This window comes from Qipengyuania intermedia (assembly GCF_019711615.1).
GTDB classification, from domain to species: Bacteria; Pseudomonadota; Alphaproteobacteria; order Sphingomonadales; family Sphingomonadaceae; genus Qipengyuania; species Qipengyuania intermedia.
Map to the genome: position 1 here is coordinate 230,687 of NZ_JAIGNS010000001.1, position 53,468 is coordinate 284,154.

A 53,468-nucleotide genomic window follows, 5' to 3' on the forward strand; every position below is an offset into this window, starting at 1 on the left:
CGAAGCCGTAGTTGGAATAGATCTGCGCGATATCGGCGATCAGTTCCATGCCGTCGAAACCGTTGTCGTCGTGACGACCCACGAAGGGCGACACGAAGGTCGCGCCGGCCTTCGCCGCGAGCAGAGCCTGGTTTGCCGAGAAGCACAGTGTCACATTGACCATCGTGCCGTCGCTGGTCAGCTTCTTGCAGGTCTTGAGGCCGTCGATCGTCAGCGGAACCTTGATGCAGACATTGTCAGCGATCCGGCGCAGGGTTTCCGCTTCCTTCATCATGGTTTCATGGTCGAGTGCGACGACTTCGGCGCTGACCGGACCATCGGTAAGGCCGCAGATTTCCTTGGTCACTTCCATGAAATCGCGACCCGACTTGGCGATTAGCGAGGGATTGGTCGTCACCCCGTCGAGCAGGCCGGTGTCGGCCATTTCCTTGATGTCGGCGATATCGGCAGTGTCGACGAAGAATTTCATGGGTGTGCGCTCCGCAAAAAGGCGAGAAAAGGTGTTACCCGCTGCAAGGCGATTGCGGGCTATGAGTCAAGGCTTGGCCGCCTGTGAACCACGCTTTGCTCACGCATTGCCGACGACGAAGCAGGCCGCAGCGACCAGCGCGCCGGTCCAGCGGTTGGCGCGGAAGCGTTCGAGCGGATTGTCGGGATCCTCGCCATCGAGCGTGGCGACCTGCCATACCAGATGCGCGGCGGCGGGCAGCAAGGCGACGAGGGCGATCCAGTCCGCCCGGTACAGCCAGAAGGCGAGCGCCCACAAGGCTACCGCCCCGCCATAGAACAGCGCAACGCCCCCGCGCACCCTGCCCCCAAGGCGGAGTGCGGACGAGCGAATGCCGACCAGCGCGTCGTCTTCGCGGTCCTGCATGGCGTAGATCGTGTCGTAGCCGATCACCCACAGCGCAGCGCCCGCATACATTGCGGCCAGCGCGTCGAGATTGTCTGCGCGGAAATGGGTGAAGCCGACCAGCAACCCCCAGGTGAAGACCATGCCGAGCCACGCCTGCGGCCACCAGGTAATCCGCTTCATGAAGGGATAGGCCGCGACCAGCGCGAGGCTCGCCAGGGCGACCAATTGCGCCAGCGATTCGAGTTGTAGCAGCACAACCAGCCCGACGAGGCTCAGCGTGACCAGCCAGCCCCAGGCAAGCCTCTTCGACACGCGCCCGCTCGCCACCGGGCGGCTGGCCGTGCGCGCCACCTGCCGGTCGAGCTTGGCATCGACGATGTCGTTGTAGACGCAGCCCGCGCCGCGCATGGCGATGCTGCCGAGCAGCAGCCAGCCGAGCAGCGCGAACTGCCAACCTGCGCCTGCCAGCCACACGCCCCATGCGCACGGCCAGAACAGCAGCCACCATCCGATCGGCCGGTCGAACCGCGCCAGCATCGCAAGATCGCGCGGCAATTGCGGGAGGCGCTCGACCAGTCCGCGATGTTCGCTATCGGGGACGATCTGCGGCGGGGTGGAGGTGTCGTTCATCGCTTGCTTCCTACTGCGCGAGACGCCAACAGGCTAGACATGCCTGCAACACCCGCCTGGCCGCCCAAGAGCGCTCCCCGCCTGTTCGTCGACACTGAGCTTTCCAGCGATGTGACTGTCCAGATAGAGGGCAACCAGGCCCATTATCTGACCAAGGTGATGCGGGTTTCGCAGGGCGATGCGGTGATCCTGTGCGACGACGTGACGGGAGAATGGGCTGCCGAAGTCGTCGAGGCGGGCAAGCGCCACGTCACCCTGCAACCGACCCACCACCAGCGCCCGCGCGAACCCGTGCCGGATTTCTGGCTGTGCCCCGCGCTGCTGAAGAAAGACCGCTTCGACCTGGTGCTGGAAAAGGCGACCGAGCTCGGCGTCGACCGGATCGCGCCCGTCGTCACGCGGCGCTGTGTTGCAGACAAGCTCAACCTCGACCGTGCGTCTACCATAGTGACCGAGGCGGCGGAGCAATGTGCCCGCACTGCCCTGCCCCAGGTGGCAGAGCCGGTGAAGCTCGACGCCCTTCTTCGCGAATGGCCCGAAGACCGCCTGCTGTTCTTCGCCGACGAGGAAGGCGGCGAACCGTCCGCCGACGCCTTCTGCTATGCAGACGGCCCTGCAGCCCTGCTCACCGGTCCCGAAGGCGGATTCGACGATGCGGAGCGCGAGGCGATCCGCGCCCATCCCAATGCCCGCCCCATCAGCCTCGGCCCCCGCATCCTGCGCGGTGAAACCGCGGCGATTGCAGGAATAGCGGTCTGGATGGCGGAAGCAGGCGACTGGATCGACGAGGAATAAATCCTTTGCGCAGCGGGATTGGGTTTTCTAACGCCACCCGATGAGCACGCGCGACACCTCCGCCAAGGAAGATCCGATCATCGAATCGCGCGACCAATTGGTCGCTCCGATGCAGGCTGGCGAAAAGCCCAAGGCCGACTGGCGCATCGGGACCGAGCATGAAAAGCTGGTGTTCCGCCGCGAGGATTTCCGCGCCCCTTCCTATGACGAACCAGGCGGCATTCGCGACATACTGATGTCGCTGCGCCAGTTCGGCTGGGAGCCGGTGGAGGAAGGCGGCAAGGTCATCGCCATGCGCGGCGAAGACGGCACGGTCAGCCTCGAACCGGCGGGACAGCTCGAACTGTCCGGAGCGCCGCTCGAAAACCTGCACCAGACCTGCGCCGAAACCGGACGGCACCTCGACCAGGTGAAGCGTGTGGGCGAAGATTGCGGCGTCGGCTTCCTCGGCCTCGGCATGTGGCCGGACAAGACCCGCGAAGAACTGCCGATCATGCCCAAGGGCCGTTACGAGATCATGATGCGCCACATGCCGCGCGTCGGCAGTCTCGGCCTCGACATGATGCTGCGCACCTGCACGATACAGGTGAACCTCGACTATTCTTCCGAAGCAGACATGGCGCAAAAATTCCGCACCGGTCTTGCGCTCCAGCCGCTGGCGACTGCCCTGTTCGCGAATTCGCCTTTCACGGAAGGGAAACCCAACGGTTACCTGTCCTATCGCAGCCATATCTGGTCCGACACCGACCCGCATCGCACCGGCATGCTGCCTTTCGTGTTCGAGGAGGGTTTCGGTTACGAGCGCTGGGTCGACTATATGCTCGACGTGCCGATGTATTTCGTATTCCGCGACGGCAAGTATCTCGACGCGGCTGGCCTGAGCTTCCGCGATTTTCTCGAAGGCAATCTGTCGATTCTTCCCGGTGAAAAACCGACGCAGAGCGACTGGTGGGATCACCTTTCCACCGCCTTCCCGGAGGTGCGGCTCAAGAGCTTCCTCGAAATGCGCGGCGCCGACGGTGGTCCGTGGAGCCGCATCTGCGCCCTGCCGGCCTTCTGGGTCGGCCTGCTCTACGACCAGGGCGCGCTAGATGCGGCATGGGACCTCGTCAAGCACTGGACGATGGAAGAGCGCGAGAACCTACGGAACGCCGTCCCGAAACTTGCGCTCGACGCGCCGATCCCCGGCGGCGGTAAGCTGCGCGACATGGCGAAGGACGTTCTCGCCGTGGCCCGCTCCGGCCTGGCTGCACGCGGGAGGCTCAATACGTCGGGCGATAACGAGACCGGCTTCCTCGAAACGCTCGACGAAATCATCGCCAGCGGCAAGGTGCCGGCCCAGGTCCTGCTGGATCGCTATCACGGCGAATGGGGCGGCGACATCAAGCGGGTCTACAAATACAGCTTCTGAAAGAGGACACGGCGATGATCCAGATTAACGGCACGATCCGACTGGCCGAAGGTATCGACAGCAGCACGCTGGACGCGATCATCACCATGGTCCGCGCAAGCCGCGCAGAAGACGGCTGCCTCGATTACACCTTCGCGCGGGACCTCGCCGATCCCAACACGCTAGTCCTGTTCGAGCGGTGGCGCGACAAGGCGGCGCTCGAAGCGCATGGGAAATCGGCGCACATGGCGGCTTTCCAGGAAGTCATGGCGAACAATCCGCCCGTGTCGCGCGACCTGCGGATTTACGAAACCGACGACGGCCAACCGCTGGGCTGATCTATTCGGCAGGCTGGGCGGAAGCCGCCGGGCGCGGCGTCAGTTTAGCGAATAACCTCGTCAGCGGCGCGGTGATCAACCCGTTGCGCCCCATCCACGCATAATAGTCGCGGTACTTCTGGTCCTCGGCCAGCAGGTGCGCTTCTTCCGTACGCGCGCGCCAGTAGTAGATGCCGTTGACGCACAGCAGGAAGAAGGTGTTGCGGATCGCATCCACCGGGCTCTGGTTGACGACGAGGAACGGCATCACGCTGCACCACCAGAACAGGTTCTTGGACAGGTACGCGGGGTGCCGGGTGAAGCGGTACGGGCCATTGGTCAGCACACCGCGGTAAGTGAGGTTGGAAAACCGGATACCGAAGGCGAAGGTCGCCCACGCATAGATCGCGGTCAGGAAGACCAGCAATCCGGCCCACAGCCACAGGATCGCCTCGTTTCCGGCAAGCCAGTAATGCCACTGTTCAACATGGTGTTCGTAGCTCATCACCTGCCCGTTGCCGAGGATGCCCCAGACGAAGGGCGGATAGCAGATCAGGGCCGCCAGCCAGCCGCCGAGGAAGGGATTGCCTGACCGGATATGCGCATCGAGCGGACGCAGGGTCACGATATACCCGACCGCGCCCACCATCACGTCGACCAGGAACAGCAGGTTGATCATCACAACCGCGAAGACCACAGGATTGGAGAGAAACTCGTAGAGGTCCGCGTTCACCACATTGGCGAAATTGACCGGCACGATGGAGATCATGAAAGCACCGAAGAACGCCTTGATGATCCACGCACGCCAGTGCTTCAGCACCTCTGCGCGGTCCCAGTCGTCGCGCATGAACAGCATGGCGCCGAAATGCCAGGCATGGTCGCGCGGGTTTCTCATCACTCGGTCGAGCCACAGGACATAGGGCACCGACAGCACCACCATCGCAGCGCCCATCACCGCCACCACCTTGAGCGCATAAATGTAATTCCCGGCCCAGTACCAGCGACACAGGCAATAAAGCGCGACCAGGATGGCCCACGTCGCCCACAGCCCCGCGATCTTGGTCAGCGAGGTCTCGAGATCGGGCTTGCGGCTCTTCGCGAGCGACCAGTCGATCCCGGTCGAGGGGCGCAGGTGCACCTTGTCGACGAAGATCGACCACGCAACCATTGGCACAGTGATGAAGACCAAGCCCGCAATGGCTGCATGAGGTCCAACCAGAGGCTCACGCGGCCCCGGCAGGTCCCAGAATTCGGCAATTCCGGCCCAATCACGCGCGATCCAGACCCACACGAGCAGGGCAGCAAGCCCAACCAGCCCGACGGCTGGCGAGACATCGCTTGCTGGACGCGTGTCAGGGACGGGTGCGTGCTGGGCCATTGCCGCACCCTATAGCGCGGCAATGGTAAACGGCACGAAAACTATCGCGTGCTTAGCGGAATGCGGTGATCGTGCCGCTGTCGTCGAGGACGAACAGCGTTTCGTTCGCGACCACTGGAGGCAGGCTGATCGGTTCGTCCAGTTCGGTGAACAGGGTGGCAGAACCTTCACCGGTGCTGATGCGCCAGATCTCGCCATTGGAATTCACCGCCCACAGCTGGCCGCCCGCGAGAACGGGGCCCTGCCAGAAGATCGGGTTCTTTTTCTTTTCCTCGTTTTCATAGCGCGGCATCTGCGTCAGCCAGCGGACCTTGCCGCTGCTGCGCTGGATCGAGATCAGGCGCGCATCGTCGGTCAGCGCGAAGATCCACTCGCCAGCGATGGCCGGGGTCGAAATGCCAGCGACGTTGAGTTCCCACAGGCGCTGGCCCGTGACGAGCTCGTAGGCGGCCATGCGGCCACCCTGACCGAGCGCGTAGACGCGGCCATTGTCGATGATGGGATCGGCGTCGATGTCCGACAGGGCACCGACCTGCGTGGAGATCGACGTACGCGCCAGAGCGTCCGCCCACAGGCTGCGACCGTTTTCATAGCGGTAGGCGATCAGTTCGCCCGAAGTATACCCGGCGACCACTGTGCCCTGCCCTGCGGCCGGTGCCGCCACGCCGAACACGCCGGCCATGGTCGTCGAACCGGATTCGTCCCACTGCAGGCTGCCGTCCGCCGCGTTGAGCGCGTAGAGCAGATTGTCCTGCGTCATCACGAATACGTTATCGAAGGCGAGCGTCGGCGAACCGCGCAGCGGACCGCCCGGCTTTACCTTCCACTGTTCGGCACCGGTCTGCGCGTCGAGAGCGAAGACATTGCCGGCGCCATCCGTACCATAGACCTTACCCGCACTGTAGCTGACGCCGCCGCCGAAAGCGGAAGGACGCGTGTCGTCGCTCAGCTGTGACTGGTAAGTCCACTGGCGCGCGCCGCTTCGCGCGTCGAAAGCGGTGACGCGGCCATCGGTACCCACGGCAAACAGCTTGCCGCCGCCGATGACGGGCGCAGCACCCAGGCGCTGGCGATTGTCTGCTCCGGCAACATCCACGGTGAAGGCGCGGGTCGGCGCTTGCGCGAGGGCGAGGTGCCCGTAGCTCTTGCTGGCGGTGCCGCCTGCCTGGCCCCACTCGGCATTTGCCTGCGCCGGGGGCAGGACCACCGAAACGCCGGCCAGCGAAGGATCGACCTTCGCGCCGGTTTCGATGCGCGAAAGGATCGGCTCGCGATCGCCGAGGGTCGGGGTCGTTTTCTTGTCGTCGGATCCGCCGAACAGGCCACCGGCACAAGCGGTCAGGCCCAGGGCCAGGGTTGCGGCGATCGTGCCGCGCGTGATCGATTTGACTTTGGTCTGGCTCATCTTGGGTCCGTCTATGATCGATTATTCGCTGGTTGCGCCGGCTTGCGGGTCGGTGCGCTGGCTGTTGAGGAGCTCCTCGACATCGTCCACGGCATCGACGCCGAGCACGCCGGCCATGTTGAGCACGCGCGCACGGGTGCCTTCCGGCGTCGCATCGTCGCGGGCGATCTGCCCGAAAAGCGCACCGGCTTCCGCACGCTTGCCCTGCGCGAGATAGGCATGGGCCACAAGCTCGCCGGCAGTCGCGAAGAACGGTTCGCCCGGTGTCGCCAGCGGCTTGAGCTTGGCGATGACGTCGGCAGGCTTCATGGAATCATATTGCGCAGTGACCTGCCGGATCAGGGCGATGTCGCGGAAGGTTTCGGGCGCGCTGCCATCGGCTGCGACTTCGCCGAACAGCCGGGCGGCTTCTTCTGTATTGCCTTCTTCCGCCAACAGGCCGGCGCGCAGCATCTTGGCGCTGATTGCAGGCGTGCCCTCGCCCTCGACGCCGTTCAGGCGCTCGAGCGCGGCCGCCGTATTGCCCGCTTCGAGCTGGTCGATCGCGACCACGAGCGCTTCGGACTGGCTTTCCAGAGCGGCTTCGTTGCGATTGTCCCACCACAGGTAGCCGCCGAACGCCGCGAGTCCGACGATCAGCACGCCGATCAGCGGCTTGCCATAGGTGCCCATGAAGCTTTCCATATCGCCCTGGCGGACGGCATCGTCGACCTCGCGCAGCAGGGCTTCCTGTTCGGCAGCCTCGGCGCGTGATTTCTTTTCTTCGCGGGTGAGTTCGGTCTTGGGTTTGCGGGCCACTGCGGCTCGGTCTCCGTTAAAGGCAAATCTGTGGCCGGGTCTTTAGGCATAGCGCGGTAAGAGGGCAATGCCTGTCCATCCGGGGAACGAGCCTGTCCCCCGGCGGGTGAACGCGCGATGAAACCGCGCGCGTCGCCCTAGAAGTCCCGTCGCATGGCGCTGGAATAAAGGCGGCGATAGGTCGCAACCATCTTGTCGCGGTCGAACTGTGCACGCGCCTTCGCCTGGTTTGCCATCCCGATCCGCTCTGCACGGGCCGGATCGCGCGCCATGTCGCGCAAATATGCGGAGAGCGCATCCTCATTGGCGGGCGGCGTGATGAATTCGCGATTCTCTTCTGCCACGATATCCTTGATATCGCCGACATCCGGGGCGACCACGGGAAGGCCGGCGGCCATCGCCTCGACCACAGACAGCGGGAATTGTTCTGAATCGCTCGATAGCGCGAAGATATCGAACAGACCGATGACGCGCGCCGGATCCTTGACCGCTCCGGGCAAATGAACTCGGTCGTTCAGCTCCAGCCGGTCGATCTCGGCCTGGATCGCATCGCGTTCGCTTCCTTCCCCGATGATGACGAGATGCCAGTCCTCCTCCATCGAAGCGAATGCCCGGACCAGCCGGGGCAGGTTCTTCACTGTGCGAAGGCCTGCCAGAGTGCCGACCCAACGCTCACCCTTGTGCTTGATCAGGCGCAGGGTGTCGGGCTTGGGCCGCATGGCGAAAGCCTTGGTGTCGATGCCGTTCGGGATTCGCTTCACCCGGCCGAGCGGCTGCTGCCATTCTACGAGTGCGATCTCCTCAAGCGTCTCCGACGGCACGACGAGGCCCGACGATTTGCCGAGCGCGACACGGCGATACCAGGTCCGGCTACGCTTGCGCTTATTGAGTTCGCTTTCATCGAAGCCGTCTTCGTGATGGATCAGCGGCGGCAGGTCGAGCGCTTCGGAGAACATCGTGTGCGCCATCACCGCGTCCATCGCGCCCCAATTGTAGGTGAGCACGAGGTCGAAAGGCTTCATGGCCTTGGCGATCTTCATCAGCCGCCCGGGCAGCGGCGTGCCCTTGAGGCTCGGAAAATCGGGCTGCAGCGTGACGCGAATGCCCTTGGCGATACCATCCGCCGCATCCAGCCGGTCCGGTTCCGCCGACACGATCGTATGGGCCAGCCTCCCTCCGAAAGCATTGATCAGCTCAACCGTCCGGCGCTCCTTGCCGCCCGCGGCGAAGGTCGATTGCAGGTGCAGGACACGCGGCACGCCGCCGTCGGATTTCGCGCTCATTTGACGCTGGCGAGCAGGGAATCGATCGCCGTGCGTACTTCCGGCTCGTCTAGCGTCGGTGCATGTCCGGCATCTTCCACAACGACCACATCGGCATTCGGCGCGCGTTTCTGCATTTCGGCGAAAGCATCGGCGCTAAGCAGCGCGGACAGTCCGCCCCGCACCAGCAGCAGCGGATTGCTCGCCAGCGCCTCGAAGCCGGGCCACAAATCGGGCGGCACCGCATTCTCGTCGGCATCGTTGAACGGGTCCGCGATCTTCATGTCGTAATCGAAGGCGATGCGGCCATTGCTGCACACAGTCATCCCGCGCTTGGCCATCGCGATCCAGTCCTCGGTGTCGAAGGACGGGTGCGATTCCCCGTGCACTTCCTCCAGCGCGCGCGCTGCGTGCATCCACGTCGGGAAGCTGCGGCCCTGGCCCAGATATGTGCGGATCTTCTCGATGCCCGCCGGATCGACCACCGGGCCGATATCGTTGAGCAGCGCGGCGGCGATGCGGTGCGGCATGGCCTGCGCAATCAGCATGGTCATGAGCCCGCCCATCGAGGTGCCGATCGAAACGAACTTCTCGACGCCTTCCTGTTCGAGCAACGCCAGGACGTCGCCGATATAATGCGGGACGGCATAGGTCGCGCTATCTTCGGCGTAATCGCTTTTGCCGCGCCCGCGCATGTCGGGCACGATCACCCGCCAACCCTGTCCGGCGATATGCGCGGCGACGCCTTCGAAATCCTTGCTGTTGCGGGTCAGGCCGTGAAGGCACAGCACCGGAGGGCGATCGTTCGCCTCTCCATAGTCGCGGAAATAGAGGGTCAGGCCCTCGGCGCTTTGCCAGCTACGCTCGCTGTATTCAGTGCTCATGAAAAGCGCGGTAGCGCCTAGCGCGGCAAATTTCGAGCCATGACTTGCGTGCAGTGCCCCGGGACCACATCTCCAATGCGATGCCAGATGCCCCACAACCTGCCGCCTACCGTCCCGACACGCCGATCCTGGGCCTGAGTGATTGGCTTGGCGATCCAGTCGAAGCGGCCGATTTTCCCGAAACGAAATTGCGGTTTCGCAACGATCGCTGGGCGGCAGCGGTTGGCCTAGCGGACATGGACGACGAGGAGTGGGCACGTCATTTCGGCCGCTTCGCCCCCTTGCCGGACAACCTGCCCCAGCCGCTGGCCCTGCGCTATCACGGACACCAGTTCCGCGTGTACAATCCCGAACTGGGTGACGGGCGCGGCTTCCTGTTCGCCCAACTGCGCGACGGGCAGGACCGGCTGCTCGATCTCGGCACAAAAGGATCGGGTCAGACTCCGTGGAGCCGAGCCGGCGACGGCCGCCTGACCTTGAAAGGGGCAGTGCGCGAAATCCTCGCCACCGAAATGCTCGAAGCGCTGGGCGTGAGTACGTCGAAGACTTTCAGCGTCGTCGAGACCGGCGAGCAACTCCAGCGCAATGACGAACCCTCGCCCACCCGCTCGGCGGTCATGACACGGCTGAGCCACGGGCATATCCGTATCGGCACTTTCCAGCGCTTGCTGGCCGTGGAAGAGAAAGAGCACATGGAAGCGCTCGTCGAGTACTGCCTTACGCAGTTTCCCGGCCCTCCCCCGCCAGAAGACGCGCCGGGGCGTGACGAACCTGCCGTGCGCCTGATGCATCAGGTGGTCGAGCGGCTGGCCGATCTCGCCGCCGCCTGGATGGTCGCAGGCTTCGTCCACGGCGTGCTCAACACCGACAACATGAACATCACGGGCGAGAGTTTCGATTACGGTCCCTGGCGCTTCCTGCCACAATGGAAGCCCGGTTTCACCGCGGCCTATTTCGACCACTCGGGCCTCTACGCCTTCGGGCGCCAGCCCGAGGCATTGCACTGGAATTGCGGCCAGTTCGCGATTGCGCTGAGGCTGATCTGCGACGCCCCGCCCCTCATTGCGGCGATGGAGCGCTTCGGTCCGCTCTACATGGATGCGGTCGCGCGGCGCTGGTGCTGGCGTCTTGGCGTCGTGCCCAAGGGCGGTGACGACGACGCGCGGCTGGTCGGCACCTGCGAGGCACTTATGGCGGAAAGCGAGGCACAGCCGGACGCATTCTTCTTCCGGCATCGTGGGGGACGAAATGCGCAAGGCGATCTCGCCACCGCGCTTGCAGGCTACGAGCCCGTCGCGGATACGCATGAATACTGGTCGGGCGAAGCGCCGCAGTCGATGCTGATCGACGAGGTCGAAGCCATCTGGGCCGCGATCGACCGGAGCGACGACTGGTCACCGCTCCATGCGAAGATCGACGCGCTTCGCTGCATGGGCAGTGCCCACGGTCAGGCACCTGTCCTCCCGGATCGACGCTAGACCTCCATACTAGATTTGACGCGCAGGCGCGCCTGTCACATAGGCGGCGCGAGAAGCTCGCTTGAGCGAGAGGAAGGGACGATACGTGTCGCAAGCCGAAATGATTTCTACCGAACCGGCCACCGGCAAATTGCTCTGGAAGGGCGAAGCCGGAAACGTTGAGCAGGCTATCGATGTAGCGCTTAGGGCCAAGACGGATTGGGCCCGCCAGCCGGTCGGCCAGCGTATCGAACTGGTCCGCCGCTTCGCCAACGAAGTGCGCAAACAGGCCGATCCCTTTGCGGAACTCATCGCGCGTGAAACCGGCAAGCCCCTGTGGGAAGCCAAGACCGAGGTCCAGGCCGTCATCGGCAAGGTCGAAATTTCCGTTACTGCCTATGCCGAGCGGACCGGCCAGAAGAAGCTGGACAGCGCGCTCCAGGGCACCGCTGCCCTGCGTCACAAACCGCATGGCGTGATGGCTGTCCTCGGCCCCTATAACTTTCCGGCCCACCTTCCCAACGGCCACATCGTCCCGGCACTGATCGCGGGCAATGTCGTCATCTTCAAGCCGAGCGAGAAGACCCCGGCCGTAGGCGAATTCCTGGTGAAATGCTTCAACGCCTCGGGCATTCCGGAAGGCGTCGTCCAATGCCTCCACGGCGGTGCCGAGGAAGGCAAGGCGCTGGTCGAACACGCCATGGTCGACGGCGTGTTGTTCACCGGATCGGCGCGCGCGGGCATTGCGATTAACCGCAAGCTGGCGAGCAATCCGGCCAAAATCGTCGCGCTGGAAATGGGCGGCAACAACCCCATCGTGATGCTGGATACGCCCAAGATCGACGACGCGGCGGCGACTATCATCCAGTCGGCCTTCACCACTGCAGGCCAGCGTTGCACGGCGGCGCGCCGCCTGATCGTGGTCGACAGCGTCTACGACAAGATCGTGCCCGCTGTGAAGCAGCTGGCGGAAAAGCTGATCGTGGGTGAACCCTTCGCCGACCCGCAGCCCTTCATGGGCAGCGTCATCGACAACCAGACGGCGGATCTCCTGTCCGAAAGCTTCGTCGCGCTGATTAGTCGCGGCGGCAAGCCGGTGATGCATATGAAGCGTCCCGACGAGCAGCTACCTTTCCTGTCGCCCTCGATCATCGATGCGACCGAGATGAGCGACCGGCCCGACATCGAATTGTTCGGCCCGTTGCTGCAGGTGATCCGCGTCAAGGATTTTGACGCGGCAATCGCAGAGGCAAACAACACACGCTACGGCCTCTCCGCCTCGCTGATGGGCGGCAAGCCGGAAGATTTCGAGAAGTTCTGGTTCGAAGCGCGCGCAGGGATTCTCAACTGGAACCGTCCCACGAACGGCGCATCCTCCGCAGCTCCGTTCGGCGGTGTCGGCCTATCGGGTAACCATCGCCCCGCCGCCTTCTACGCCGCGGATTACTGCGCCTATCCGGTCGCAAGCACCGAAATGGACCAGCCGCGCGCCAGCATCGGGATCGGCCTCAAGGAAGGCTGATCCCCTCTGCCCTCAGCGCTTGCTGGTAACGAGGTCGATTTCGGTGACCTTGCCCGGCAGGTCGCGGGCATAGATGACCATCGCACTCTGCCCGTCGATGGCGGACAGCACGTTCTCGCCACCTTTCAGCGCATGTTCGACCGTGTATCCGGCGTCGGCTGCGCGGGTCGCATAAAATGCCAGCACATCGCTCTTCGGCACGCCGGTGCGGAAGGTGACGGCACGGACAGCGCAAGCCCCCTCGTCGCTACCTGCCGCCTCGACCGTATTGCCGCGCGGATAGATAGGAAACTCGGCAGGTAGCTTGGCCGACCACGAGGCCGAGTAGCTGACCTTTTCGAAGCAGTTGGTATTGCCCGGTCCCTGGAGCGCGCGCGCCGCCTGAACCATGGCGGGCGTGTCCGCTGCACCTTCGCCAAGGCGCTTGGCCGTCGGGAGCGCGTCCATATTGGCGCTGCCGCCGACCATCTGGACCGCACGATTGCGCGCATCCTCGATCGCCCGCTCCGAGGTGTCGATCCGGGGAATGTTCTGGTTGCCCGTGCCAGAAAGCGCAGCGCCTTCCTCGCTGCTGTTCGCAAGGTCGGGATCGGTGGCGAGATTTTCGTTGAGCGCGCCCTCGCTGGCGGCGTTCATGTCGTCGCCTTCCTCCGCATCTCCATTACCGCCCGAACAGGCGGCGAGCATCGCGATGGGGGCAGCAAGGGCAATCAGGCGCAGCTTCATTTCTGGCATCTCCGGCACATTTCCAGAGCGATATGCCCTCCCTGTGCCGAATTGGCCATACGCTGCAGGCAGATGGCTCAATGCGGGACAGTGTACCGTCCACGCAAAAAGGGCGCCGCCCGCCCCTCGTATCGAGGGTGCGGACGACGCCCATCACAACCCGAAGGTCGCGCTATCGGCCGCGGGTGGGCACGGCCTCAAGCTCTTGAATGGTTAGCCGCAGCGGGTGCTCGAGCGGTCGATGGACCGTCCCAGAAGCGCACCTGCAGCGCCGCCGATGATTGCGCCCAGAGTGCGATCTCCACCGCGACCGGCGACTTCATGGCCGAGGAGTGCACCAACGCCAGCGCCGATCAGGAGACCGGTCGTGCCGTTCTCGCGCTCGCAATAGTAGCGTCCGTCGCGGCCACGCCAGATGCGGGTATCGCGATAGACAGGCTGCCCGTAGTCGCGGTCGTAGCCCATGTAATAGGGGCGCGCTTCGCGATAGCCGCGATATTCGCGGTGATCGTCGTAATGCCCGCGATGGCCGCGCTTCCAGTTCTTGTGCTTGCGCTTCTTGCCATGCTCGTAGGTCATGTCGCCGGCGATCGATGCCGCGACGCTATGCGCCTGCGGTGCGGCATGGGCCGGTACTGCGGCGGATGCCGGAGCAGCTAGGGTAAGGCCAGTGGCCGCGAGGGCCAGCGAAGCAGTCTTGAGAAACGTTGCCATAGTTCAATTCCTTGGTCGTATTCGACTCGGTGCGCGTCGATGGCGTTCAGGATTACGCATCGCTGCCTGAACAATTTGCAACGCGAGCGTCAGATTTGTTCAGTTTCGACGAGTTGAGGCTTAACAAGCGACGAATTGAAGCTTGCAGCCCGCACAAAGCGCGCCTACGCGGCAGCGGTTCATGGACACGACAGAATCCGACCAGCGCCGTTCGGGCCTGACCTCCGCGCTGGGTGCCTATGTGATATGGGGATTCCTGCCGCTCTACCTGATCCTGGTGAGAGAGGTCCCGGCCTTCGAATTCGTCGGCTGGCGCATTTTGTGGACGCTCCCGCTGTGCCTTGTGATCGTGGCGGTGAGAAAACAGCTGCCACAACTCAGGGCCGCTTTCGCCAATCCGAAAGTCATGCTGCTGTTACTGACCAGTGCAACGCTTATCGCGGTCAACTGGGTCGTCTATGTCTGGGCGATCCAGCAGGGCAATGTCTACGCAGCCAGCCTCGGCTACTATATCAACCCGCTCGTCAATGTGCTGCTCGGCACGCTGCTTTTGGGAGAGCGCCTGAGCCGCGCGCAATGGGCGGCGGTCGCGCTGGCCGGGGTCGGCGTTTCGATGCTGCTCGCAGGCGCGCTGACGACGCTCTGGATCAGTCTGACCCTGGCGCTCAGTTTCGGGACCTACGGCCTCATCCGCAAGCAGGTGGACGTGGGAGCGCTCCCCGGCCTCACCATCGAGTCGCTATTGTTGAGCGTGCCTGCAGCAGGCGTCGCGATTTACTATGCCGGATTGCCGGAAGGGTCCTCCTTCACCCAGTCCTTCGGGCTCGGCGCGGCGATCATGCTGGGCGGCGCGCTGACAGCATTCCCGCTCCTGCTGTTCGCCATCGCTGCGCGAAAACTGCCCTATTCGACGCTGGGCTTCATCCAGTTCCTCGCGCCCAGCATCGTTTTCGTGCTCGGGCTGACGGTGTTCGGGGAACAGTTGAAGTGGGCGCAGGCTCTGTGTTTCGCCTGCATCTGGATGGCAGCGGCGATCTTCGTCTGGGATCTGTGGAGCCGCTCTAGGACGCCAGCCGCCAGCTAAGCGTTTCTCCGGCGTGGAAAGGCACGATGCGCGCCTCCCCGCCATCGACTTCGTTCGGGACCTCGACAGCAACCTTTTCCAGCGTGACGGTCTCTTCATTGATGGGCAGGCGATAGAAAGCCGGGCCATTCAGGCTGGCGAACGCCTCGAACCGGTCGAGCGCTCCCTCCTCGTCGAATACGGTCACATAACTTTCCAGCGCAAAGGGCGCGTTGAAAATGCCGGCACAGCCGCAATCAGATTCCTTGGCATGGCGATGGTGCGGCGCGCTGTCGGTGCCGAGGAAATATTTCGCCGACCCGCCGGTCGCCGCCTTGCGAAGTGCCAGACGGTGCTCTTCCCTTTTGGCCACCGGCAGGCAGAACATATGCGGCCTGATCCCGCCTACCAGAATGGCGTTGCGGTTGATGTGGAGGTGCTGCGGCGTAATCGTCGCGGCGATGTTCGGACCCGAAGCGTCCACGAATTCGACTGCCTGCCGCGTGGTGATGTGTTCGAAGATGACCTTCAGTTCCGGAAGACGCTGCACCAGCGGAGCCAATACGCGGTCGATAAACACGGCTTCGCGGTCGAAAATGTCGATATCGGCATGGGTGACTTCGCCGTGGACGCACAGCGGCATCCCGATTTCGGCCATCTTTTCGAGGACGTGCTCGATATTGGCCACGTCGGTCACGCCGTGGGCGGAATTGGTCGTGGCACCTGCCGGGTAGAGCTTGGCAGCGGTCAGCACACCTTCGACGTAACCGGTGGCGAGATCCGCCGGGTTGGTTTCGTCCGTAAGATAGGCGGTCATCAGCGGCGTGAAGTCGAAACCTGCGGGCACGGCCGCATCGATCCGCTCGCGATATTCCCTCGCCAGCGCGCTGGTGGTTACCGGCGGCGAGAGATTAGGCATGACGATCGCGCGCGCGAACTGGCGGGCGGTGTGCGGGACGACCGCTTCCATCGTCGCTCCGTCGCGGAAATGAAGATGCCAGTCGTCGGGGCGGCGGATGGTGAGTGTCTGCGTCATGATTGCGCTTCCCTTAGCCCTGCTCGCCCCGATCCGCCAGCCATGCGCGCGCATCCGCTTCGCCCTGCTTCCAGGTTCGCCTTACCTTCGAAGCATTGGCGAAATCGATCTTGTCGGCCGCGACTTCGCTACTCGGCTGAATGTAGACTTTGCGCGGGTCGTCGGGGAATTTGCCATAGCGGCTCGAAAGCAGTGTCAGCGTGCGGCCCTCGTCCGGCCGGGGCGGCGGCGCCTTGTCCAGCATCCCCCCGTCGAGCACGCGGTCCCCTTCCCACTGCGGAACATCGAACACCGGGGGAATGGTCGCCGCCGCGCAGATGAGATCGACAAGCCTGCCGTCACGCGCCGCCTGCCGCGCATCGACGCACAGGGTCGTCAGTCCGGCGCGGCGCGGCCAAAGCAGGTGAGGCGTCGAGCGCACCGCCTGATCGAGCTTGTAAAGGATGCCGTAAAACACCGCGGCTGCCATGGGAGGCAGTCCGCGAGGGGGGCATGAAAGGTAGACCTGGAATTGGGGCCCTGCGGCTATGCGCTCGATAGCTTCGGCATCCAGCGTAGTTTCCACGACTGCGCGATAGATTTCCTGATGGGGTGTATAATTCGACCGGTTCCGGGCATAATTGGCTTCATTGATTTCGAAGGCTTCGGTCATGAGGATCAGGAGATCCCGCTCGCGGCCGCCGATCCAGGTTGCCGCGCTGAGGGCGCCGCCCGAGACCCCGCTGACCCTTGCCGGATCGAGTGCCAGCGCCTCGCCCGCTTCGGCCAGGAAGCCGCCATGCCAGAAGCAGCGAATGCCGCCGCCTGAAAAGACCAGTTGTTCGAAATCGGAGTCCACGACATTGCCTATGGCCAGCATCGGCCTATCTGTCACCCATGACTGCAAACCGCCTGTTCGACCGCGCCGTAATCCGCCTGACCCCGACCGACGGGGAAGAGGATGTCGCCGCCTTCCTGCAGGGATTGCTTACCAACGACGTTTCGGGGGCATTGCCGGTGTACGCTGCGCTCCTGACGCCGCAGGGCAAGATGCTGTTCGACATGTTTGTCTGGCCGGCCGCGGATGGCCAGATCCTGCTCGATTGCGAGAAGGAGCAGGCAGAAAGCCTCGCCAAGCGTCTTTCGCTCTATCGCCTGCGCCGCAAGATCGGCATCGGTGTCGACGAGAGCCTCGGCGTATACTGGCAAAAGGAACCGGGCGATGGGGGCGCGGCCGACCCGCGCCTGGCATCACTTGGGCAGCGGTGGCTGGCACCGGTTTCCGCTGGGGACGAACCGGCTGACGAGGCTTATCGTGCGCACCGGCTGGGTCTCGGGGTGCCGGAAGGTTACGCGGAGATGGGCGACATCCTGTGGCTGGAAACAAATGCCGTCGAACTTCACGGCGTGGCGTTCGACAAGGGGTGCTATATCGGCCAGGAAAACACCGCCCGGATGAATTGGCGCAGCAAGGTCAACCGCCGGCTCATGGTGGTCCCAATCGAGACCTCCGACGAAAAGCGACGGAAGGTAGACTATGCCGAGCTAGGCCTCGCAGTGGACCATTTGCGCGTTGCCGATGTCGATCCCGCAACGGCCCCGGTCTGGCTTCGGCATGCCCTCGTCGAAGAGTGATGGTTACAAGTGTAGTCGTAGGCTAGTTCCCCGCCGGTCGGAAGTTGAAAAGACCGGGAGAATTCGATGATCAAACGCCTGATATGCATGGCTGCGATGACGCTGGCGCCTTCCCTTGCGATTGCACAGGACACTGCCGATAAGCGCATCGACGCTGCCGTGCGCGAAGAAGTGGTGCGTGCCTTAGGGGAAGCATTGGCCACCAATTACGTCTTCCCCGAAAAAGCGAGGGAGACCGGCGACGCTCTGCAATCGCTCCAGAAGAGCGGGAAATACGATCGCTTCGAAACAGCCACTGCCTTTGCCGAAGCACTGCGCAGCGACCTGCGCGAGGCTGGCGACGACCGCCACCTGCAACTGCGCTATGACCCGGACTTCGAACCGCGCGACGAAGCGCGCGCAGGTCCGCCGAGTGCCGAAGAGGTTGCCGACACGCGCCGCCAAGTGGCTCTGCACGGTTTCGGTATCGCCAGGACCGCCATGCTGCCAGGCAATATCGGTTATATCGACCTGCGTTTTTTCGGGCCGCCCGAAGCCGTTGCCGGAGCTTTTGAAGCGGCCATCCAGCTTGTATCCGGGAGCCAGGCGCTGATCATCGACCTGCGCTCCAATGGCGGCGGGGATCCGGCAGCCGTGGCGCAATTCGCCAGCCATCTTTTTGCGAAAGGTGATGTCCGGCACCTCAACAGCATTTACGACCGGACCGAGGACCGGACCCGCGAATTCTGGACCGACCAGAGCGTGGAGACGCGTTATACGGGGCCGGTCTACGTCCTGACCTCGAGCCGCACGTTTTCGGGCGGTGAAGAACTGGCCTATGATATCCAGACGCAGAAGCGCGGGACGTTAGTCGGCGAAACCACTGGCGGCGGCGCCAACCCTGGCGGACCGGTGCCACTCGCACACGGGTTCACTGCATTCATTCCCACCGGGCGTGCGATCAATCCGGTGACGGGTACGAATTGGGAGCACGTCGGTGTGAAGCCGGAGATTGCAGTACCTGCCGAGGAGGCATTGACCACTGCATTCAAGGCTGCCGTAAACGCGATGCGCGCCGAAGCCGAGGGAGAGCGGGCCCGATTGCTCGACCGGCTGGTGGAGCAATCCGGTAACGGGGAACTGGTCCTCCCGGATTGGAAGGATCCGCGAAAGCGCGACTAGCCGGGGTTGTTCGCGGTTTCCAGGCTGCGGACCAGCATCCGCTCGGCACGATCCCGCGCAGCCGTGGATGGCAGGCCAAGTGATCGCGAGAGGGCAGTTCCGATAAGGGCATCGCCCATCGCCATCAGCACGAGCGCCAATGTCTCTTCGTGGACGTGCGTCGCATCGCCATGATCGGCCTCGTACGGGGCAATCTCGTCCACCAGATTGTGAATCGTCTCGACAATCGGGGTCAGCGCGTCCTCGTTGCCGGTCAGGATCATCCAGCTGGCGAGCGCGCCTGCACCCTCCTTGTCGAAGGCATCGAAAGCGAGGTCCACGACCTCGCGCGGGCTGCCAAGGCCAGCCCGGCTGGCACGCACGGCATCGGCGATGGTCGAACACACGGTCTTGGCCAGATGGGCAGCAAGCGCCTTCTGCAGACCGGCTGCAGAGCCGAAATGGTGCAGCAGGTTGGCATGCGTGCGCCCGATCCGCGCGGAAACGGCCTTGAGCGTCACAGATTGCGGGCCGGTCTCGATCAGGAGGGCGCGCGCCGCCTCCAAGGCAGCGAGGCGCGATTCTTCGGGCGAAAGTCGTTTGCGGGTTGCCATTGGATTAAACCGGTAAACCATTGCGCCAGACAGGGGAAGCGGCGGAAGGTGCTTATTGACACTTATGTCAGTAGCCACTACTTACACAGATGTAAGTTAACCACGGAGCAGGACATGAACGCCCCCCTCCCCATCGATACCGCGACTGCCAGGACCGCGCCGACTCCGGCCGACCTGACCATCACCGTGCGCGACGAGCGCTTCAACCGCGGAACCAACCCGCGTCGCTGGTGGGCCGGAGAACCCTTCGGCACGGCATGGCACAACGCGCTGTCCGCCACTTTCCCGCGCGGAGAGGCCTTTTTCATCGAGGCGGTCAAGGCGCACCGCGAGGGTGCAGGCCCCAAGCTCGAGGCCGAAATTCGCGCGTTCGTGAAGCAGGAAATCAATCATACGCGCGAACACATCGCGTTCAACAAGCTGGCCGAAAACGCCGGCTACGATATCAAGGCGATCGACCAGCGCGTTGCCGAACTGCTTGCGCTGACCAAGGACCGTCCGGCCATCGCCAACCTCGCCGTGACCATGGCGCTGGAGCATTACACGGCGATGATGGCGGCCGAATTCCTCGCCAATCCGCAGCATTTCAAGGACGCCGATCCGGAAGTGCGCGACATGTGGCGCTGGCACGCGGCCGAGGAGATCGAGCACAAGGGCGTCGCCTACGACACCTGGAACCATGCGACCAAGGACTGGACGCCGTTCCGCCGCTGGAAGGTGCGAAGCCTCGTCATGCTGACCGTCACTGCCCGCTTCTTCAAGAACCGCTGGGTCGATTCGCTCAACCTACTGGAGCAGGACGGAATCACCGGCTGGAAAGCGAAATGGGGCCTGTTCAAGTACCTCACCGTCTCGCCCGGCGTCGTGCGGCGCATCTTTCCGGCGTGGCTGAGCTACTTCAGGCCCGGCTTCCACCCGTGGGACCACGACGATCGCGAGTTGATCGGATTGTACGAGGGCGAATTCGAAGATGCCCTTCTCCCGGCCGAATAAGCCGTACACCGGATAACAAAGAAGGCCCCGCGAGCGATCGCGGGGCCTTTTTCGTGTCATGCAGCTTGGAGCGTGCTTCCTTCGTTAGCTGCGAGTTCGAGCCGGTACATCACGCAATCGACCTCTTCGCCCCTGCCGCAGCTATGGCGCGGAGCGGTCTGGCCGGTGGGCCGGAAGCCGAGCTTCCTCAGAACCTTTCCGGATGCGGGGTTGTCGACGAAGTGGCCTGCTTCGACCCTCTCGTGCCCCAGCAGCTTGGCTACTTCCAGGGCACCGCGGGCAGCTTCGGTTGCATAGCCCTGCCCCCAGAAAGGACGAGCGATCCAGTAGCCGAGCTCGACATGGTCGCCGCTCGCATCGAGACCGATGCAACCGATCAAATCGGAGCCATTGTTTCCGGGCCTCGTGATCAGGAAAACGGGATAATGCGGGTCCTGCTTTCGCATGACGAATTCGCGGGCATGTTGGGGGAGATACGGCCACGGCGCGCGGGCTAGATTGCGGACGACACCCTGGTCGGCGATCCCGCCAAACAGCGCCTCGGCATCTTCGGGCCATGCAGGCCGCAACAGCAGCCTCTCGGTGATATGGAACATGCGTTTACTCCCCGTCAGGTCCACGCTCCGGGCTCCTAGGCCGGACGCGTGACAATTGCGTGATGGCGAAAGGCAATTTTCGCCCATGCGGTTTTGAAGAGGGAGAAACGACAAGAGGGAGACGGGTCGGCCCCATCTCCCTCTTCGTCTGCCGGATCGTTAGCCCGGCTGGGACCGTCCCGTGTGGACGATCCCGTTATCGGATTGTCCGGTTATTCTGCGGCTTCCGCCATTTGGTCGACCGATACGTACTTGCGGCCGAGCTTGCCCGAGTGGAATCGGACGACGCCGTCGGTAAGCGCGAACAGCGTGTGGTCCTTGCCCATGCCGACGTTGACGGCCGGGTAGAACTTCGTGCCGCGCTGACGCACGATAATGTTGCCGGCGACGACGTTTTCGCTGCCGAACTTCTTCACACCAAGACGACGACCGGCCGAATCACGACCGTTACGCGATGAACCGCCTGCTTTTTTATGTGCCATGGTCCGGGTTCCTTACTTCTTGGATTCGGTCTTCTTGGCTGCTGCCTTCTTGGCAGGAGCCTTCTTGGCGGGGGCCGCCTTCGTAGCAGCAGCCTTCTTCGGCGCTGCCTTCTTGGCCTTGGGCGCAGCCTTCTCTTCGGAAGAGTCCTTCTTCGGAGCAGCCTTCTTCTCTTCGGCCTTGGGCGCAGCTTCCTTCTTGGGAGCAGCCTTCTTCTCGGCCTTCGAGTCGCCGACAGCCGTGATGCGCAGCAGGGTCATCTGCTGGCGGTGGCCGTTCTTGCGGCGATAATTGTGACGGCGGCGCTTCTTGAAGACCGTGACCTTCTCGCTCTTGGCCTGGGCGATGATTTCCGCCGAGACGGTGGTTTTGGCAGCATCGGCGATCTTGTCGCCTTCGCCTGCAAGCAGGACGTCACCCAGCGTGATGGTATCACCGGCTTCGCCAGCCAGCTTCTCAACCGCGATCTTGTCTCCGGCGGCAACCCGGTATTGCTTGCCGCCCGTGCGCACTACTGCGAACATGGTCGTTATCTCTCGTTCAAATTGCTGTGCCGCATCCTTGCGAATCTACGGCGCACCCGTCGACCCACCTAGGGCGGGCCCGGAAAGAAGCGTGCCGTTAGGCGAATCCCGCCATCAAGTCAACGCTGGCAGCTGGCATTTTTTGCCTTTCACGCTGGCGCGCTTCCTGCCGCATGCTATGTGAGCGCGATGCTGCGAATTGCAAGTTTAACTACCGGTCTTGTCCTCACCCTCGGCGGGTGTGCCGCTTCGAGCGGGGATTATCCCTCGCTGGCCATCAGGGATGTGGAGCGAGTGGAGGGCAGTTTTGCCTCTCCCGAGCGGAAATCGATCGATGTCCCCGAAGTGGAGACCGATCTGACCGGCGAGCTGGACCAAGTTCTGCCGGCCCTCGTCTCCAGCGCAGAAGACGCCCATGCGCAATTCTTGCGGCTGGCACCCAGGGCCCAGCGCCTGGTCGCAGCTGCGGCAGGCACCGCGGACGGCTCCCCCGCTTGGGCGAGCGCTCAAGTCGCACTGGCCGAACTGGAATCGGCCCGCAGCATCGCGGCAGTGCCTTTGGGTGATATCGATACGCTCTACACCGCGCGGCGGGTTGCTGCCGAAGATGTGACCGCGATCGAGCGGGCACGCCAGCGTATCCTCGAGCTGGTCGGCGAAGAAGACCGCACGCTCGCGCAGCTACGCGAACGTGCGGACTAGAACGACAGGTTGAAAACGCGGGAGGCCAACTAGGCCAGCGCCTCCCGCGCTCCCCTCTCCTATCGCACGATCGATGCGATGGTGACTGCGACAATGCCCCAGCTGAAGACGATTGCCGGCAGGATCAGGACCTGGACTGCCGCATCGCGCATCGGGAGGCGTCCGGTGTGCGTGGCGATGCCCTGCGAACGAAACCGGCTCCAGTTCATCTGCTTCGACTTTGTCTCGGGTGCGAGGCGCGTCCAGATCATCGGGACACCGAATCCGGCTACGATGAAGAAGGCGAATATGGCCATGGGGATAGCGAGCCCAGCGGTCGGAAGCCCGGTAGCCATGACGGCAAGGAAACCGAGATAGAGACCGACCGTCGCGACATAGAGGCCCTTCGGCAGTTCGAAGGTCCGGTCGACCTCGTGATGCTTGACCGGGGCTTCGACGATGCGGGCCTGTTCGGCGACCAGTTCGCGGCTGAAGTGCTTAACCATTGTGCGTCTCCTGTGTTGGAGACTTGATGGCGCTCACGGCCCACCGATTCCTTGATCGAGATCAAATCGGCGAGATTATTTCCAGCGCGCAAGGTCGCGCCGGTCTTGGTCGCGTGGTTCGATCCAGTGCCAGCCATCGTCGCGGCGCTCCCGTTTCCAGAACCAGGAGGCGGATTTGAGGTGGTCCATGAGGAAATCCACCGCATCGAAGGCCTCGCGGCGATGGGCGGATGCTGCGGCCACCAGCACGATCGGCTGCCCCGGCGTCATGATGCCCACCCGGTGCCAGACGAGCACTCCGGCAAGCTCGAACCTCTCCAGCGCCGCTTGGGCAAGCTCTTCCATCCCCGGAAGTGTGAGCGGCTCGTAATGAGTGAGCTCCAGCGCCTTTACATCGTCGTCGCTGCGGACCTTGCCAACAAAAGACGCAGTGCCGCCAGCGTCGGGATAGGATGCGTTGAAAGCTGCCAGCGCTTCGCCGATGGACATCCCGCGATCAAGCAGGCGCACGTCACGCGGTGTCGACAGGGAAAGCCTAGCCACCGCTCACCGGGGGGAGGAGTGCTACCTCATCTCCGTCCTCTGCCAGTAGCGCAGTCTTGTCGGCCAGGACGCGGCCATTGCAGGCGATGTTGACGCGTTCTTCGCGAAGTTGTGCGGCGACTTGGGGACTCACGGTCCGAAGCAAGCGATCCCAGTCGAGCGTGCCCTCGACCTGCATGTCATCCTGTCCTGCCAGGTCCCGCAGGGGTCCGAGGAACAGGATCCGAACGCTCACTGCGAAGCCGCGAGATAATGCCCGGTCACGCCCGGTGCTTTGCCAAGATAGTCTACGATTCCGTCGAGCGCAGCGCCCTCGCCTGCCGCGACGTTTACGCGGAGCGGCGTATATTTGCGCGCCAGCATCGCTGCGGCGGCGCGGCGCCATTCGGTGTGGGTATGGTCGGCTGACGGCATGGTGACGACAACGTCCTGCCCGCCAGACAGCGCCCGCTCTATCGGATCGAGCCAGTTTTGGTGAAACAGCCCCGCAGCGGCAAGCGGTTCTTCCGGCAGGCCCTCGACCCCGATCCGCTTCATCAGCGGCGCTCGCGATGCAACGTGATCCCGATCTGCTCGCCCGCTTCGGCAATCGCCAGCTTGACGATCTTGACCGTCACAGCCTCGACGCGTTTGTCCTGCAGGAACAGAGTTTCGCAAACGTGATCGGCGACCGCCTCGATCAGCTTGAAGTGCACGCCCTCCGGGAGCGCCTCCGAAGCGGCGAACTTGAGATCCATGTAATTCTTGGAATCGTCGAGCGAGGTGTCCGCATCGTAGTGCGGCAGCGGTTTCATCCGGACCTGGATCGTGAAGCGCAAAGGCTGGGGCTTACCAGTCTCTTCGGAGTAGATGCCGGTGAGGACATCATGTTCGAAGTCCGCAACTTCGAGGATCAGCGAATCGTTCATGGGTCCCCCTAACCCGGATTGGACCAGCGTGCGAAAATCGCAGTGGGCAAATGCCGTCCGTTCTCGCCGGTTTCGCGTACCGCAAGGTCGCCATGTTCGATCTTGCCGGGCAGGTCGGCGAACACCTCTTCGAGAAGTCCGCCAAGCGCGAGGCTGCTCATCCTGACAGCATAGACCGTCAGGAACAGGAAGCTGCTGTTTTCGTCCAGCAGCTTGCGGCAGTCGGAAACCAGTTCGGGAAGGCCGTCCTCAAGTCGCCAAGTTTCGTTCTTCGGGCCGCGGCCGAATTTCGGCGGATCGAGGATGATGCCGTCGTAGCGATTTTCCCGGCGAACCTCGCGTGCGGCGAACTTCATCGCATCGTCGACCAGCCAGCGGATCGGGCGATCTTCCATGCCGGAAAGCGCAGCGTTCTCGCGGGCCTGCGCAACCGATTTCTTGCTGGCATCGACATGCGTCACCCGGCCGTGGCGGCTGAGCGCGAGCGAACCGACGCCGGTGTAGCCGAACAGGTTCATGGTCTCCGCATCGGTGCGCCCGTCGAGCTGGCTTCGCATCCAGTCCCAAACCGGCGCCATGTCGGGGAAAAATTGAAGGTGGCGAAAGGGCGTCGGCTGTGCGGTAAAGCGGACCTCGTCGTAACCGAGGGTCCAGCCTGCTTCCGGCAGGCTGCCGTCACGGTGCCAGCGGCCCCCGCCGTCCTCGTCTGCGCCCGGAATGAATTCCCCATCCGCCTGCCAGTCGTCGTTTCGCGGCGACCACATGGCCTGCGGTTCGGGGCGGATGAAACTGTAATCGCCGAAGCTCTCCAGCTTGCGGCCATGCCCGCTATCGAGCAGGCGATAGGCATCCCAGCCCTCCCCGACCATAAGCATGGGATCGCGCACGAGCTCAGCCATCAGGCCGCGTGCTCCAGGATGTGGGCACGCACGGCCTCGTAGGTGCCGGGCAATTCCACATAGCTTTCCTCGCGCGCGAACAGGTCGCCCACGCGCGTCGGCAGGGGCGGACGCAGCCCGGTCGCCCTTTCCACGGCATCGGGGAACTTGGCCGGATGAGCCGTCGCGAGCGTCACGACGGGGACCGTCGGGTCTATTCCCGCCACACGAGCTGCATGGAGGCCGATAGCGGTATGCGGATCGAGCATTTCGTCGCACTGCTCGAAAGCCCAACGCATCGCTTGCGCCATGTCGTCCGCATCGGCGCGAGCGCTCGCGAACAGGGAAGCTGCGCCTTCGCGCTGCGCATTGGTAAGCCGCATGGCTTTTTGCGCATCGAAGGCCGCCATCTGGTCGGCCATCGCAAGGCCATCGCGCCCGCCGACGTCGAACAGGAGACGTTCGAAATTGGAGCTGACCTGGATGTCCATGCTGGGCGCAGCGGTGGCGGTCACGGTGCCAGTCGAGTAGTCGCCGTCCGCCAGCGCGCGATGCAGGATGTCGTTCACATTAGTGGCGACCAGAAGCTTTTCGATCGGCAGGCCCATCTGCGCCGCTACGTGGCCTGCAAAGACGTCGCCGAAATTCCCGGTCGGTACGCTGAAGGCGACCTTGCGCTCCGGCCCACCCAATTGGAGCGCGGAGGTGAAATAGTAGACCACCTGCGCCATCAGCCTGGCCCAGTTAATGGAATTGACCGCGCCGATCCGGTGCTTTGCCGTGACGTCGGCATCGGCAAAGATGCGCTTCACCATCGCCTGAGCATCGTCGAAACTGCCATCGATGGCGATGTTGTGGACATTGGGCGCGCGCACCGTGGTCATCTGGCGGCGCTGGACGTCGCTGACCCTGCCCTTGGGGTGCAGCATGAAGATTTCGACGTTGTCGAGACCCGCGACGGCATCGATCGCCGCACTGCCGGTATCGCCGCTGGTCGCCCCGACGATCGTCAGGCTGCCCTCTTCGCGGGCGAGAAATTCCTCGAACAGGAGGCCGAGCATTTGCAGCGCCACGTCCTTGAATGCGAGCGTGGGACCATGGAAAAGCTCGAGCACCCAATGCTGCTCGTCCAGCTGCACCAGCGGGGTCACGGCCTTGTGAGCGAAGCGACCATAGGCCTTGGCCGTTAGCTCGCGCAGACGCTCGGGCGTCAGGCAGTCGCCGACGAAGGGCTTCATCACACGGGCGGCGACTTCGGCGTAAGGCAGACCGCGCATGTCCGCGATCTGGTCCTTGGTGAACTGCGGCCATTCTTCAGGCACGTAAAGGCCGCCGTCGCTGGCGAGGCCGGCCAGTGTGACGCCTGAAAAATCGAGCGTCGGAGCGCTGCCGCGGGTGGAGACGTATTTCATCGTAAGAAGGCGGTTAGCGAGGTGCCGCGCACCGGGCAAGCAAGCGGCTCTTTAATCGTCTTTAGCGCGCGTGCCACGCCGACGCAGGGCAAGGAGGTATATGACGAGCGCTGTCAGTGCGAAGAAGAACCACTGGCCCGCGTAGGCGAGATGATTGTTCGGGAGGTTGCGCGGATCGGGACTGGCGAGAGGTTCGAGACCTGCCAGGCCTTCTCCAGACACCACACGTCCGCCGGGCGCGATAGTGCCGCGTACTTCGCCGCCGTCCCATTCGACCGGTTGCGGACTCCGCGAAAAACCGAGATCGACAATAATGGTCCGGCCATCTGCCAGGACGCAGCTCGCCCTGTGCGCCATGCCTTTTGCACCGCGGCTATTGGTGCCAGCGACCGTCGTGGTGTTCGTTACATCCTCGCAGGCAACGGTGGTCCTGCGGTAAAGCACATCCTCGATGCCTGCCGCATCGTCCGGGTAGCCGACTTCAGACGACATGCGCAGCGATTGCTCGGCTTGCGCAATGAGCGCCTCCTTCTCGTCCATCCTGCCCAACTGCCAGAAGCCGAGCGCGATCATCACGGCGATGGCAGCGGCCACGATGATCGTGGGGATGACGGGAATGCGGGTGATCATGGTGTCACTGTCTCATTCGAAAGCGAAAGGGGCAGCCGCGGCAATGCCGGGCTGCCCCTTTCAATATCCGGCAAGCCGGAAGGCATTAGTGGAATTCGGCTCCCCAGCCGCCCCAGACGTAGACGACGGCAAAGAGGAACAGCCACACGACGTCGACGAAGTGCCAGTACCACGCAGCCGCTTCGAAACCGAAGTGCTGGCGGGGCGTGAAGTGGCCCTTGTAGGTACGCACGAGGCAGACGATTAGGAAGATCGTGCCAACAAGCACGTGGAAGCCGTGGAAGCCGGTCGCCATGTAGAAGGCCGAGCTGTAGGTGTTGCCGCCGAACGCGAACGGAGCGACGCCGTACTCGTAAGCCTGAATCAGGGTGAAGACGGCACCGAGGATGACAGTGAGCCAAAGGCCTTTCTTCAGACCTTCGCGGTCGCCGTGGATCAGCGAGTGGTGCGCCCAGGTAACCGTAGTGCCCGAGCAGAGCAGAATCATCGTGTTCAGCAGAGGGAGGCTGAAGGGATTGATCACTTCTTCGATCGCCGCGGGGGGCCAGACGCCGCCCACCACTTCGGAGATTTCCGAGGGGAACAGGGCGAAATCGAACCAGCTCCAGAACCAGCCGACGAAGAACATCACTTCGGAAGCGATGAACAGGATCATGCCGTAACGCATGTGCAGCTGGACGACCGGCGTGTGATCGCCGCGCTCTGCTTCCTTCACGATATTGCCGAACCACGCGAAGAACGTGGCGATCAGGCCGGCGATGCCGAGACCGAGCACGAGGTGCGCGCTGGCCATTTCGTGCATGTAGAGCACCATGCCGCTGGTGAAGGTAAGCGCCGACAGCGAGCCGATCAGCGGCCAGATATCGGGTTCGAGGATATGATATTCGTGATTGACGTTGCCAGCCATTATACTCGCGTCCTGTATTCGCGTTATAGCGCTGCCCTTAAAGCGCCATGGCGCGCGGGTCTAGGGTCTACTCTGCAGAATCTAGCGCGCGGTGGAAAGTATAGGAAAGCGTGATCTGCTCGACACCTTCCATGTTGGGATCGTCCAGCGCCTTGGGATCGACGAAATACAGCACCGGCATGCGGACTTCCTCACCGGGCTGGAGCGTCTGCTCGGTAAAGCAGAAGCACTGGATCTTGTTGAAATATGCGCCCGCCTGGACCGGCATGACGTTGAACGTCGCCGTACCGGTGATCGGCTGGTCGGAATTGTTCTTCGCGACGTAGATAGCCATGTCGCGCTGGCCGATGGTCACGGTGTCGGTCGGCTGCTCCGGCCTGAAGCTCCATCCGAGACCGGGCGCGACCGAACCATCGAACCGGATCGAAATCTGCTTCCCGCCGGCGGCCTGGCCCATGCGCTCTGCAAGGCTGGCTTCGCTTTCGGTGGCGCGCTGTGTCGTACCGCCGAAGCCAGTGACCTGGCAGAACAGTTCGTAAAGCGGCACCGCTGCATAACCGAGGCCAAGCATGGCGGCAGCGCCGAGCAGAGCCAGCATCGCGGTACGGGTCTTGCGTGTCTCCAGCGTAGCGGCAGTCACTGTATCCTCACATCCTCACGATCGTGATCATGTAGAAAAGCACGGCAAGAAACAGAAGGATTCCGCCAAGGACGAGATTGCGGCTCTTCTGGCGGCGCTTGAATTCGGCTTCTTCTTCGGGGGTCATAGGGCGGCTCCGTATTGGGCGGCGATGCGATCCACGACCAGCACCGCGAAAAGGGCGAAGAGGTACAGCACGCTATAGCCGAAAAGGCGCTTTTCCGGGAGCATCTTGTCGCCTTCTACCGGCTCGCGAAAGGCGACCGGAACCGACAGCGCAAGGAAAACGAGCGAGAGCACAGAGGCCGAAATCCCGTAGATCGCTCCGGTTCCGCCGATCAACCATGGCGCAATGGCAATGGGAAGCAGGATGACGGAATAAGCCAGGATCTGGCGACGCGTCGATTTGGCGCCCTTCACCACCGGCATCATCGGAATGCCGACCTTCGCGTAATCGCTTTGCACGAACAGCGCGAGCGCCCAGAAATGCGGCGGCGTCCAGGTGAAGATAATCGCGAACAGCAGCACCGGCATCAGGGTGATGTCTCCGGTGACGGCTACCCATCCGATCAACGGCGGGAAGGCCCCTGCCCCGCCTCCGATGACGATATTCTGCGGCGTGCGCGGCTTCAGCCAGATCGTGTAGATCACCGCATAATAGACGATGGACAGCGCCAGTATCGCCGCCGACAGCCAGTTCACCGCCAGGCCCATGATCACCACGGAGGCGGCGGATATCAGGATGCCGAAGTCGCGGGCGTCGGTGCGCTGCATCTTCCCGGTCGGCAGGGGACGCTGCGAGGTGCGCTTCATTTCCGCGTCGATGTCCGCTTCCCACCACTGGTTGAGAGCGGCCGCCCCGCCCGCGCCGAGCGCGATGCAAAGGATGGCGGTGAAACCGATCACCGGATTGATGCTGCCAGGCGCGGCGAGCAGGCCGCACAGGCCCGTGAAAATCACGAGGCTCATCACGCGCGGCTTGGTCAGCGCGTAAAAGTCGCGCCAGTCCGCCGGGAGCTGGGTTGTGGGGGCTGCTTGGGTCATGGGATTCGCTGGGGAGCCCTATACCTTGTTCCAAGGTCCTGTCCAAGCCGTCTCCGAAAGGCAGGTTGACCCACGAGTGTTTAGAGTTTGCCGAGCCATTCGAGCAGCAGCTCGTTGACTTCCTCCGGCCGTTCCTGCTGCGTCCAGTGGCCGACATTGTCGAGGATGTGGCCTTCGATCTTAGGTGCGAAAAACTTCATCATGCCGACGGGATCGGTCACCGCCCCGAAGAGGAAGGTCGCCGGATCACGCGTACCGCCGATGAAAAGCGCCGGCTGTTCGATGCGTTTGCCCTTCCAGCCCTGCAGCCATTCGTAATCGGCCACGTGATTGCGATACCGGTTAAGCGGACCGCGAAAGCCTGACGCCTTGAACTCCGCCTCGTAGAAATCGAGGTCCTCGTTGGTGAGCCACGGCACTGGCACCGGATCAGGCAGTCCTTCGAGGAAGGTGGCGCCATAGGGCTTGTCCCAATAGCTGCCCGGGGGAACGTCGCCGCTGATCGAGTACATCATCCGGTGCACCCAGTCGCGCGGGTCCTTCTCGGCCTCTGCTTCGGCCACGCCCTCGGCCTGGAAATACTCCTGGTAGAAGTACTTTCCCTGCGATGTGAAGTGTTCGTGGAATACCTCGGTGAACGGACGCTGCGGCACGCCGGCGAAAGGTACGGATAGTCCCGCCACCGCGCGGAAGTGTTCGGGATGGGTCAGCGCAGTGTTCCATACGATGGGCGCGCCCCAATCGTGCCCGATGAGGATCGCCGGCTGGTCCGGCTGCAATGCCATCTTCAGGCCGACAAGATCGCCGACGATTTTCTCGAGCGCGTAGGCTTCGACCGGGTGCGGCTTGTCCGAACCGCCATAGCCGCGCACATCGATCGCACAGGCGGTAAAGCCTGCCTCGGCAATCGGCCCGATCTGGTGCCGCCAGCTATACCAGCTTTCCGGAAACCCGTGGACCATGATGACCAGCGGGCCCTCGCCGTCGACGGCACAGCGCAGGCTCAGCTCTCCGACATCGATCATCTGCATTTCAGGCATCCGGGCATTTCCTTAGCGCAAAACAAAACGGCCGATCCCTCATGGGACCGGCCGCTTTGTCATGTCCAGCTATAGCTACGCTCAGGCCGTTGCAGGCTTCGCATCGCCAATGTGGTCGTGGTGGTCGTGATGCTCTTCGATCACCGGAAGTTCGCTGAACTGGTGGAACGGCGGCGGGCTCGACAGGCTCCACTCGAGCGTGGTCGCGCCTTCGCCCCAGTAGTTCGCTTCGGCCTTCTTTCCGGCCACGAAGGCATAGATGATGTTCGCGAAGAACAGGAGCATCGATGCTGCCATGATCATGTAGCCGAAGGTGCTGATCTCGTTCCAGTAGGTGTAGGCATCCGCATAGTCCGGATAACGGCGCGGCATGCCCTGCCAGCCCAGGAAGTGCTGCGGGAAGAAGATCACGTTCACGCCGATGAAGAAGCCCCAGAAGTGGAGGTGCGACAGAAGCTCGGAGTGCATCCGGCCGCTCATCTTCGGGAACCAGTAATAGAAACCGGCGAACATCGAGAACACTGCGCCCATCGACAGGACGTAGTGGAAGTGGGCAACCACGAAGTAGGTGTCGTGTACCACGTCGTCCACGCCGCCGTTGGCGAGATAGACGCCGGTCACGCCGCCCACGGTGAAGAGGAAGATGAAGCCCAGCGCCCAGACCATCGGCGACTTGAACTCGATCGAACCGCCCCACATCGTGGCGATCCAGCTGAAGATCTTCACGCCGGTCGGGACCGCGATGACCATGGTCGCTGCGGTGAAGTACATCTTCGTGTTCACGTCGAGGCCGACGGTGTACATGTGGTGTGCCCACACGACGAAGCCGACGACGCCGATCGCGACCATGGCGTAGGCCATGCCGAGGTAGCCGAAGACCGGCTTGCGGCTGAAGGTCGCCACGATCTGCGAGATCATGCCGAAGCCCGGCAGGATCATGATGTAGACTTCAGGGTGACCGAAGAACCAGAACAGATGCTGGTACAGGATCGGGTCGCCGCCGCCTGCGGGATCGAAGAAGGTCGTGCCGAAGTTACGGTCGGTAATCAGCATGGTGATTGCTGCTGCGAGAACCGGCAGGGCCAGCAGCAGCAGGAATGCGGTGACCAGCACCGACCATACGAACAGCGGCATCTTGTGCAGGGTCATGCCCGGCGCGCGCATGTTGAAGATGGTGGTGATGAAGTTCGTGGCACCCAGGATCGAGCCAGCGCCCGCAAGGTGCAGCGAGAAGATCGCAAAGTCGACTGCCGGACCGGTGGAGCCCGAAGTCGAAAGCGGTGCGTAAACAGTCCAGCCCACGCCTGCACCCGGCCCGATACCGCCGGGAACGAAGAGTGAGAACATCAGCGACAGGAAGCCCGCCACCGTCAGCCAGAACGAGATGTTGTTCATGCGCGGGAAGGCCATGTCGGGGGCGCCGATCATGAGCGGCACGAACCAGTTACCGAAGCCACCGATCATGGCGGGCATGACCATGAAGAAGACCATGATCAGGCCGTGCGCCGTGATAAACACGTTCCACATGTGCAGCGCGCTGTCGATATCGGCTGCGCCGCCCATCAGCTGCGCCCAGTACTGGAGGTACTGGATGCCCGGTTCGGCCAGCTCGGCACGCATGATGCCCGAAATCGCGCCACCAATGATACCCGCGAAGATCGCGAAGATCAGGTAGAGCGTACCGATGTCCTTGTGGTTCGTGGACATGAACCAGCGCGCGAAGAAGCCGGGCTTGTGGTCGGCATCATGCGCGTGGTGGTCGTCGTGGGCCTGGAAGCTGTCGGCGGTAGTGGCCATCTTGCTATACTCTCGAATGCGTTTTCGTCAGCGGACTGGAATCTAAAGCGTAATCAGGTGGTCGGGTTTTCGACCGGGAATGCACCGGCACCGGCAGCACCTTCGACGGTGCTTTCCGGTTCCTGCAGCGGGGCGAGATCGGCGTTCAGATCGCCGGTTTCTTCTGCGCCGGCGATCGTACCGCCCTGCGCAAGGACCCACTGGTTGTACTGTTCCAGCGGAAGCGCCTCAACCGTGATAGGCATGTAAGCGTGACGGGCGCCGCACAGTTCGGAGCACTGTCCGTAATAAACGCCCGGCTTTTCGACCATCAGGATCTTCTCGTTGAGACGACCCGGCACGGCGTCGAGCTTGAACCACAGGCTCGGCACGGCGAACGAGTGGATCACGTCGGCAGCGGTAATCTGCATACGGATCGGAACGCCGACCGGCACAACCATGCGGTTGTCGACGGCGAGCTGCGTAGGTTCGCCGCGAGCTTCGGCCTCGGCATCGTCGAGCATGTTCGAAATGATCTCGAACTCGCCATTGTCGGGATAGGTGTAGCCCCAATACCACTGGTAGCCAGTCGCCTTGATGGTGATGGCATCCTTGGGGATCGGCTCGTACTGCTTGGCGATCAGCGTGATCGAGGGGATCGCGATGGCAAGCAGGATGAGGGCCGGAACAACCGTCCAGATGACTTCGATCAGCGTATTGTGGCTGGTCTTCGAAGGCGTCGGATTGGCCGAGCGGCGGAAACGGAACATGGTGTAGAGCATCAGCACGAGAACGAAGAGGCTGATCGCGACCATCACCCAGATGAGACCGGTGTGGAGGCCATACGCGAATTCGCCGGTTTCCGAGAACTGCTGCTGGATATCAATGCCTGCATCGACCGGCATGCCGATACCTTCGGTCGGCTTCATCGGCGTGTAGGCGCCGCTACCTTCCGTAACGGCACCCGGATCGGCAACGTCTGCCGCGTCTGCCGGATCGACAGATTCGAGCTGTTCGGTGGCGTTGGCTTCTGCTGCATCCTGCGCGATCGCGGCCTGCGATCCCAAGAGTAGGGCGAAGGCCATTGCCAGGCTGGCGACAATCCGGTGGAAACCGAGGAATTTCATCGTCTTGGCACTCTTTCGTGTCATGTCATCGTCCGGGACTGAACCTCGCTGAGTAGGCCGAAAGAGTACCTTCGGCGCACGGGCTAGCGACCCTGCAACGAGGGCCCGGTTGGGCCGCCTATAGATAGACATGGCCAATGCCTCAAGCGCTGGGGGCAGAAAAATATGCATCCTGCATTGCCTCTTGCGCAATCGGGCCGGACGCGCTTTGAGCCAAGGCGACATGACAGAAGATGAAATCCTCTCTGAATTCCGCGCAAGCGAAGCCCTCCTCGAAGGTCATTTCAAGCTTTCGAGCGGCAAACATAGCGGCCATTATCTGCAATGCGCGCGGGTGCTGATGAACCCCGACCGAGCCGGCAGGCTGGCCCTTGCGCTGGCACAGAAAATTCCGCGCGAGATCCGCAACGAGATCGATGTGGTCGTCAGCCCTGCAATGGGCGGCATCATCATCGGCCAGGAAATGGGACGTGCGCTGGGCAAGGACGCGATGTTCCTCGAACGGCCCGACGGCGAATTCCACCTGCGCCGCGGGTTTCGCATCGAACCGGGCGCAAAAGTGCTGATGGTGGAAGATGTCGTCACCACCGGCCTCTCCAGCCGTGAGGCGATTGCCGCTGTCGGACGCGAGGGCGGAGAAGTGATCGCGGAGGTATCGCTGGTCGACCGCAGCAATGGCTCTGCCGATCTGGGCGTGCCGTTCTTCCCCCTGATCGATATCAACTTCCCGACCTATGACGAGGACGACTTGCCCGAAGAACTCGCCGCCATCGAGGTAACGAAGCCGGGCAGCCGCGCGGCATGACACGCCCGCTTCGCCTCGGCGTCAATATCGATCACGTCGCCACCATCCGCAATGCGCGAGGCGGCGACCATCCCGATCCGGTGCGCGCCGCCGAGATCGTGGCGCGCGTCGGCGGTGACGGGATCACGGCCCACCTGCGCGAAGACCGCCGGCACATCCGCGATGCCGATCTGAGGCGCATCCAGGAAGCGACCGACCTCCCGCTCAACCTGGAAATGGCAGCGACCGAGGAAATGCTCGAGATCGCGCTGGCCCACAAGCCGCATGCCGCTTGCATCGTTCCGGAAAAGCGCGAGGAGCGTACGACCGAAGGCGGCCTCGATGCAGCGGGGCAGCACAACACGCTCGCGCCGATCGTGTGGAAGCTGAAAGACAACGGCATCCGCGTGTCGCTGTTCATCGAGGCGGACGAGCGCCAGCTGGACGCCGCGCTCAAGCTCGGCGTTCCGGTCGTGGAATTCCACACCGGCGAATATGCCCACGCCCATCTCGACGGCGACAGCGACAAGCTGGCCCGCGAACTGAAGCGGATTTCCGACATGGCGGCGCTTGCGGCCAAGAACGGCATAGAGCCGCACGCGGGCCACGGCCTCACTTACGAAAACGTCCAGCCTATCGCTGCCATCCCGCAGATCGCCGAGCTCAACATCGGCCACTACCTGGTGGGCGAAGCCGTCTTCGTCGGACTGGAGAGTGCTGTACGCCATATGCGCGAACTCATGGACGAGGCGCGGTGAGCCAGCCCGCCCTTTCCGGCAAAGAGCAGCTGTGGGGGCTGGCAGCCGTTATCCCCTTCCTGTTGAGCATAGGGTTGCTCGCCTATGCGATATCGCAGCAGGCCGCACTCGCCTTTGCCGTAGGTTGGCCGATCATCCAGGTTATCGGCTATACCGGTGCATTCAAACGCTCAAAGGGCGAGATCGACCATCCGCTGGTCAAGAGCCAGGTGTTCATTCACTGGATGATGCTGATCATCCTCACCGTCATGATTTCGAGGGCAGCATGATCATCGGAATGGGTTCCGACCTGTGCAATATCGAGCGAATCCAGAACTCGCTCGACCGCTATGGCGAGCGCTTCGAAATGCGCGTCTTTACCGAGATCGAGCGTGCGAAGGCGCGCAAGCGGCCTTTCACCATCGCCGGCACCTATGCCAAGCGCTTCGCCGCGAAAGAAGCTTTCTCCAAAGCGGTCGGGACGGGCTTTCGCCGCGGCGTCTTCATGAAACATATCGGCGTTGTGAATGCCCCTTCCGGAGCGCCCACCCTGGCGCTTGAGGGCGGCGCTGCACAAAGGCTTGCCGAAATGGTCCCGCACGGCCATGAGCCGCGCATTCATCTCACCCTCACCGACGACCATCCATGGGCACAGGCCTTCGTCATCATCGAGGCCCATCCCGCTTGAGTATCGACACACCGGCCGTGACAAAATCCGAAAAGCAAGACGAGAAAGTAAACTGGTTCGCGGAAATCCGCGGCCTCGGGCTGATGCTGCTCGCCGTCTTCGCCTTCCACAGCTTCATTGCGAAGCCGTTCTATATCCCGTCCGAATCGATGCTGCCGAACCTCCTGGTCGGCGACCGGCTGGTCGTGAGCAAATATCCCTACGGCTGGAACTGGTCCTCGGTCAGCTTCCACCTCGCCCCGCGCGGCGACTGGCGGGTTGCCGGATCTACGCCCGAATACGGGGATATCGTCATTCCCGTGCACCCGGAGCGCGACGAGGATTACATCAAGCGCGTCGTCGGGCTGCCCGGCGACACGATCGCGGTGGTCAATGGCCGCATCGAATTGAACGGCACTCCCGTACCGCAGGAAGTCGAGCCCGCGCGCGACTTGCCCGTGGATGCGAACTCCACCTGCTGGGGCTTTGGCGACCCGAGCTTCCTGGTTACCGACGACGAGGGCAAGCCGGTCTGCCGCGTTCCGGTCCTACGCGAAACGCTGCCGAACGGGGCAAATTATCTCGTCATCGACCATACCCGCACACAGCTCGACAATTTCGGACCGATGACCATTCCCGAGGGCGAAGTCTTCGTGATGGGCGACAATCGCGACCATTCCTCGGACAGCCGCGAGCTCAATTCCTCGCGCGGGCTCCTGGGCCCCGTTCCACTGGAAAACATCGGCGGCCGCGCGGAGTTTATCACCTTCTCGCTCGACGGCACGACCTCGCTCAACCCCGTGACCTGGTTTACCAGCTTGCGCGAAAACCGTTCCTGGACCACTCTGCGCCCTGCCATAGCGCAGGAGCCCGAAGGATAAATGCCTGAAAACAAAGCCGCGCATCCCGGCCTGGCGGCTGAAGACGACAATCCGGGTGCCAGCCCCACACGCATAGGCGATCCGCGGCTTCGCTTCGAGGCAGCCCGCGCTTTGACCTGGGGCCTCGTCATCGGCCTTATCGCGCTTGCGGTCCATTTGTCCCAGTCGCTGCTCGTCATCTTCGGTGCGATGGTCTTTGCAGCCCTGATCGATGGCGGCTCTCGCCTGTTGGGCCGCGCCCTGCCCATCGGCCGCAACTGGCGTGTGGCCATCGTCCTGCTGCTAGCAACCGCCTTCCTGGTCTGGCTCGTCTACTTCGCCGGTTCGCAGATCTCGCAGCAGGCGGCCGAATTCCCTTCGATCATCGAAATGCAATTGGAGCGTTTCCTCGAATATCTGCGCGGCAAGGGTTTTGCAGTGCGGACCGAAGACATCCAGTCGATGATGGGCAATCTCATGAGCGGAGTCGGCACGGTGACCCGCGCAATCGGCGGCCTTTTCGGGGGTGTCACGACGCTGGTGCTGATTATCATCATCGGCGTCTATTTCGCGATCGACCCCCGCATCTATGAGCGCGGCGTTGCGTGGATGGTCCCCGCGAACAAGCGCGAGGCGTTCTACGACACGCTCAGCTACCAGGCCTATACGATGCGCAGGCTGCTCGCCGGACGGCTTGTCGGCATGGTCGCGGAAGGTATCTTCACCTGGGCCCTGCTTGCTCTTTACGGCGTGCCGATGGCCGCCCTTCTGGGATTGCTGACCGGATTGCTCGCCTTCATCCCGAACATCGGCGCGATCATCTCCGGCGTGCTGATGGTTCTGGTCGGCTTTTCCGGCGGGGTCGACATGGGACTCTACACGATCTTCGTGTATTTCCTCGTCCAGAATTTCGACGGCTATATCCTGGTGCCTATGATCGCCAAGAAAACGGTCGATCTTGCGCCCGGCCTGGTGCTGTCGGCACAGCTGATCTTTGGGGTACTCTTCGGTATCCTGGGACTGGCGCTCGCCGACCCGATGCTGGCGATGATCAAGGTCGCGCTGGAACGCCGATCAGAGCGTCTGGGCAAACTCGATGCCGATGCAGAGATTACGGAGGCAGAAGCCTGATATGGCACGCAAATTCCTGTATTTCGTGGCGATCGTCATCGCGATCATCATCGTCGGCGCGATCGCACTCGCCATATACGGGCGCGAGGCGACCGAGATCGCTTTCGTGCCGCGCGGCGAATTCGTCGAGCAGGAAGCGCTCGCCGCCAATGCCTACGAAGATCCGGCCATGTGGTATTCGCGGCCCGGCATCGGAACCGACGATCCGGCGCGCTACCAACCCGCGGTGGCACAGGTAGCACCCGATCCTGCGAGCCGGACGCCCTCGCCCGAAGCCCCTGCTGCCGAACAAAGCATCGACGGGCCCGCGCCTTTCACGACGATAGGCTCGGAACGCGGCGAAGCGGCCGATGCCAGCGAGACTCCGTCCTTCGCGGTCTTCTTCGTGCCGCCCACCAGCTACACCAAGGGTGCATTGGGCGAGTGGAACGCGCCGCTCAACGATGCGGAGACCGACCGTCTCGCTCGCGTCTTCCTGCGGGGTCTCGCAAGCCCATTCAATCGCGCCGACGAGATCTGGGCGCCCAAATACAGGCAGGCCGCAGTCGGAGCGTTCCTGACCGAAAAGGACGAGGCAAGCCGCGCCATCGATGCAGCCTATGCCGATATCGCGCAGGCGTTCGCCTATTTCATCGAGAGCGTCGATGCCGACAAACCGATCGTGCTCGCCGGGCACAGCCAGGGCTCGGTCCATATCCTTCGCCTATTGCGCGACGAAATCGCCGATACACCGCTGCAGGACAGGATCGCCGCGGTCTATGCGCCGGGCTGGCCGATTTCGGTCGAGCATGACTTGCCGTCCCTCCCCTACCCGGCCTGCGCGACAGGAGAGCAGGCAAGCTGCATCGTTTCATTCATCAGCTTCACCGACGATGGCGATCCGGGGCAATTGCTCCAGCGCTACAGCGCGCTTCCAGGTCTCGACGGCAAGCCACGCGGCCAGGACGACAGCGTCCTGTGCGTCAACCCGTTGACCGGTATGACCGGCGGATCTGCACCTGCGTCCGAGAATCTGGGTACCCTCAAACCGGACGCGGACATGAGTTCAGCCGAACTGGTCCCGGGCGCCGTGCCTGCGCGCTGCGACAAAGCGGGCATCCTGCGGATCGGGGATGCGCCCGACCTTGGCCCAGGGGTGCTGCCGGGCGGAAACTACCACGTCTATGACATCCCTCTGTTCTGGAAGAACATGCAGGAAGACGTCCTCAACCGGGTGCGGACATGGGCGACGCGGCAATCGTAACCGACAACCGGCTCGAATTCGGCGCCCTGCTGCCCGACGGCGGCGTTCTCCTCGCGCTCGACCTCGGCACGAAGACGATCGGCGTTGCTACCTGCGATGCCGGATGGCGCTTTGCCACTGCTGGCAAGACCCTGCCTCGCGGCAAGTTCACCCAGGATTGCGGGAAATTGCGAGAAATCGTGAAAGAGCGCGCAGTGCAAGGGGTGGTCATCGGCCTGCCCCGCAACATGGACGGCAAGGAAGGGCCACGGGCGCAGGCCAGCCGGGCTTATGCACGGAATATTGCGACCGCGCTGGACTTACCCGTGCTGCTATGGGACGAACGCTGGTCGACCGCGAGTGCGGAGGCCGCGATGATCGGACAGGACATGAGCCGGGCAAAGCGCGCCGAACGTATCGATGCCCACGCGGCAGCGGTCATCCTGCAAGGCGCCATAGACGCGCTGGCGGGAGGGGGTTTTTAGGGAGAGGGTCGCAAATGCTGGGACTGTTCGACGTCTTCGACGTCTACGAAGGAAATGGGAAAATCAGGGCGAGCCGCCGCGGAAGATTAGCCCGGCTGGTCGCCTTCGCCATTATCGCTCTCCTTTTCGTCCTGACAATCCGCACTCTCTGGTAGAGCGCTACTACAACGCAGCTCTTTGCAAAGCGGCTTCGGCTGCGATCAATCGATTGCCGCTCTGCTCTGCCCGCCGCCACAGGGCATCCTGGCCTGCCTTATCCAGCAAGCCGCACCACGCCTCATAGCTGGCAAGGCGGAGCCTGTCGCTCGGATGCGACGTGCCCACCCATTCGGCGAAATCCAGCGCTTCCTCGGTGCCGATCCCGATGGCACAGCGCAGGAAGCATTCGGTCGATGTCGGATTGAGGATGCCCGTCACGGCATTGCTGTCGAGATCGAAGCCGTATTGATCCCACCAGCCCTTGGCCGGATCGACGTGCATGATGTTGAGGGAAACCGACAGCCTATCCGGCGGCAGTTGGGCGTGCACATCGCGGTGGGCGCGGTAGAGCATCATCCTGCCTTCGGACAGGGCTGAGCGCTCGACGAACCGCAACCCAGCCTGCTCACCGCGGAAACCGGCGACATCTTCGTAATCGTACTCGTGATAATCGCTCAGATAGCCCGGGCCGAAATAGCCTGCGGTGAGGAAACTGAAATTGTGGTCATGCGGTACGCCGTAGACGAAGGCTTTCGCTCCACTGGCTCGGACGCAGGCTTCGTCTTCGCTCGGCCAGATATTCGCGCGCAGGAAGAAACTGCCCATGTTGGGCGACAGGACGATCGCTTGCGGGCCGTAGCCGCTTTCCTGTCCCCCTCCGCGGTGGTTTTCTTTCAACTGTTCGATCAGGAGATCGGCGAGGAAAGAGCGGTCGTTGACTAGCCGCCGCATGGCGAGCGAGGCATTCTTCAAACTGTCCTCATCCTCGGGATCGAAGCCGGTCGAGAGCATCTCGATGCATTCGTGCAAATCGTGAGAAACGTCATCGACCGTGTGGATTATGCGGGGCATGCGGCAAGCTCCTGTCCGGCCAGTTGGGGGTAGGTTTCGAGCAATTGCGCGCGCAGCGCTCCGGCAGTTGCGGCGAGAGGGTCGCCCGGATCGCTCGCCATGCGCGTCAGGGCCGCAAATCCCAGTCCGCTATCGAGCGCGAGGCATTCGCGCAGCGCCTGCCAGCGGGCATGATCGCTGCCCTCGCGGGTAAGCCGGGCGAGGACGGGTGCCGCATCGCGCCTCCCCATGCGGCCCAGCAAGGCCGCTTTCATTTCGCGACCGCTCTCGTGGCGGGATCCGTTGGCGCGGTGCAGCAGGCGGTCATCGTCGAGCGCATATTCGCGAGCATCGCATGGCACTTCGTCTGTCCTCGACAGGCGCAGCACCGCCATCCGACCGTGCACGCGAACTATGGACTTGGTGTGGTTGTGGCCCGAAAAACGCATGATCTCGCCGGCCACCACTCGGCGTATCGTGCAATCGATCGCGGCACTGTCGCTCCGCTCCTCCAGCAATTCTAGGAAGCGGACATCGGCGCTTCCCGCGAGTACGGTCTCATGCCGCTCGCCGCCCGCGAAGCAGGCCGATTTCGCCTCGCTTGCGCCGAGTTCGGTATACATGAGCAGGCTCAGTGCCGCGCGGCCTGAATGCGCCAGCTGCAGGACACTGAGACCATCCGAATGCTGGTGACGGATGGGCACCTGGCCGAGCGGGTTCCGAGCCAGACAGGTCAGCATGGGCTGCATCAGCGCCGCGACCAGCCTTCGCGCATCTTCGCCTTCGCCAAACAGCGCATCCAGCGTAGGGCAATCTCGCAATTGCGCGCCCTCGCCATACGCGTCGAGCTCGCGAAGCGCATCGGCAGCCTCGCCTGCGCGCCAGTCGTCGCGAACGCGCTCCAGCGCAAACTGCGCGTTGCGCTGCGAGGCAGGATCACCTCGCAGCGCGCGCAATTCCGGATCGATCCTCATTGCGTAGAACCGGTCTTAGAGAAAGGCTTCAGGATCTACGGTGTCGTAGACGTAGACCATGATCACAACCACGCGATCGTCCACGGTCGGACCGCCATTGGCGGAAAGGCTGCCGAAAAGACCGGTGACCGTGTCGAGACCCGGCAGGCTGGAAATATCGATCTTGGGAAGATCCATTGTGTGCTCCCTGTTGCGCGGAGCCTGGCGTCGGTGCCGTGCTTTCGCCGCGCCAGCACTGGCTGGCGTGTTGCGGCACGCGGATCGAATTAAAAGGCTGTAACTTGCGGGAACCCGGCGCTATCGCCGCCCGCAGCCATGACCGAGACACAGAATTTCGATCCCCGCGCGGCCACGCCGTTCCTCACCAGCAGGGGGCATTCCGGCTGGTTGGGCCTGACCTATTCCGACCACGGTGAAGATTGGGTTGAGCTAAACCTCCCCTGGCGTACTGACCTGCTCGGGGAAGAGGGTCAGCAAGTTCTCGCTTCGGGCCCGATCATGAGCCTCATGGACATGGCGAGCGGACTGGCGATCTGGAAAACGATGGACCGGTTCGAACCTATCGCAACGCTCGATCTGAGGGTCGATTACGTGCGCCCCGCACGCGAAGGCGCATCGGTATTCGGCCGTTCGCAGTGCTACCGGCTGACGCGCAGCGCCGCCTTCGTCAGGGGACTCGCCCATGACGGCGACGTCGACGACCCCGTTGCCCACATCCAGGGGGTGTTCATGAAGATCGGCGGTGCGGACACGCGGGAGGTGCCCGGTGGCTGATCATCCCGATATCGCCGTCCTGACCCCCTACGCCCGTTCGCTCGGCATCAAGCTGGCCGAATGGGACGGCGATACGCCGGTCATGCGTGTAGACTTCGTCGAAGCTGTGGAAGGTCGCCCCGAGCATTATCACGGCGGCGCGACGGGCGGTCTGCTGGAGACTGCAGGCTATGCCGCACTGCGTGCTTTGCTGGCTCAGAAGGATCGCCAGGCCGTTCTCAAGCCCATAAACATTACCGTGCAGTATCTTTCGGCGGGCAAGAGCCGCGAAAGCTACGCCCGGGGCCGCGTCACCAAGCTCGGCCGTCGCAGCGCGAATATCACCGTCGAGGCATGGCAGGACGACTCCCGTCGCCCGATCGCAACGGCGGTCATGAACGTGCTGATGGCAGAGCCCGCGAATAGCTAATTCGGCTCGATCGCGCCGCGCCGTTCCAGTTCTTCGCGTACCGCTTCGTATCGCTGTTCCTCGGCCCTGCGCCGCGCCTCCTCGATCGCCTCCTCCGAAACCGAGACACCTTCGTCGCCAACCCGGATGTCGACGGGGATGCCGTCGATCTCGGTCGAAAAGACCGCCTCACCGTCACGGATACGCAGGCGCGAATTGCCGTCGCCCAAGGGGATATCTTCCAGGTCGGGCACATCGAGCGGTTCGACCGGTCCGCCCGGATCCTCGTTGGAACGTGGTCCGGCACGATCCGGTTCCGCCGTGCCGCCGAGGGCCTGCGTCATGAAATTGCGCCAGATTTGCGCAGGCAGCCCCCCGCCCGAAATGCCGTCGAGCGGTGAATTGTCGTCGTTCCCGATCCATACGCCGACAACCAGGTCGCCGGCATAACCGACGAACAGGGCATCGCGGTTGTCCTGGCTCGTGCCGGTCTTGCCGAAGTTCGGTCCCGACAGCATGGCGCGCCGTCCGGTGCCCTGGTTGATGACGGCGCGCAGCATGTCCTCGATCTCGCTATGGGTCGAACCGCTCAGGCTGTCGTTGCCATCCCACAAACGCTGGAACCAGCCCCGCTCTTCCTGCGCGAAGGCGTGTGGTTTCACGGGAAAGGAATTTGCCGCGATCCCGGCATAGGCAGCGGTCAGCTCGAGCAGGGTCATGCTGGTCGACCCGAGCGCCACGCTGGGGTCGCCGGGAACGAATTCGCCGGTGATCCCGAAATCCCGGACCGTCTCGATCACTTTTTCCGATCCGACTTCATTGAACAGACGCAGCGTGGCCACATTGCTCGACTGGGCCAGCGCATCCCGCAGGGTGATCGTAGGCGAGTAACGGCCATTGGCGTTGCGCGGGCGATAGCTGCCCTCGGTGATCTCGGTGTTGTCGATCGTGTCGTCGGGGCTCCATCCATCGCGCAAAGCGGCAAGGTAGACGAAGGTCTTGATCGTCGATCCCGGCTGCCGCTCGGCCTGCGTGGCACGGTTGAAGGGAGACTTTTCGTAGTCCTTGCCGCCGATCATCGCCACGACTTCGCCATTGGTGCGCATTGCGACGAGAGCCACCTGCGCGCCGCCCAAGGGGGCACGGCTCGTCACATTGCGCGCGATATTCTGGAGCCGGCTGTCCAGCGTGGTAGTGAGCGTCTGGCGCGAATATCCCGTCTCGGTCAGCTCTCGCGCTTCGGGCAAGGCCCAGTCTGCGAAATACGTTCCCGTCGGAAGATCGCTCTTCATGCGCACGTCGAGCGCCGGGGCGTTCATCGACCGTGCCTGCGCATTGGTGATGTAGCCCGCAGCAACCATCGACTGGATGACCAGCCGCATGCGCTTTTCCGCGCGGTCGTAATGGCGGGTGGGCGCATAGGCGCTCGGTGCCTGAAGCAGCCCCGCCAGCATAGCCGCCTGGTTGGGACGCAGGTTTTCCGGTTGGCGATAGAAATAATGCAGGCTCGCTGCGCGCAGTCCGTAGACGTTGTCACCGAAATAGGCGTTGGACAGGTAACGCTCGAGAATTTCATCCTTGGTCAGCCAAGCCTCCAGCCAAAAGGCGATCATCGCCTCGCGGGCCTTGCGCGTCAGCGTACGCTCGGGCGTCAGGAAGGTGAACTTGGCGAGCTGCTGGGTGATCGTGCTGCCCCCGCCGGTGCCGGTAACCGCGGCACGCGCGATGCCGCGCGGATCGACGCCCCAATGGCTATAGAACCGGCGGTCCTCGATCGCGAGGAAGGCCTCAACGACGTGAGGCGGCAGCCGGTCGACGTCGACCGGCTCGTCCGTAATGGCGCCATTGCGCGCAATCGGCGTCCCGTCCGCCGCCAACAGGGTGATCTGCGGTGGCGCGATCGGTTCAAGGGACTTGCCCAGCGGCGCGGTTATCGCAAGCCAGCCCACCAGGATGATAAATAGCGCCAGCAGACCGGCGATCGCCCGGACAAGCCACCAGCGCTTGCGGCGACCGCGCCAGTATTCCCGCTGCCAGGGGCGCAGGCATTTCTTCTCTTCACGGGCGAGCGCATCGTCGAGATCGTCCCAGCGCGCATCCCAGGCATCGTCATCGAAGCCGTCGTGCAGCGAGTAGAAGCCGCGATGCGAAGACATCGCCGGTTCGCTGCGTCGCTTGCGAAAGATGGTGTCGAGAACGCCCATTGCCTACTGTGTTAACATCTCAATACACTATTGAATAGGTGTTGCGAGATGAACCTTCAACGACCGCGATGGATTTTCAAAAGGATTGCACCACCATCCGGTAGAACTCACGCTCTTTGACCATGTCGAGCATCAGGGCATCCGGGCGCTTCCCGCAGGCGCGCAGCAGATTTTTCCATTCCTTGCCACGCATTTTCTTGCTCGCTTCCCGCTCTGCGCGACTCCAGATCGTGCCTTGCTCCATCGCCGCCAGGCTGGGCAGCGACACGAAGAAGTTCTCCAGCGCGAAAATTTTCGTGGTGCCCGCGTTGGCCGTGGCAAACCAGCCGGCTTCGCGGTTCAGGTCACTGCACAGATAGGTGTCGATACCGCCACCCGGGCTGTCCTTGTCCCACCGCGCGTATTCCAGCCGGACATCCACTGTCCCGGAAACCTTGCTTCCATCGCGATCCGTTGCGGGGAAGTAGGAGGCGCCAGCGGCTCTCTGCCGCCCCGCTTCATCGATTGCGGCGGAATTGCTGCTTCGCTTCAGAACGAGGTCGACGAGCTTTCCGTCGGCGCCAATTTCCGCCGTCCAGGTGACAGAACCGTTATGACCTTCGTCCTTCGCGTCTTGGGGAATATCGAAGTCCGAAATGCGGGCGAAGCGTGCGGCAGAGGGGTGCGAGCGTTGGAGGGCAGGAACGACGAGTTCCGTTCGCTCAGCCGCTGCGTCCTGCGCAACAGCCGGCATTGGCGAAATCAGGCCGAGGAGCGGGAATAGCAAAGCCCCCCGCTTTGGCGTCATGCCTTGGCGACCACGCTTTCGGGCAGGTCTTCGCCGAACACGCGCTGGTAGTATTCGGCCACCAGCATGCGTTCTTCCTCGTCGCACTTGTTGAGGAAGGAAAGGCGGAAGGCAAAACCCACATCCTTGAAGATGGCGTAGTTCTGCGCCCAGGTGATCACCGTGCGCGGGCTCATCACGGTCGAGATATCGCCGTTGATGAAGCCCTGCCGCGACAGGTCGGCGACCTTGATCATGTCGGCGAGGATCTTGGGATCGATGTCGGGGTTCTTCGCCTCGACGATCTTCTGTTCCGTCTCGGCGGGCAGGTAGTTGAGGCCGACCACGATGTTCCAGCGGTCCATCTGTCCCTGGTTGATCGCCTGCGTGCCGTGATAAAGCCCACTGGTATCGCCTAGGCCGACGGTGTTGGCGGTCGCGAAAAGGCGGAAGTGCTTGTCGGGGCGGATCACGCGGTTCTGGTCGAGCAGGGTCAGCTTGCCCTGCTGTTCGAGCACGCGCTGGATCACGAACATCACGTCCGGACGGCCTGCGTCATATTCGTCGAACACCAGCGCAACCGGGTGCTGCAGCGCCCACGGCAGCAGGCCTTCGCGGAATTCGGTCACCTGCAAGCCGTCGCGCAGCACGATGGCATCGCGGCCGACGAGGTCGATACGGCTGATATGCGCATCGAGGTTGATGCGGATGCACGGCCAGTTGAGACGCGCGGCGACCTGTTCGATGTGGGTCGACTTGCCGGTGCCGTGATAGCCCTGGACCATCACGCGGCGGTCGTGCGCGAAGCCGGCCAGGATCGCGAGCGTTGTGTCCGGATCGAACACATAGTTTTCGTCGAGATCGGGCGTACGCTCGTCGGGCTTGGAAAAGGCCGGGACTTTCCAGTCGATATCGATGCCGAATGTCTCGCGGACATCCACCTCGGTATCGGGAGCGGAAAGGACGGTTTTGGCAGCCGCGTCGAAGGTCTTGTCGGTCATCTCGTTCATCGCTTGGGCGACGTAGGCATTTATCTCCGCTGCGCCAAGCCTATATTGGCCAGCAATGCCCCAAGACCCGCTTTCAGAACGCATCCGCATGAAGCTCGTCGAGCGGGTGCGCGGCGTGTTCAACGATGTCGAAGGCGGGGAACAGCCGGTCCCCGTTTCGGACGATGCTCTTTTCGCCAAGAACACACCGATACGGATGGTCCACGCCGATATCGTCGGCATGATGGTCGGCGGCATTCGGGGCTTGCTCTTGCAGATGCTCCACCCGCACGCGCTTCAGGGCGTGCTCGACCATTCCAACTTCCGCTCCGACATGCATGGCCGGCTGCGGCGCACCGCGCGATTTATTGCAGTTACGACCTTCGGCCATCGCGACGACGCACAAACGGCGATCGAGCGGGTCAATCGTATCCATGCAGCGGTTGGCGGCACCCTTCCCGACGGTTCGCCCTATTCCGCCAGCGATCCGCGAACCCTCGCCTGGGTGCACGTCGCCGAGGCAACGAGTTTCCTGGCAGCATACCTTCGCCACGTGAGGCCGGATATGCCGGGCAGCGAGCAGGACGAGTATTATCGTCAGTTCGCGGTCATCGCTCGTGCGCTCGGTGCCGATCCGGTCCCGCTCGACAGGCGCGAAGCGGAACAGATATTCCGCGAGCTGCGCAGTGATCTCGCAACATCGCCCAAGGCGCGCGAGATTGCCGACCTGGTCCTGACCCAGCGTCCGGAAGGAGCACCACCGGCAGTCCAGTCGTTGCTTGGTGCGGAGGCAGTGGCGCTCCTGCCGCCCTTCGCACGCTCCATGCTCGGGCTTGAGCGGCCCGGTTTAGGCGCATTTCCGGCTAGAGCGGCGACCTGGGGCGTAGGCAAGACGCTGCGTTGGGCCTTCCGCCAGAATTGACACGCAATTACGAGGTCGCGGTGCTACTCTCGATCCTGAGAGGAGAGCCGCAATGTATATCCAGGGATTCCTGATTGCCGTGCCCGAAGGCAATAAGAGCGCCTATCGCGAACAAGCCGAAAAGGCCGCTGCGAAATTCCGCGAATACGGTGTCACCGAAATAGTAGAAGCTTGGGAAGAAAATATCAGCGACGGCAAGGTGAGCGATTTTCGCAAGGCGACGAAGGCCGAAAAGGGCGAGAAAATCGTCTTCAGCTGGATGATCTGGCCCGACAAGGTCACCGCCGATGCCGCGCACGCAAAAATGGAGAACGACTCCTTCTGGGAGGAGGAAATGGGTGAAATGGCCTTCGATGGCATGCGTATGATGTGGGGCGGCTTCACACCCATCTTCACGAGCGGGAGGGATTGATGGCCGAGTATACCTTCTTCACCAATCCGATGAGCAGGGGCCAGATCGCGCGCTGGGCGCTGCACGAGGTTGGCGCGGATTACGAAACTGAACTGGTCGAATGGGCTGCCAAATCCGAGGCCTTCCTGGCCGCCAACCCGCTCGGCAAGGTGCCGACGCTCGTCCATCATCATGGCGACTACATCCACACGGTCACCGAAGCGGCAGCGATCTGTCATTACCTCGCCGAAATGCACCCCGATGCGGGCCTTTTGCCCGAAGCGCATGAGAAAGCCGCCTATTTCCGCCGCTTGTTCTTTGCTTCCGGGCCGGTCGAACAGGCGGTGATGGCCCGCACAATGGGGTGGGAGGTCGATGACCCCCAGAAACAGATGATGACCGGTTTCGGCAGCTACGAGCGGGCTGTCGATACTTTGGAAACGCTGCTGGCCGATCGCGAGTTCGTATGCGGCAATCGCTTCACGATGGCCGATGTCTATGTTGGCAGCCAGGTGGACTGGGGCATCCAGTTCGGCACCTTGCCAAAACGCAGGGTCTTCGAGGACTATGCCAATCGCCTCCGCCAACGACCAGCCTATGAGGAAGCCAAGGCGATCGACATGGACTTGGCCTCGAAACAGCAGGCCTAGGCGATCGCCCTGCTCTTGCGCAGTGTCTGATAGGCTTCGACGACCTTGTTGAGCCTCGCTTCATAGCCCCGGTCACCGCCGTTGCGGTCGGGGTGGTAGCGCCGGACGAGCTCCGAATAACGGCGCCGCAGGACCTTGCGGTCGACATCGAGGCCAAGTCCCATGGTGTCGAGCGCTTCGGCTTCTTCGCGGCTGAAGCGGCCGTCCATCGCCATTTCCGCCTGGCGCCGTGCCTTGCTCTTGATCCCATTCGCCCGAGCCGAGATCGCTTCGAGCGGATCGTCGTAGTCCGCCCAGCGCGGCATGCCGTCCACGCCCGCAGTCGGCCTGAAGCTGGGACTTTCCGTGCGCCAACCACTGGCCGGACCCTGCGCGTCGAGGATCTCCTCGGCCGTCATGCCTTCGAACCAGTCATAGCCGGAATTGAATTCGCGCACGTGTTCCAGGCACATCCAGCGCCACCTTCCCGGCCCGTCGAAACCGTGCCCTGCCCCACCCGGCGCGCGGAATTCGCCGGCCTCGGTGCAGGCGGGATGTTCGCACACCCTTCCGGTGTCTTCGTATCTTCCGTGAAACTTTGTCTGGCGCATTCGTTCTAGGATGGGGAGCGAATCCCTGTATGGAAAGAGGCGAATAGGAGAAACGATCGCATGGCAGGCCCGGTTCAACAGGAGATGGAACGGCTTTTGACCGAGGCTTTCGCTCCGACACGCCTCGAGGTGATCAACGACAGCGCCAAGCACCACGGCCACGCAGGCGACGACGGTAGCGGCGAATCCCACTTCACCGTTGTAATCGAATCGCCCGCCTTTTCCGACAAGAGCCGCGTCGAACGCCAGCGCATGGTGAACAAGGCGCTGGGCGACATTCCGGGCGAGCGGGTCCACGCCCTATCCATCCAGGCATCTGCACCAACCAGTTAAGGGAGCCGAAATGAGCCACATCGACCTTACGCTTCAGCCGACGACCCACGATCTCGGCCAGTTCGAGGTCCGACGGGTTCTCCCCGCCAAGAAACGCTCCATGGTCGGCCCGTTCATATTCGTCGACCAGTTCGGACCTGCGCAGCTCGACCTCGGCAGCGGCATGGACGTGCGCCCTCATCCGCACATCAACCTCGCTACGGTCACGTGGCTGTTCGAAGGCGCGATCGATCATCGCGACAGCCTTGGTAGCTTTTCGACCATCCGGCCAGGGCAGGTGAACCTGATGACCGCCGGCAGGGGCATCGTCCACTCCGAACGCTCTCCGGAAGAAGAGCGCAAGGCGGGACCCAAGCTCTACGGAATGCAGACCTGGCTTGCGCTGCCCGATGGCCGCGAGGAGATCGATCCTGCATTCGAAGAGCGCAAGGATTTACCGATCGTCGAAGACGGCCGCGCCAAGGCAATCGTCATCATGGGCGAATTGTGGGGCGAGCGCGCACCGACGACGACCTATGCAGAGACGATCTATGCCGAGATCATGCTCGAAGCCGGCGGTGCGATACCGATCGAAGAAGATGCCGACGAACGGGCCCTCATGCTGGTCGGGGGCGAGGCGAGCGTGGATGGACACCCGCTGGAAAAATATACGCTCAACGTCCTCCAGCCGGGGCGCGACATGACGCTTGAAAGCAGATCCGGTGCGCGCGTGATGCTGATGGGCGGCGAAGCCTTCAGCAGCAATCGCCATGCCTGGTGGAACTTCGTCAGCTCCAGCCGCGAGAGGATCCAGCAGGCCAGGCAAGACTGGCGCGAAGGCCGTTTCCCGGTCGTGCCGGGGGACAGCGAAGAACGGATCGAATTGCCCGACGGTGCACCCAAGACCGTCACTTATCCTTGAGGAGGGAGATACATGAGTTTCGAGGGAAAGACCGCCTGGATCACCGGCGCCAGTAGCGGCATCGGCGCTGCGCTGGCACGCGACTGGGCGGCGCGCGGCGCTCACGTGATCCTGTCGGGCCGCGACGAGGCTCGTCTTGCCGAAGTGGCCTCCGGCCTTGGCAGCGATACGCTGATCCTGCCCTTCGACGTTCGCGACGAAGCTGCGATGCAGTCAGCGACCGAAAAAGCGATCGGCTGGAAGGGCAATGTCGATATTTTCGTGGCCAATGCAGGTATTTCGCAGCGCAGTCCTGCGGTCGAAACGTCGATGCAGGTCTATCGCGATATCATCGAAATCGATCTTACCGCGCAAATTGCCGCCACGCAGGCTCTGCTTCCGCACTTCGCAGAGCGTGGCGATGGGCACCTCCTCTTCATCTCCTCGATCGCGGGCAAGGTCGGCGTGCCCATGCGCACCGCCTATTGTGCGGCGAAACACGGGTTGATCGGCTATGCCGACGCTCTGCGCGGCGAATTGTCCCGCAGCGATATCGGCGTCCATGTCGTCTGTCCCGGATCGGTCGCTACCGATGTCAGCCGCAATGCCCTGACCTCCGATGGCAGCAAGCGTGGCCGCAGCGACAAGGTGATCGACAACGGCATCCGCCCCGAGGATGCCGCCCGCCGGATCGTCGATGCAGTGGCCGAAGGACAGCGAGAGATTATCGTGGCCGAAGGGATGGAAGAAGCCATGGGCGAAATGCGCCGTACGCCCGACGCGCTGTTCGACCAGGTCGCGGCCATGGTCGCGTCCGGCTATATGGAAAAAATGCAGGCGGAAGAGTGATGGACTGGCCGCAGAAGCGCGTTGCGTTGGCGAATGGCATCGAACTCGACGTCGTCGATACCGGACCAAGCGATGCCCCTGACCTGATCTTCCTGCATGGCTTCCCGGAAAACCACCGCACCTGGCGCAATCAGATCGCGCATTTCGAGGATCGCTTCCGCTGCGTGGCGCCCGACCAGCGTGGCTATCGCGGATCGAGCACCCCCGAAAACGTAGAGGACTATACGCCGGACAAGCTGGTCGGCGATGTGTTCCTGCTCGCCGACGCACTCGGGATCGGGGAATTCACCATTGTCGGTCATGACTGGGGCGGAGCCATTGCATGGGGCGTCGCCATGGCGGGCGAACAGATGGGCCGCGTACCCCGCGCAGTCATCGCCAATGCCCCGCATCATGCGGTCTTCCAGAAACTGCTCTACACTTCGCCCGTCCAGCGAGAGGCAAGCCAGTACATGCGCGGTTTCCGCGATCCGGCGAAGGACGAGCTGGTAAAAGAGCACGGCCTGTTCGGCATCCTTGCAGACCAGATCAACTGGGACGCACCCGACAAGATGGAGCCGGAAGAGCGCGCTATCCTGCTGAAAGACTGGCAGGACCGCGATACGGCTTTTGCGATGCTCAACTGGTATCGCGCCAGTCCGATCGACATCCCGCCGCTGAATGCGCCTTACGAACCGCCCGAAGGCTGGTCGCCCCCTGAGCTACCCAAACTTACGATACCGACCTTGGTAATCTGGGCGCAGGACGATCTCGCCCTTCCGCCTGAAAACACGGCGGAATTAGGCAAGTTTGTCGAGAAGCTGACCCTCGTCGAAGTGCCCGATTGCGGTCACTTCGTGCCGTGGGAAGCGCCCGAGGCGGTCAACGGCGCAATGGACGCTTTCCTCGCACAGACGGATTAGCCGCCCAGCCATTCCACCCATGCCCCGTGCGGATGCGCGTTTGCGAGGTGCACCGCTTCGCCTCCACCCGGCCAATAGCGCACGTGCAATTCGTGGGCGAAAGTCTCGCGGTTGGTTTCGAGCGAGATGTGGGCGAAAGGCTGGTCTGCGCTCGCTCGCGCCCCCGCTTCCCGCATGGCCTCTTCGATCAGGTCCTGCGTAGCATCGGGCAGGTACTGCCACATGATGGAATGGGCGAGCACCCGGGTAACGTCTTGCTCCTGAGGCTTCGCCAGTTCCGCCTTCACCCACTGGCCGGCATCCATCCTGTCTATGTGCGGCGGCTCGTCCTCGGCGAGCATGATCGCCGCATCGATGCGTGCCATGCGTCCTGTCGCCTCGGGCCAGACGAAGCTTTTAAGCCGCAAAGCCTCGCTCCGGTCCGTCAGATCGACCGGGGCGATATCGTTGCCTCGCGCCGCGACAAGCGTGAATTGCGTATTCGGCGGCGAATTGCCGCGCCATTCCGGACTGATGATCATGGGGCTACCTTGGGGACCTGCATGCACATCGCCCAATTCGTATCGATAGCGGCCCATCATCGTGTTGATGCCCGCACTCGCGCCGATCTCAAGCCATTCGAACCGCGGCGAAGTCCGCCCGTCCGCCAACCAGA

General features: G+C 62.9%; 65 protein-coding genes (2 of these 65 running past the window's edge). 28 read left to right on the forward strand and 37 right to left on the reverse strand.

Going from position 1 to position 53,468, the window contains the following annotated elements; genetic code table 11:
- Positions 1 to 469 carry the 5' portion of a fructose-6-phosphate aldolase gene (gene fsa, locus K3179_RS01075; protein ID WP_090482431.1) on the reverse strand. The gene continues 191 nt to the left of window position 1, outside the view, so the window shows 469 of its 660 coding nt (coding positions 1–469); it begins with the start codon at positions 467 to 469; its stop codon lies off the left edge, out of view.
- 99 nt (positions 470 to 568) lie between these two features.
- Entirely contained in the window at positions 569 to 1,486 is a 918-nt protein-coding gene (ubiA, locus tag K3179_RS01080; RefSeq protein ID WP_221562092.1) for a 4-hydroxybenzoate octaprenyltransferase, read from the reverse strand.
- Positions 1,487 to 1,525: 39 nt separating this feature from the next.
- Here ubiA and K3179_RS01085 point away from each other — a divergent pair, with 39 nt between their 5' ends.
- The 3 genes from K3179_RS01085 to K3179_RS01095 are packed head-to-tail and all read left to right on the forward strand — an operon-like array spanning position 1,526 to position 4,009.
- A complete protein-coding gene (locus K3179_RS01085) occupies positions 1,526 to 2,281 on the forward strand; it encodes a 16S rRNA (uracil(1498)-N(3))-methyltransferase (protein WP_221562093.1) in 756 nt (251 codons plus the stop codon).
- Positions 2,282 to 2,321: 40 nt separating this feature from the next.
- Positions 2,322 to 3,692: a glutamate--cysteine ligase gene (locus tag K3179_RS01090; RefSeq protein ID WP_221562094.1), complete on the forward strand. Its 1,371-nt coding sequence runs from the start codon at positions 2,322 to 2,324 to the stop codon at positions 3,690 to 3,692.
- A 14-nt stretch (positions 3,693 to 3,706) separates the two neighbouring features.
- The gene (locus K3179_RS01095; protein WP_221562095.1) at positions 3,707 to 4,009 is read left to right on the forward strand and encodes a putative quinol monooxygenase; all 303 of its coding nucleotides are present in this window, start codon (positions 3,707 to 3,709) and stop codon (positions 4,007 to 4,009) included.
- 1 nt (position 4,010) lies between these two features.
- Here K3179_RS01095 and K3179_RS01100 read toward each other — a convergent pair whose 3' ends face one another.
- The 5 genes from K3179_RS01100 to K3179_RS01120 all read right to left on the reverse strand — a co-directional run bounded on the left by K3179_RS01100 (position 4,011) and on the right by K3179_RS01120 (position 9,715).
- On the reverse strand, positions 4,011 to 5,366 hold the full coding sequence (locus K3179_RS01100; RefSeq protein ID WP_221562096.1) for a methyltransferase family protein: 1,356 nt from the start codon (positions 5,364 to 5,366) through the stop codon (positions 4,011 to 4,013).
- 52 nt (positions 5,367 to 5,418) lie between these two features.
- Positions 5,419 to 6,771: a PQQ-binding-like beta-propeller repeat protein gene (locus K3179_RS01105; RefSeq protein WP_221562097.1), complete on the reverse strand. Its 1,353-nt coding sequence runs from the start codon at positions 6,769 to 6,771 to the stop codon at positions 5,419 to 5,421.
- A gap of 21 nt (positions 6,772 to 6,792) precedes the next feature.
- Positions 6,793 to 7,569, reverse strand: coding sequence for a tetratricopeptide repeat protein (locus K3179_RS01110; RefSeq protein ID WP_345721719.1), 777 nt, complete (start codon positions 7,567 to 7,569; stop codon positions 6,793 to 6,795).
- 137 nt (positions 7,570 to 7,706) lie between these two features.
- A complete protein-coding gene (locus tag K3179_RS01115) occupies positions 7,707 to 8,852 on the reverse strand; it encodes a glycosyltransferase family 4 protein (protein WP_221562098.1) in 1,146 nt (381 codons plus the stop codon).
- The gene (locus tag K3179_RS01120; RefSeq protein WP_221562099.1) at positions 8,849 to 9,715 is read right to left on the reverse strand and encodes an alpha/beta fold hydrolase; all 867 of its coding nucleotides are present in this window, start codon (positions 9,713 to 9,715) and stop codon (positions 8,849 to 8,851) included. The genes K3179_RS01115 and K3179_RS01120 overlap by 4 nt, the downstream gene beginning before the upstream one ends.
- A gap of 80 nt (positions 9,716 to 9,795) precedes the next feature.
- On the opposite strand from K3179_RS01120, the gene K3179_RS01125 reads away from it, so the two are divergent.
- Positions 9,796 to 11,193: a protein adenylyltransferase SelO family protein gene (locus K3179_RS01125; protein WP_221562100.1), complete on the forward strand. Its 1,398-nt coding sequence runs from the start codon at positions 9,796 to 9,798 to the stop codon at positions 11,191 to 11,193.
- Between the two features lie 100 nt (positions 11,194 to 11,293).
- Positions 11,294 to 12,694 carry a succinylglutamate-semialdehyde dehydrogenase gene (astD, locus tag K3179_RS01130; protein ID WP_221562101.1) on the forward strand — a complete coding sequence of 467 codons (1,401 nt, stop codon included), beginning with the start codon at positions 11,294 to 11,296 and terminating at the stop codon, positions 12,692 to 12,694.
- A 12-nt stretch (positions 12,695 to 12,706) separates the two neighbouring features.
- Here astD and K3179_RS01135 read toward each other — a convergent pair whose 3' ends face one another.
- Both K3179_RS01135 and K3179_RS01140 read right to left on the reverse strand, forming a co-directional pair.
- On the reverse strand, positions 12,707 to 13,420 hold the full coding sequence (locus K3179_RS01135; protein WP_221562102.1) for a hypothetical protein: 714 nt from the start codon (positions 13,418 to 13,420) through the stop codon (positions 12,707 to 12,709).
- A 213-nt stretch (positions 13,421 to 13,633) separates the two neighbouring features.
- Positions 13,634 to 14,134: a glycine zipper 2TM domain-containing protein gene (locus K3179_RS01140; RefSeq protein WP_221562103.1), complete on the reverse strand. Its 501-nt coding sequence runs from the start codon at positions 14,132 to 14,134 to the stop codon at positions 13,634 to 13,636.
- Between the two features lie 181 nt (positions 14,135 to 14,315).
- Between K3179_RS01140 and rarD the strand changes: the two genes are divergently transcribed.
- The gene (gene rarD, locus K3179_RS01145) at positions 14,316 to 15,218 is read left to right on the forward strand and encodes an EamA family transporter RarD (protein ID WP_221562104.1); all 903 of its coding nucleotides are present in this window, start codon (positions 14,316 to 14,318) and stop codon (positions 15,216 to 15,218) included.
- On the opposite strand, the gene pyrC is transcribed toward rarD, so the two are convergent.
- A complete protein-coding gene (pyrC, locus tag K3179_RS01150) occupies positions 15,196 to 16,233 on the reverse strand; it encodes a dihydroorotase (RefSeq protein ID WP_221562105.1) in 1,038 nt (345 codons plus the stop codon). The two genes, rarD and pyrC, sit on opposite strands and share 23 nt — an antisense overlap.
- Positions 16,234 to 16,246: 13 nt before the next feature.
- A complete protein-coding gene (locus K3179_RS01155; protein ID WP_345721724.1) occupies positions 16,247 to 17,107 on the reverse strand; it encodes a patatin-like phospholipase family protein in 861 nt (286 codons plus the stop codon).
- Between the two features lie 2 nt (positions 17,108 to 17,109).
- On the opposite strand from K3179_RS01155, the gene ygfZ reads away from it, so the two are divergent.
- Complete coding sequence (ygfZ, locus tag K3179_RS01160) at positions 17,110 to 17,847, forward strand: CAF17-like 4Fe-4S cluster assembly/insertion protein YgfZ (RefSeq protein ID WP_221562106.1); 738 nt, start codon at positions 17,110 to 17,112, stop codon at positions 17,845 to 17,847.
- A gap of 66 nt (positions 17,848 to 17,913) precedes the next feature.
- Positions 17,914 to 19,008 (forward strand): S41 family peptidase, encoded by a 1,095-nt coding sequence (locus K3179_RS01165; RefSeq protein WP_221562107.1) that lies wholly within the window; start codon positions 17,914 to 17,916, stop codon positions 19,006 to 19,008.
- Here the strand turns inward: K3179_RS01165 and K3179_RS01170 are convergent.
- A complete protein-coding gene (locus K3179_RS01170) occupies positions 19,005 to 19,601 on the reverse strand; it encodes a TetR/AcrR family transcriptional regulator (RefSeq protein WP_221562108.1) in 597 nt (198 codons plus the stop codon). The two genes, K3179_RS01165 and K3179_RS01170, sit on opposite strands and share 4 nt — an antisense overlap.
- Before the next feature lie 114 nt (positions 19,602 to 19,715).
- On the opposite strand from K3179_RS01170, the gene K3179_RS01175 reads away from it, so the two are divergent.
- Positions 19,716 to 20,594: a metal-dependent hydrolase gene (locus K3179_RS01175; RefSeq protein ID WP_221562109.1), complete on the forward strand. Its 879-nt coding sequence runs from the start codon at positions 19,716 to 19,718 to the stop codon at positions 20,592 to 20,594.
- A 56-nt stretch (positions 20,595 to 20,650) separates the two neighbouring features.
- On the opposite strand, the gene K3179_RS01180 is transcribed toward K3179_RS01175, so the two are convergent.
- The 3 genes from K3179_RS01180 to rplU all read right to left on the reverse strand — a co-directional run bounded on the left by K3179_RS01180 (position 20,651) and on the right by rplU (position 22,194).
- The gene (locus K3179_RS01180) at positions 20,651 to 21,190 is read right to left on the reverse strand and encodes a GNAT family N-acetyltransferase (RefSeq protein ID WP_221562110.1); all 540 of its coding nucleotides are present in this window, start codon (positions 21,188 to 21,190) and stop codon (positions 20,651 to 20,653) included.
- Between the two features lie 212 nt (positions 21,191 to 21,402).
- Complete coding sequence (rpmA, locus tag K3179_RS01185; RefSeq protein ID WP_006833595.1) at positions 21,403 to 21,672, reverse strand: 50S ribosomal protein L27; 270 nt, start codon at positions 21,670 to 21,672, stop codon at positions 21,403 to 21,405.
- Positions 21,673 to 21,684: 12 nt separating this feature from the next.
- On the reverse strand, positions 21,685 to 22,194 hold the full coding sequence (gene rplU / locus K3179_RS01190; RefSeq protein ID WP_221562111.1) for a 50S ribosomal protein L21: 510 nt from the start codon (positions 22,192 to 22,194) through the stop codon (positions 21,685 to 21,687).
- A 189-nt stretch (positions 22,195 to 22,383) separates the two neighbouring features.
- On the opposite strand from rplU, the gene K3179_RS01195 reads away from it, so the two are divergent.
- Entirely contained in the window at positions 22,384 to 22,896 is a 513-nt protein-coding gene (locus tag K3179_RS01195) for a hypothetical protein (RefSeq protein WP_221562112.1), read from the forward strand.
- A gap of 59 nt (positions 22,897 to 22,955) precedes the next feature.
- Here the strand turns inward: K3179_RS01195 and K3179_RS01200 are convergent, their stop codons facing one another.
- The 14 genes from K3179_RS01200 to coxB form a co-directional block, all read right to left on the reverse strand.
- Positions 22,956 to 23,381: a hypothetical protein gene (locus K3179_RS01200; protein WP_221562113.1), complete on the reverse strand. Its 426-nt coding sequence runs from the start codon at positions 23,379 to 23,381 to the stop codon at positions 22,956 to 22,958.
- Positions 23,382 to 23,456: 75 nt separating this feature from the next.
- A complete protein-coding gene (locus K3179_RS01205) occupies positions 23,457 to 23,924 on the reverse strand; it encodes a molybdenum cofactor biosynthesis protein MoaE (RefSeq protein ID WP_345721731.1) in 468 nt (155 codons plus the stop codon).
- Positions 23,917 to 24,159 (reverse strand): MoaD/ThiS family protein, encoded by a 243-nt coding sequence (locus tag K3179_RS01210; RefSeq protein ID WP_221562114.1) that lies wholly within the window; start codon positions 24,157 to 24,159, stop codon positions 23,917 to 23,919. Before K3179_RS01210 ends, K3179_RS01205 begins: the two co-directional genes overlap by 8 nt.
- Positions 24,156 to 24,461 carry a Rossmann fold domain-containing protein gene (locus tag K3179_RS01215; protein ID WP_221562115.1) on the reverse strand — a complete coding sequence of 102 codons (306 nt, stop codon included), beginning with the start codon at positions 24,459 to 24,461 and terminating at the stop codon, positions 24,156 to 24,158. Before K3179_RS01215 ends, K3179_RS01210 begins: the two co-directional genes overlap by 4 nt.
- Complete coding sequence (locus K3179_RS01220) at positions 24,461 to 24,832, reverse strand: dihydroneopterin aldolase (protein ID WP_221562116.1); 372 nt, start codon at positions 24,830 to 24,832, stop codon at positions 24,461 to 24,463. Before K3179_RS01220 ends, K3179_RS01215 begins: the two co-directional genes overlap by 1 nt.
- An 8-nt stretch (positions 24,833 to 24,840) precedes the next feature.
- Positions 24,841 to 25,731 (reverse strand): RsmD family RNA methyltransferase, encoded by an 891-nt coding sequence (locus K3179_RS01225; protein ID WP_221562117.1) that lies wholly within the window; start codon positions 25,729 to 25,731, stop codon positions 24,841 to 24,843.
- Positions 25,731 to 27,122, reverse strand: coding sequence for a threonine synthase (thrC, locus tag K3179_RS01230; protein ID WP_221562118.1), 1,392 nt, complete (start codon positions 27,120 to 27,122; stop codon positions 25,731 to 25,733). The genes K3179_RS01225 and thrC overlap by 1 nt, the downstream gene beginning before the upstream one ends.
- A gap of 51 nt (positions 27,123 to 27,173) precedes the next feature.
- Entirely contained in the window at positions 27,174 to 27,752 is a 579-nt protein-coding gene (locus tag K3179_RS01235) for an SURF1 family protein (protein WP_221562119.1), read from the reverse strand.
- A gap of 85 nt (positions 27,753 to 27,837) precedes the next feature.
- Entirely contained in the window at positions 27,838 to 28,659 is an 822-nt protein-coding gene (locus tag K3179_RS01240; RefSeq protein ID WP_221562120.1) for a cytochrome c oxidase subunit 3, read from the reverse strand.
- Positions 28,660 to 28,726: 67 nt separating this feature from the next.
- A complete protein-coding gene (locus tag K3179_RS01245) occupies positions 28,727 to 29,299 on the reverse strand; it encodes a cytochrome c oxidase assembly protein (RefSeq protein ID WP_221562121.1) in 573 nt (190 codons plus the stop codon).
- 123 nt (positions 29,300 to 29,422) lie between these two features.
- Complete coding sequence (locus K3179_RS01250) at positions 29,423 to 30,343, reverse strand: heme o synthase (RefSeq protein ID WP_221562122.1); 921 nt, start codon at positions 30,341 to 30,343, stop codon at positions 29,423 to 29,425.
- An 80-nt stretch (positions 30,344 to 30,423) separates the two neighbouring features.
- On the reverse strand, positions 30,424 to 31,383 hold the full coding sequence (locus K3179_RS01255) for an alpha/beta fold hydrolase (RefSeq protein WP_247712758.1): 960 nt from the start codon (positions 31,381 to 31,383) through the stop codon (positions 30,424 to 30,426).
- Between the two features lie 81 nt (positions 31,384 to 31,464).
- Entirely contained in the window at positions 31,465 to 33,180 is a 1,716-nt protein-coding gene (gene ctaD, locus K3179_RS01260) for a cytochrome c oxidase subunit I (protein WP_221562123.1), read from the reverse strand.
- Positions 33,181 to 33,233: 53 nt separating this feature from the next.
- Positions 33,234 to 34,310: a cytochrome c oxidase subunit II gene (gene coxB / locus K3179_RS01265; protein WP_425594727.1), complete on the reverse strand. Its 1,077-nt coding sequence runs from the start codon at positions 34,308 to 34,310 to the stop codon at positions 33,234 to 33,236.
- 199 nt (positions 34,311 to 34,509) lie between these two features.
- Between coxB and pyrE the strand changes: the two genes are divergently transcribed.
- The 9 genes from pyrE to K3179_RS01310 are packed head-to-tail and all read left to right on the forward strand — an operon-like array spanning position 34,510 to position 40,327.
- Positions 34,510 to 35,091, forward strand: a complete 582-nt coding sequence (gene pyrE, locus K3179_RS01270) for an orotate phosphoribosyltransferase (protein ID WP_221562124.1) — start codon at positions 34,510 to 34,512, stop codon at positions 35,089 to 35,091.
- Positions 35,088 to 35,828, forward strand: coding sequence for a pyridoxine 5'-phosphate synthase (locus K3179_RS01275; protein WP_090482331.1), 741 nt, complete (start codon positions 35,088 to 35,090; stop codon positions 35,826 to 35,828). The genes pyrE and K3179_RS01275 overlap by 4 nt, the downstream gene beginning before the upstream one ends.
- Positions 35,825 to 36,097, forward strand: coding sequence for a pyridoxal phosphate biosynthetic protein (locus tag K3179_RS01280; protein ID WP_221562125.1), 273 nt, complete (start codon positions 35,825 to 35,827; stop codon positions 36,095 to 36,097). Before K3179_RS01275 ends, K3179_RS01280 begins: the two co-directional genes overlap by 4 nt.
- Positions 36,094 to 36,495: a holo-ACP synthase gene (acpS, locus tag K3179_RS01285; RefSeq protein WP_221562126.1), complete on the forward strand. Its 402-nt coding sequence runs from the start codon at positions 36,094 to 36,096 to the stop codon at positions 36,493 to 36,495. Before K3179_RS01280 ends, acpS begins: the two co-directional genes overlap by 4 nt.
- A complete protein-coding gene (lepB, locus tag K3179_RS01290) occupies positions 36,453 to 37,355 on the forward strand; it encodes a signal peptidase I (protein ID WP_221562127.1) in 903 nt (300 codons plus the stop codon). Before acpS ends, lepB begins: the two co-directional genes overlap by 43 nt.
- A complete protein-coding gene (locus K3179_RS01295; RefSeq protein ID WP_221562128.1) occupies positions 37,356 to 38,465 on the forward strand; it encodes an AI-2E family transporter in 1,110 nt (369 codons plus the stop codon).
- A 1-nt stretch (position 38,466) separates the two neighbouring features.
- A complete protein-coding gene (locus tag K3179_RS01300) occupies positions 38,467 to 39,708 on the forward strand; it encodes a DUF3089 domain-containing protein (RefSeq protein ID WP_221562129.1) in 1,242 nt (413 codons plus the stop codon).
- Positions 39,687 to 40,172, forward strand: coding sequence for a Holliday junction resolvase RuvX (ruvX, locus tag K3179_RS01305; protein ID WP_221562130.1), 486 nt, complete (start codon positions 39,687 to 39,689; stop codon positions 40,170 to 40,172). The genes K3179_RS01300 and ruvX overlap by 22 nt, the downstream gene beginning before the upstream one ends.
- Before the next feature lie 14 nt (positions 40,173 to 40,186).
- Positions 40,187 to 40,327 carry a hypothetical protein gene (locus K3179_RS01310; RefSeq protein ID WP_221562131.1) on the forward strand — a complete coding sequence of 47 codons (141 nt, stop codon included), beginning with the start codon at positions 40,187 to 40,189 and terminating at the stop codon, positions 40,325 to 40,327.
- A gap of 7 nt (positions 40,328 to 40,334) precedes the next feature.
- Here K3179_RS01310 and K3179_RS01315 read toward each other — a convergent pair whose 3' ends face one another.
- The 3 genes from K3179_RS01315 to K3179_RS01325 are packed head-to-tail and all read right to left on the reverse strand — an operon-like array spanning position 40,335 to position 42,352.
- A complete protein-coding gene (locus K3179_RS01315; RefSeq protein ID WP_221562132.1) occupies positions 40,335 to 41,222 on the reverse strand; it encodes a transposase in 888 nt (295 codons plus the stop codon).
- On the reverse strand, positions 41,210 to 42,175 hold the full coding sequence (locus K3179_RS01320) for a hypothetical protein (RefSeq protein WP_221562133.1): 966 nt from the start codon (positions 42,173 to 42,175) through the stop codon (positions 41,210 to 41,212). Before K3179_RS01320 ends, K3179_RS01315 begins: the two co-directional genes overlap by 13 nt.
- 15 nt (positions 42,176 to 42,190) lie before the next feature.
- A complete protein-coding gene (locus K3179_RS01325) occupies positions 42,191 to 42,352 on the reverse strand; it encodes a hypothetical protein (RefSeq protein WP_221562134.1) in 162 nt (53 codons plus the stop codon).
- Between the two features lie 138 nt (positions 42,353 to 42,490).
- Between K3179_RS01325 and K3179_RS01330 the strand changes: the two genes are divergently transcribed.
- Both K3179_RS01330 and K3179_RS01335 read left to right on the forward strand, forming a co-directional pair.
- Entirely contained in the window at positions 42,491 to 42,949 is a 459-nt protein-coding gene (locus K3179_RS01330; protein ID WP_221562135.1) for a PaaI family thioesterase, read from the forward strand.
- Positions 42,942 to 43,358 (forward strand): PaaI family thioesterase, encoded by a 417-nt coding sequence (locus K3179_RS01335; protein WP_221562136.1) that lies wholly within the window; start codon positions 42,942 to 42,944, stop codon positions 43,356 to 43,358. The genes K3179_RS01330 and K3179_RS01335 overlap by 8 nt, the downstream gene beginning before the upstream one ends.
- Here K3179_RS01335 and K3179_RS01340 read toward each other — a convergent pair.
- The 3 genes from K3179_RS01340 to K3179_RS01350 form a co-directional block, all read right to left on the reverse strand.
- The gene (locus tag K3179_RS01340; RefSeq protein ID WP_221562137.1) at positions 43,355 to 45,541 is read right to left on the reverse strand and encodes a transglycosylase domain-containing protein; all 2,187 of its coding nucleotides are present in this window, start codon (positions 45,539 to 45,541) and stop codon (positions 43,355 to 43,357) included. The genes K3179_RS01335 and K3179_RS01340 overlap by 4 nt on opposite strands.
- A gap of 76 nt (positions 45,542 to 45,617) precedes the next feature.
- Positions 45,618 to 46,274 carry a TonB family protein gene (locus K3179_RS01345; RefSeq protein WP_221562138.1) on the reverse strand — a complete coding sequence of 219 codons (657 nt, stop codon included), beginning with the start codon at positions 46,272 to 46,274 and terminating at the stop codon, positions 45,618 to 45,620.
- A 50-nt stretch (positions 46,275 to 46,324) separates the two neighbouring features.
- Positions 46,325 to 47,317, reverse strand: a complete 993-nt coding sequence (locus K3179_RS01350) for an AAA family ATPase (RefSeq protein ID WP_221562139.1) — start codon at positions 47,315 to 47,317, stop codon at positions 46,325 to 46,327.
- 55 nt (positions 47,318 to 47,372) lie between these two features.
- On the opposite strand from K3179_RS01350, the gene K3179_RS01355 reads away from it, so the two are divergent.
- The 3 genes from K3179_RS01355 to K3179_RS01365 are packed head-to-tail and all read left to right on the forward strand — an operon-like array spanning position 47,373 to position 49,259.
- Entirely contained in the window at positions 47,373 to 48,218 is an 846-nt protein-coding gene (locus tag K3179_RS01355) for an oxygenase MpaB family protein (protein ID WP_221562140.1), read from the forward strand.
- Between the two features lie 52 nt (positions 48,219 to 48,270).
- Complete coding sequence (locus K3179_RS01360) at positions 48,271 to 48,630, forward strand: DUF1428 domain-containing protein (protein ID WP_221562141.1); 360 nt, start codon at positions 48,271 to 48,273, stop codon at positions 48,628 to 48,630.
- The gene (locus tag K3179_RS01365; RefSeq protein WP_221562142.1) at positions 48,630 to 49,259 is read left to right on the forward strand and encodes a glutathione S-transferase family protein; all 630 of its coding nucleotides are present in this window, start codon (positions 48,630 to 48,632) and stop codon (positions 49,257 to 49,259) included. The genes K3179_RS01360 and K3179_RS01365 overlap by 1 nt, the downstream gene beginning before the upstream one ends.
- Here K3179_RS01365 and K3179_RS01370 read toward each other — a convergent pair.
- A complete protein-coding gene (locus tag K3179_RS01370) occupies positions 49,256 to 49,849 on the reverse strand; it encodes a J domain-containing protein (RefSeq protein ID WP_221562143.1) in 594 nt (197 codons plus the stop codon). The genes K3179_RS01365 and K3179_RS01370 overlap by 4 nt on opposite strands.
- Before the next feature lie 60 nt (positions 49,850 to 49,909).
- Between K3179_RS01370 and K3179_RS01375 the strand changes: the two genes are divergently transcribed.
- The 4 genes from K3179_RS01375 to K3179_RS01390 are packed head-to-tail and all read left to right on the forward strand — an operon-like array spanning position 49,910 to position 52,813.
- Complete coding sequence (locus K3179_RS01375) at positions 49,910 to 50,182, forward strand: BolA family protein (protein WP_221562144.1); 273 nt, start codon at positions 49,910 to 49,912, stop codon at positions 50,180 to 50,182.
- Positions 50,183 to 50,192: 10 nt separating this feature from the next.
- Positions 50,193 to 51,083: a pirin family protein gene (locus K3179_RS01380; protein ID WP_221562145.1), complete on the forward strand. Its 891-nt coding sequence runs from the start codon at positions 50,193 to 50,195 to the stop codon at positions 51,081 to 51,083.
- A gap of 12 nt (positions 51,084 to 51,095) precedes the next feature.
- Entirely contained in the window at positions 51,096 to 51,911 is an 816-nt protein-coding gene (locus K3179_RS01385) for an SDR family NAD(P)-dependent oxidoreductase (RefSeq protein WP_221562146.1), read from the forward strand.
- Positions 51,911 to 52,813 (forward strand): alpha/beta fold hydrolase, encoded by a 903-nt coding sequence (locus tag K3179_RS01390; protein ID WP_221562147.1) that lies wholly within the window; start codon positions 51,911 to 51,913, stop codon positions 52,811 to 52,813. The genes K3179_RS01385 and K3179_RS01390 overlap by 1 nt, the downstream gene beginning before the upstream one ends.
- Here K3179_RS01390 and K3179_RS01395 read toward each other — a convergent pair.
- A protein-coding gene (locus tag K3179_RS01395; protein ID WP_247712759.1) for a DUF2332 domain-containing protein crosses the window boundary here: on the reverse strand, positions 52,810 to 53,468 show its 3' portion. The gene runs 409 nt beyond the window's last position; only the last 659 of its 1,068 coding nucleotides appear in the window; the start codon falls outside the window, past its right edge; the stop codon is at positions 52,810 to 52,812. The two genes, K3179_RS01390 and K3179_RS01395, sit on opposite strands and share 4 nt — an antisense overlap.

Excerpts from the sequence above, each read along its gene's own strand:
- ubiA (WP_221562092.1), bottom strand. The coding sequence starts at position 1,486 with ATGAACGACACCTCCACCCCGCCGCAGATCGTCCCCGATAGCGAACAT.
- K3179_RS01085 (WP_221562093.1), top strand. The coding sequence starts at position 1,526 with ATGCCTGCAACACCCGCCTGGCCGCCCAAGAGCGCTCCCCGCCTGTTC.
- K3179_RS01090 (WP_221562094.1), top strand. The coding sequence starts at position 2,322 with ATGAGCACGCGCGACACCTCCGCCAAGGAAGATCCGATCATCGAATCG.
- K3179_RS01095 (WP_221562095.1), top strand. The coding sequence starts at position 3,707 with ATGATCCAGATTAACGGCACGATCCGACTGGCCGAAGGTATCGACAGC.
- K3179_RS01100 (WP_221562096.1), bottom strand. The coding sequence starts at position 5,366 with ATGGCCCAGCACGCACCCGTCCCTGACACGCGTCCAGCAAGCGATGTC.
- K3179_RS01105 (WP_221562097.1), bottom strand. The coding sequence starts at position 6,771 with ATGAGCCAGACCAAAGTCAAATCGATCACGCGCGGCACGATCGCCGCA.
- K3179_RS01115 (WP_221562098.1), bottom strand. The coding sequence starts at position 8,852 with ATGAGCGCGAAATCCGACGGCGGCGTGCCGCGTGTCCTGCACCTGCAA.
- K3179_RS01120 (WP_221562099.1), bottom strand. The coding sequence starts at position 9,715 with ATGAGCACTGAATACAGCGAGCGTAGCTGGCAAAGCGCCGAGGGCCTG.
- K3179_RS01125 (WP_221562100.1), top strand. The coding sequence starts at position 9,796 with ATGCCAGATGCCCCACAACCTGCCGCCTACCGTCCCGACACGCCGATC.
- astD (WP_221562101.1), top strand. The coding sequence starts at position 11,294 with ATGATTTCTACCGAACCGGCCACCGGCAAATTGCTCTGGAAGGGCGAA.
- K3179_RS01135 (WP_221562102.1), bottom strand. The coding sequence starts at position 13,420 with ATGAAGCTGCGCCTGATTGCCCTTGCTGCCCCCATCGCGATGCTCGCC.
- K3179_RS01140 (WP_221562103.1), bottom strand. The coding sequence starts at position 14,134 with ATGGCAACGTTTCTCAAGACTGCTTCGCTGGCCCTCGCGGCCACTGGC.
- rarD (WP_221562104.1), top strand. The coding sequence starts at position 14,316 with ATGGACACGACAGAATCCGACCAGCGCCGTTCGGGCCTGACCTCCGCG.
- pyrC (WP_221562105.1), bottom strand. The coding sequence starts at position 16,233 with ATGACGCAGACACTCACCATCCGCCGCCCCGACGACTGGCATCTTCAT.
- ygfZ (WP_221562106.1), top strand. The coding sequence starts at position 17,110 with ATGACTGCAAACCGCCTGTTCGACCGCGCCGTAATCCGCCTGACCCCG.
- K3179_RS01165 (WP_221562107.1), top strand. The coding sequence starts at position 17,914 with ATGATCAAACGCCTGATATGCATGGCTGCGATGACGCTGGCGCCTTCC.
- K3179_RS01170 (WP_221562108.1), bottom strand. The coding sequence starts at position 19,601 with ATGGCAACCCGCAAACGACTTTCGCCCGAAGAATCGCGCCTCGCTGCC.
- K3179_RS01175 (WP_221562109.1), top strand. The coding sequence starts at position 19,716 with ATGAACGCCCCCCTCCCCATCGATACCGCGACTGCCAGGACCGCGCCG.
- K3179_RS01180 (WP_221562110.1), bottom strand. The coding sequence starts at position 21,190 with ATGTTCCATATCACCGAGAGGCTGCTGTTGCGGCCTGCATGGCCCGAA.
- rpmA (WP_006833595.1), bottom strand. The coding sequence starts at position 21,672 with ATGGCACATAAAAAAGCAGGCGGTTCATCGCGTAACGGTCGTGATTCG.
- rplU (WP_221562111.1), bottom strand. The coding sequence starts at position 22,194 with ATGTTCGCAGTAGTGCGCACGGGCGGCAAGCAATACCGGGTTGCCGCC.
- K3179_RS01195 (WP_221562112.1), top strand. The coding sequence starts at position 22,384 with ATGCTGCGAATTGCAAGTTTAACTACCGGTCTTGTCCTCACCCTCGGC.
- K3179_RS01200 (WP_221562113.1), bottom strand. The coding sequence starts at position 23,381 with ATGGTTAAGCACTTCAGCCGCGAACTGGTCGCCGAACAGGCCCGCATC.
- K3179_RS01215 (WP_221562115.1), bottom strand. The coding sequence starts at position 24,461 with ATGAAGCGGATCGGGGTCGAGGGCCTGCCGGAAGAACCGCTTGCCGCT.
- K3179_RS01220 (WP_221562116.1), bottom strand. The coding sequence starts at position 24,832 with ATGAACGATTCGCTGATCCTCGAAGTTGCGGACTTCGAACATGATGTC.
- K3179_RS01225 (WP_221562117.1), bottom strand. The coding sequence starts at position 25,731 with ATGGCTGAGCTCGTGCGCGATCCCATGCTTATGGTCGGGGAGGGCTGG.
- thrC (WP_221562118.1), bottom strand. The coding sequence starts at position 27,122 with ATGAAATACGTCTCCACCCGCGGCAGCGCTCCGACGCTCGATTTTTCA.
- K3179_RS01235 (WP_221562119.1), bottom strand. The coding sequence starts at position 27,752 with ATGATCACCCGCATTCCCGTCATCCCCACGATCATCGTGGCCGCTGCC.
- K3179_RS01240 (WP_221562120.1), bottom strand. The coding sequence starts at position 28,659 with ATGGCTGGCAACGTCAATCACGAATATCATATCCTCGAACCCGATATC.
- K3179_RS01250 (WP_221562122.1), bottom strand. The coding sequence starts at position 30,343 with ATGACCCAAGCAGCCCCCACAACCCAGCTCCCGGCGGACTGGCGCGAC.
- K3179_RS01255 (WP_247712758.1), bottom strand. The coding sequence starts at position 31,383 with ATGCCTGAAATGCAGATGATCGATGTCGGAGAGCTGAGCCTGCGCTGT.
- ctaD (WP_221562123.1), bottom strand. The coding sequence starts at position 33,180 with ATGGCCACTACCGCCGACAGCTTCCAGGCCCACGACGACCACCACGCG.
- coxB (WP_425594727.1), bottom strand. The coding sequence starts at position 34,310 with ATGACACGAAAGAGTGCCAAGACGATGAAATTCCTCGGTTTCCACCGG.
- pyrE (WP_221562124.1), top strand. The coding sequence starts at position 34,510 with ATGACAGAAGATGAAATCCTCTCTGAATTCCGCGCAAGCGAAGCCCTC.
- K3179_RS01275 (WP_090482331.1), top strand. The coding sequence starts at position 35,088 with ATGACACGCCCGCTTCGCCTCGGCGTCAATATCGATCACGTCGCCACC.
- acpS (WP_221562126.1), top strand. The coding sequence starts at position 36,094 with ATGATCATCGGAATGGGTTCCGACCTGTGCAATATCGAGCGAATCCAG.
- lepB (WP_221562127.1), top strand. The coding sequence starts at position 36,453 with ATGGGCACAGGCCTTCGTCATCATCGAGGCCCATCCCGCTTGAGTATC.
- K3179_RS01295 (WP_221562128.1), top strand. The coding sequence starts at position 37,356 with ATGCCTGAAAACAAAGCCGCGCATCCCGGCCTGGCGGCTGAAGACGAC.
- K3179_RS01300 (WP_221562129.1), top strand. The coding sequence starts at position 38,467 with ATGGCACGCAAATTCCTGTATTTCGTGGCGATCGTCATCGCGATCATC.
- ruvX (WP_221562130.1), top strand. The coding sequence starts at position 39,687 with ATGGGCGACGCGGCAATCGTAACCGACAACCGGCTCGAATTCGGCGCC.
- K3179_RS01310 (WP_221562131.1), top strand. The coding sequence starts at position 40,187 with ATGCTGGGACTGTTCGACGTCTTCGACGTCTACGAAGGAAATGGGAAA.
- K3179_RS01315 (WP_221562132.1), bottom strand. The coding sequence starts at position 41,222 with ATGCCCCGCATAATCCACACGGTCGATGACGTTTCTCACGATTTGCAC.
- K3179_RS01320 (WP_221562133.1), bottom strand. The coding sequence starts at position 42,175 with ATGAGGATCGATCCGGAATTGCGCGCGCTGCGAGGTGATCCTGCCTCG.
- K3179_RS01325 (WP_221562134.1), bottom strand. The coding sequence starts at position 42,352 with ATGGATCTTCCCAAGATCGATATTTCCAGCCTGCCGGGTCTCGACACG.
- K3179_RS01330 (WP_221562135.1), top strand. The coding sequence starts at position 42,491 with ATGACCGAGACACAGAATTTCGATCCCCGCGCGGCCACGCCGTTCCTC.
- K3179_RS01340 (WP_221562137.1), bottom strand. The coding sequence starts at position 45,541 with ATGGGCGTTCTCGACACCATCTTTCGCAAGCGACGCAGCGAACCGGCG.
- K3179_RS01345 (WP_221562138.1), bottom strand. The coding sequence starts at position 46,274 with ATGCCGGCTGTTGCGCAGGACGCAGCGGCTGAGCGAACGGAACTCGTC.
- K3179_RS01350 (WP_221562139.1), bottom strand. The coding sequence starts at position 47,317 with ATGAACGAGATGACCGACAAGACCTTCGACGCGGCTGCCAAAACCGTC.
- K3179_RS01355 (WP_221562140.1), top strand. The coding sequence starts at position 47,373 with ATGCCCCAAGACCCGCTTTCAGAACGCATCCGCATGAAGCTCGTCGAG.
- K3179_RS01360 (WP_221562141.1), top strand. The coding sequence starts at position 48,271 with ATGTATATCCAGGGATTCCTGATTGCCGTGCCCGAAGGCAATAAGAGC.
- K3179_RS01365 (WP_221562142.1), top strand. The coding sequence starts at position 48,630 with ATGGCCGAGTATACCTTCTTCACCAATCCGATGAGCAGGGGCCAGATC.
- K3179_RS01370 (WP_221562143.1), bottom strand. The coding sequence starts at position 49,849 with ATGCGCCAGACAAAGTTTCACGGAAGATACGAAGACACCGGAAGGGTG.
- K3179_RS01375 (WP_221562144.1), top strand. The coding sequence starts at position 49,910 with ATGGCAGGCCCGGTTCAACAGGAGATGGAACGGCTTTTGACCGAGGCT.
- K3179_RS01380 (WP_221562145.1), top strand. The coding sequence starts at position 50,193 with ATGAGCCACATCGACCTTACGCTTCAGCCGACGACCCACGATCTCGGC.
- K3179_RS01385 (WP_221562146.1), top strand. The coding sequence starts at position 51,096 with ATGAGTTTCGAGGGAAAGACCGCCTGGATCACCGGCGCCAGTAGCGGC.
- K3179_RS01390 (WP_221562147.1), top strand. The coding sequence starts at position 51,911 with ATGGACTGGCCGCAGAAGCGCGTTGCGTTGGCGAATGGCATCGAACTC.